This window comes from Mesorhizobium sp. B2-4-7 (assembly GCF_006442685.1).
Lineage (GTDB): Bacteria > Pseudomonadota > Alphaproteobacteria > Rhizobiales > Rhizobiaceae > Mesorhizobium.
The window spans coordinates 55,395-110,373 of record NZ_VFVH01000001.1 but is presented as its reverse complement, the minus strand read 5'-3'; the positions used below and the strand labels follow the sequence as shown (position 1 = coordinate 110,373).

The window sequence follows — 54,979 nt, the reverse complement described above, 5'->3', positions numbered from 1 at the left end:
ACCAGCAACAATCTGCTCCTGCGCAGCCGGTCTTTCTCCCTGGGGGCAGTGATTCTTTTGCTGGGCTGGATCTGGCTCGCGCTGCACCTGCTCCGGGTGGTTTGAGCAGTACTCCCCTTCGTTGGGGCGCTCCGCCTACAAATCGAACACCGCTATTTTGCGCTTGTCGAACTTGATGCCGATCTCGCCGCGCACCAGCTTCAGCGCCGCCTCGCCGAAAACGGCGCGGCGCCAGCCCTGCAGCGCCGGCACGTCGGCGGCTTCGCCTTCGGCAGCGATGCGGTCGATGTCGTCGCTGGAAGCCAGGACCTTCGATGCGACGCCTTGCTTTTCGGCCACGATCCTGAGCAGCACCTTCAACAGCTCCGCGGCGGCGCTCGATCCCTCGGGCGGCTGAAAACTCTTTGGCAGCTTCGGCAATTGCTCCTTGGGCAGAGCTAGTGCGGTGTTGACCGCGCCAAGCAGCGCCGCCGCGGTCGAGGAGCGCTCCCAGCCCTTCGGTATCGTGCGCAGCTTGGCCAGCGCGGCCGCGTCGCGCGGCGCCTGCTGCGCCACCTCGTAGATGGCGTCGTCCTTGAGCACGCGGCCGCGGGGTACGTCGCGTTCGCGCGCCTCGCGCTCGCGCCATGCCGCCACGGCCTGCACGATCGCCAGCTCCTGCGGCTTGCGCAGCCGCATCTTCAGCCGCTTCCAGGCATCCTCGGGGTGCGGATCGTAGGTTTCGCGCGAGGTCAGGACGTCCATCTCCTCGTTCAGCCAGTGGGCGCGGTTCTCCCGCTCCAGTTCGGCGCTGAGATGCTGGTAGACCTCGATAAGATGGGTGACGTCGGCAAGCGCATAGTCGAGCTGCTTTTCGGACAGCGGCCGGTGGCGCCAGTCGGTGAAGCGCGAGGACTTGTCGAGCCGCGCGCCGGTGACGCGCTGCACGAGCTGATCGTAGGAAACGCTGTCGCCGAACCCGCAGACCATCGCCGCAACCTGGGTATCGAACACCGGATGGGGAACGAGATCGCCCAGATGGACGATGATTTCGATGTCCTGCCGCGCGGCATGGAAGACTTTGACGACAGCTTCGTTGGCCATCAGCCTGAAAAACGGCTTCAGGTCGATGTCTGGCGACAGCGGATCGATCAGCGCCGTTATTCCGGGCGCCGCCATCTGGATCAGGCACAGGATCGGCCAGAAGGTCGTTTCCCGGATGAATTCGGTGTCGACGGTGACGAAATCCGATTTTTCGAAAGCGGCGAGAACGGTCTCGAGTTCTTTTTGGGTGGTGATGACGTGCATCAAATCGCTTTTGGCAGGAGTAGGGTCTTCCTAGATTTCAGCCGGGAAGGCTTTCGTCAAGCGTTGGCGCTCGCATCACGGCCCGTCCGGCCCGTCCGGATCGCCGTTTCTTCTCGCCAGCCGGGCGAAAACCGTCGAGGTGCGCAACAGCGCGGTGAAGCGGCTGCGCTTGCCAGCCGGCACGCCCGATCGTGCCCGCATCCGATAGAGGATGACGGTGATGAAGATTGCATAGACCAGCGCGCTGAACACGAACAGCGCGCTTGGGCCAAAATACTGCATCGCCGTCGATGCGGCGAAAGGGCCGCCAATGGCGCCGAAGGAATAAAACAGCATCAAGGCGGCGTTGATCAGAACGAACTCGCCCGCGCCGGCGCGGTCGTTGGAGTGCGCCGCCGACAGCGAGTAGAGCGGCATGGCGAAACAGCCGAAGATGAAGATGATGAGGAAGTTGAGAAACGGGTCGGCTCCCGCCACGAACGCAAGCGCCAGCGCTGCCAGCATGGCGCAGCATGTCGTCGCCAGCAGCACCGAGCGCCGGTCCCAGCGATCGGAGAGATAGCCTAGCGGGTATTGGATGAGTGCGCCGCCGAAGATACCGACGCTGACGAAGGTGACGACATCGGCGACAGACATGCCGATCTGCTCGGCATAGACCGGCGACAGCGTGCGGAACGCGCTGTTGGTCACGCCGACGGCGATGCAGCCGAAACAGCCGAGCGGCGAGATGCGCCAGACCCGCGCCAGGTCGAGCTTGACGTCTTCCGGCGGCGTCGGGTTGGAGCGATCGCCCAGCGATACCGGCACCAGCGACAGCGTGATCATCATCGATATGATGGCGAATATGGCGAAGCCGCCCGCTCCGAAGATCGGGATGAGGAACTGCGCGCCGGTGACCGAGCCGATGTCGACCATGCGGTAGATGGCAAGCACGCGGGCGCGGTCCTTGTTGCTGACCCCGGAGTTGAGCCAGGCCTCCATCACCGTGAACAGGCCGGCGAAGCAGAAACCGCCGGCAAAACGCACCGCGCACCACATCACCGGGTCGATGACCAGAACCAGGAGCAATGTGCCGGCCGAGGCGGCCGCGGCCAGCGCCGAGAAGGTCCTGACATGGCCGACCGCCTTCAGGATGCGGGTGACGGCCAGGCAGCCGAGCAGGAAGCCGGCGAAATAGAACGTGCCCATCAGGCCGATGTCGGAAGCCGAAAAACCTTCCTGCGCGCCGCGCAGCGCGATCAGCGTGCTTTGCAGCCCATTGCCGCCGAGCAGGATGCCTGCGGCGATGAGGAGCGGGATCAGCGGACGGATGGAGGACATTAAGAGGCGATCACATGTCTGTGATCCCTTCTTGAACCATCGCTTCCGTCAATACCAGCGGCAATTCCCCGCGCCAACAGGATGTGTCCGCCTTTCCGTTCAAGGAAGTCGGCGCCTGCCTCCTCGACGTCCCACGGCGAACCGCCCGGCTGCTCCCGACGCGATGGCTATTCCCGCGAGGACAGCGATGAGCCCGACAATTAGGTTTGCATTGATTTGCTCACCGAGAAAGACGGCGCCGAAGATCGATGCCGTCACGGGGTTCACGGCAACTGAAACGGCAACCAGCGTTGGCGGCGCACGTTCAAGTGCGAACGCCCAGAGGAAGAAGATCAGGGCGCCGCAAATTACGGCCAGGTATCCGCTGGCAACCCATTGCGACGCCTCAAGCGCGGCAAGTCGCGTCAGGCCTCCAGTCAAAGTCGACAGCGCCAACAGGCAGGCCGTGCCGACGGCCATGCCAAACGCGGCGAATGATGTCGGCGCGCAGCGGGTGAGAAAAGGTCGCGACCAGACATTGTAGAGCGCCATGCAGAATGCCGCCGCGATCATCAGGAGGTCTCCGCGCCAGGCGCCCTGGGGAGCTGTCGTCAGGCTGCTGCCAAGCGCGACAGCCACTCCGGCCATCGCGACCAGGACGCCGACGATCTTGCGCGTCGTCGGCGGTTCGATCCCTAGAACCGCGCCTGCGAGCATTGTGAGCACAGGCAGCGTCGAAAGCGCCAGAGCTCCTCGCGCCGCCGTCGTGTAGACAAGGGCTCCGTTGAAGAGCACCGGGAATAGGCCGAAGAACAGCAGGCCCAATGCGGCGGCGCCCGGCCAATCGCTTTTCGCAGGCCACTTGTCCCGCCGCAGAAGCGCTAGGGCGGCGAGCACTAGAAAACCACCCCCGAACCGGATCGCGCCGATGGTGAGCGGATCCAGCGAACGCGCGAGATAGCGCGTTGCACCGACAGCGGTGCCGCCAAAGGCGCTGGAGAGAATCGCCGCGAGCACGCCTCCAGTTTCCATCGCTTCCCCTCTGCCAGTTCGGAGTCCAGCGGTATCGGGCAAACCGGGTAAAAGGAATCGAATAAATGCAATGAGCTTGATAAGCTTGCGCAATGAGCAGTCGGAGTCTCGATCCGGAATTGTTGCGGACTTTCGTCGTCGTTGCCGAGCGGCTCTCTTTCACGCGAGCCGCCGAGCAGCTCAATCGAACGCAAGCCACCGTCAGCTTGCAGGTGAAGCGCCTTGAAGAGCGCCTTGACATTTCGCTGTTCCGTCGATCGACGGCCCATGTCGAGCTTACGGCCGCCGGCGAGGGGTTTCTGATCGACGCACGCCGCATTCTTGCACTTAACGAGCAGGCGATTGCCCGTGTCTCCAACCAACGGGTAGCGGGACGCATCCGGATAGGCGTCATGGAGGACTACGGCACCAAGATCCTGCCACGCCTCCTCGCCGATATCGCCGTGCGGTTTCCGCTCATGCAGGTCGAAATGGAGATCGGCCTCACGGCGCGGCTGCTGAAACGGCTCGGCTCATCATTTGACGCGGTCATCGCCATGCATCCGGAAGGTGTGGCCGAGGGCGATCTGATATGCCGCGAAAGAGCGATATGGGCGGCGGCGAGGACCCACTCTGTCGAAGAACTCGATCCGCTGCCCGTCGCGTTGTCGGACCCCGATTGCTTGTTTCGCGCATGGGCGATTGACGCGCTCGACAGAGCGGGCCGGCCGTGGCGACTGGCCTATGTCAGCCCGAGCCTTGCCGCGACGGAGGCGATCGTCGAGCAGGGCCTTGCGGTTACCGTGGTCAAGGGCAGCATGCTCGCGCCCGGCCTGCGCGATGTCCATCCTGGCCCTTATGTGCCGCCGCTGCCCGGGGCGGAGATCCGCCTTCATCGGGCCACAACGTCTTCCGCAAGCGCCGCATTGGTCGTCGATCACCTCGCGCATCGCCTGCGGTTGTCAAGCCTTGGTTCATAGGGCGACCTGCGCGCCGGCGAATGCTCCGAAAGAACCCGTCAACCCGGGTTCGTTGCCCTGGCCCTCCGCCCACTCGCCTTGACAAACCGGGCCTCCCATGCGCTTTTCGCGCAAATTTTTCAGGCCGGGCCGCGATGCTTCGGCCGGCAACCCAACATCCCGGACTTTTGCCCATGACAATGCACCGTTACCGCAGCCATACCTGTGCCCAGTTGAGAAAGAGCGACGTCGGCGCTTCCGTTCGCCTGTCGGGCTGGGTGCATCGCGTGCGCGACCATGGCGGCCTGCTGTTCATCGACCTGCGCGACCACTATGGCATGACCCAAATCGTCGCCGATCCCGATTCGCCGGCCTTCAAGATCGCCGAAACAGTGCGCGGCGAATGGGTGATCCGCGTCGACGGCGAGGTCAAGGCGCGCCTGCCTGAAACCACCAATGCCAACCTGCCGACCGGCGAGATCGAGATTTTCGCGCGCGAGATCGAAGTGCTTTCGGCGGCCAAGGAATTGCCGCTGCCGGTCTTCGGCGAGCCGGACTATCCCGAGGACATCAGGCTGAAATACCGCTTCCTCGACCTGCGCCGCGAGACGCTGCACAGGAACATCGTGGCGCGCACGAAGATCATCGCCGAGATGCGCAAGCGCATGGGCGAGGTCGGCTTCACCGAATTCTCGACGCCGATCCTCACAGCATCGTCGCCCGAAGGCGCGCGCGACTTCCTGGTGCCGTCGCGCATTCACCCCGGCACTTTCTATGCGCTGCCGCAGGCGCCGCAGCAATACAAGCAGCTGATCATGGTCTCGGGTTTCGATCGTTATTTCCAGATCGCGCCCTGCTTCCGCGACGAGGATCCGCGCGCCGACCGCCTGCCCGGCGAATTCTACCAGCTCGACCTCGAAATGAGCTTTGTCGAGCAGGATGACGTGCTTTCCACCATGGCGCCGGTGATGACATCGGTCTTCGAGGCCTTTGCCAACGGCAAGCCCGTCACGAAGGACTGGCCGCGCATTCCCTATGATGTTGCGATGCGCAAATACGGTACCGACAAGCCGGATCTGCGCAACCCGATCGAGATGCAGGCGGTCTCCGACCATTTTCGTGATTCCGGCTTCAAGGTCTTCGCCAACATCCTGGCCAACGATCCCAAGGCCGAGGTCTGGGCCATTCCGGCCAAGACCGGGGGCAGCCGTGCCTTCTGCGACCGCATGAACAGCTGGGCGCAAGGCGAGGGGCAGCCCGGATTGGGCTACATCTTCTGGCGCAAGGAAGGCGAGAAACTCGAAGGCGCGGGTCCGCTTGCCAAGAACATCGGCGAGGAGCGCACCGAGGCGATCCGCCTTCAGCTGGGCCTTGCCGATGGCGATGCCGCCTTCTTCGTCGCCGGCGATCCCAAGAAATTCGTCTCCTTCGCGGGTGCTGCGCGCACCCGCGCCGGCGAGGAACTGAACCTGGTCGACCGCGACCGTTTCGAGCTGTGCTGGATCGTCGACTTTCCGTTCTTCGAGTGGAACGAGGACGAGAAGAAGATCGATTTCGCCCACAATCCGTTTTCGATGCCGCAGGGCGGCATCGACGCCCTCAACAACCAGGAGCCGCTCGGCATCAAGGCATTCCAGTACGACGCCGTGTGCAACGGCTTCGAGATTGCCTCGGGCGGCATCCGCAACCATTTGCCCGAAACCATGGTCAGGGCCTTCGAGATGGTCGGACTGGATCGCCAGACCGTCGAGGAGCGCTTTGGCGGCCTTTACCGTGCGTTTCAGTACGGCGCCCCGCCGCACGGCGGAGCGGCATTCGGCATCGACCGCGTCGTGATGTTGCTGGTGGGCGCCAAGAACCTGCGCGAGATCACCATGTTCCCGATGAACCAGCAGGCTTACGACCTGTTGATGAATGCGCCGTCGGAAGCCACGCCGCAGCAGCTTCGCGACTTGTCGCTGCGTGTCGCACCGATCAAGAAAGAGGCATGATGGCGCTTCGGACGGCGCTTTAAAGAAGCCTCCGAAGTGACTCGTTCGATTGAGAATCGCAGACAAAAGCCCGGCATCGCTGCCGGGCTTTTCGTATCTTGAAGCAAGTCGAGGTCGCTTCGATCAGTCTTCGTTGGCCTTGACGGTGACGCCGAGCGTCTTCGGCAGGTCGGTCGGATTGGACATGGCGCCCGCCATGATCAGTGCGAACGGCACCGACGCCGGCGGCTTAGCCGAGATTTCGAGGCTCTTCGGATCGTCGAGATATTTGCCGACCGCCGCCGTTACCTGCGCCGTCAGCTCGGGATTGTTGAGCTGCGCCATGCCGAACGGCACGATCGCCTTGGCCTGGTTGGCGATATCCTTGCCCGACATGCCTTGCTGCTTGCCGACATAGTCCAGCACCTTGCCCGTCAGCGAATCGTCGTCGAAACGGATCGAGGCGCTGTTGAAGGAAAGCTGCTGCAACAGGCCGAGCATGGCCATGCCTTGCGCCGAGTTGTCGGCCCCTTCGGGCTGCGCGGCCATCTTCTTCTGCATTTCCTGCAGCGACTTGATGAAGTCGAGCGTGTAGCCGCCGAGATCGAAGGTCATGCCGAGCGTGCCGGCATTCTCGACCGAAATGTTGTATTTCGACAGCTCCATCTTGCCGTCAGTGGGCTGCCAGGTGCCGGCCATCTCGAAATTGCCCGCAATGTTCTGGTAGCCGAGTGCGTTGATGACTTCCTTCGACTTGAGATCCTCGACCAGCGTCAGGTCGGCATTGAACTTCTCGGTGGTGCCGGTGAATTTCATCGCTTGGCCGTCGGCCGGCGGCGTGATTTCGATGGCAAGCCCGTCCATCGAGAAAGCGGTCTTGTCGGCGATCTTGACCCTCATGTTCGAGAGTTCGGCGGACTTGTACATCATCAGCGAGCCCAGCGGGCCGCTGGCGCCGCTGGCCGGAACCATCATGTCGTGGATGACGAGGGGGCTTAAATTGAGGGTGACGCCGTCCTTGCTATGTTCGAATGCCGAGGTCGACACGGTTGCGATATCATAGCCGCCATTGGCTTCGGTCACGCCTTCGAGTTTAACGTCGCCGATCGCAAGGGCCTCTTTTTCCGCGCCCGGTTTGATGGATACGCCCTGCAACACCATGCTGGCGTTGTCGCCGGTCACGCCGGTCCAGGAAATATCGACGCCCTGCGCGGCAAGCGCCGTCTTCAGCCGGTCGGCGACCGCGGTGTCCTGGGCGAGCGCCGCGTTCAGCGGCAATGTGAGCAAGAAGGTCGAAAAGAGGAATTTCCTGAGAGTCGAGCGTTTGATTGTCATCGCGAATGCCCCTGAGAGTGTCCTGAAAATTATTTTTCAATTTTTGGCGCCATCACCCTTCAGTGACGAACTGGACGGGAAAAAGGCGCATCCCGCCACAATGGTCAAAAATCGCGGCGAAAGGCAAACCCGATCCGAACACGCTGGAGACCGGGCCGCCGAGCGTCGTCGCGCTTCGCAATAGAGACGGCATGTAACAGATTGATGTTGGCTGGCGGGCTTGCCTCGCGGCTCGTGTTGCAGGGCAGGCCATGCTCCCGCTTTAGGACTTGCCCTCTTGCCGCGAATCACCCGCTCGGCTAGTTCCAGCCCATGGGAAAAAGGCTTTTGCCGCCTGACAATGGTGGCGGCGATCATATCGAACCGGTGGACCTGAAGAAGGCGCTGGAGGAGCGCTATCTTGCCTATGCGCTGTCGACCATCATGCACCGGGCGCTGCCCGATGTCCGCGACGGGCTGAAGCCGGTCCATCGCCGCATCATGCACGCCATGCGCCTGCTGCGCCTGAACCCCGACCAGGGCTTCGCCAAATGCGCCCGTATCGTCGGCGAGGTGATGGGCAAGTTCCACCCGCATGGCGACCAGTCGATCTACGATGCGCTGGTGCGGCTGGCGCAGGATTTCTCGATGCGCTACCCCTTGGTCGACGGCCAGGGCAATTTCGGCAACATTGACGGCGATAACGCCGCCGCCATGCGCTACACCGAAGCGCGCATGACCGATGTGGCGACCGAGCTGCTCGCGGGCATCACCGAGGATGCCGTCGACTACCGGCCGACCTACAATGAGGAGGACGAGGAGCCGGTGGTGCTCCCGGGCGCCTTCCCCAACCTGCTGGCCAATGGCTCGTCCGGCATCGCGGTCGGCATGGCGACATCGATCCCGCCGCACAACGCGGCGGAACTTTGCGACGCCGCCCTTCACCTGATCGAGCATCGGGACGCGCCGGTGGCCAAGCTGATGGATTTCGTCCAGGGCCCGGATTTCCCGACCGGCGGCATCATCGTCGACAGCCGAGCCTCCATCCTCGAAGCCTATGAAAGCGGCCGCGGCGGCTTTCGCGTGCGGGCAAAATGGAGCCAGGAAGACCAGGGCAGGGGCACCTGGAGCATCGTCGTCGCCGAAATCCCCTATGGCGTGCAGAAGGCGCGGCTGATCGAGAAGATCGCCGAGCTCCTGATGGCGCGCAAATTGCCGCTGCTCGAGGACATCAGGGACGAGAGCGCCGAGGACATCCGCGTCGTGCTGGTGCCCAAGAGCCGTTCCGTCGATCCCGGCATCCTGATGGAATCGCTGTTCAAGCTCACCGAGCTTGAAAGCCGTTTCCCGCTCAACATGAACGTGCTGTCGCGCGGCAAGGTGCCCAATGTCCTGTCGCTGAAGGGCGTGCTGCAGGAATGGCTCGAGCATCGCCGCGACGTGCTGATCCGCCGCTCGAAACATCGCCTCGGCGAGATCGAAAGACGGCTGGAGATCCTTGCCGGCTACCTGATCGCCTATCTCAATATCGACGAGGTGATCAAGATCATCCGCGAGGAGGATGAGCCCAAGCAGGTCATGATGGCCCGCTGGTCGCTCACCGACACCCAGGCCGAAGCCATTCTCAACATGCGCCTGCGCGCCCTGCGCAAGCTGGAAGAATTCGAGATCCGCAAGGAATTCGACGGCCTCACTGCCGAAAAGAAGCAGATCGAGGCGCTGCTTGCGTCCGAAGCCAAGCAATGGGGGACGATCAAGTGGGAGGTTGCGAGCCTGCGGGACAAATTCGGCCCCGAGACCGAGCTCGGTAAGCGCCGCACCCAGTTCGCCGATGCGCCCGAGCATGACCTGACCGACATCGCACATGCCATGATCGAGCGCGAGCCGGTCACCGTGGTGGTCTCGGAAAAGGGCTGGCTGCGTGCGATGAAGGGTCATCTGACCGATCATTCGCAGCTTGCGTTCAAGGAAGGCGACAGCCTGAAACTCGCCTTCCATGCGCAGACGACCGACAAGATCCTGGTGTTCACCACCGGCGGCAAATTTTACACCATCGGCGCCGATCGGCTGCCAGGCGGGCGCGGCCATGGCGAGCCGATCCGCATCATCGTCGACATGGACAATGACCAGGACATCGTCACCGCCTTCGTTCACGATCCGAAGCGCAAGCTGCTGCTGGTCTCGCATGACGCCAACGGTTTCATCGTGCCGGAGGAAGAGGTCGTCGCCAACACCCGCAAGGGCAAGCAGGTGATGAACGTCAAGGCGCCCGACGAAGCCAAGCGCTGCGTGCCGGTCGGCGGCGATCATCTGGCTATCGTCGGCGAGAACCGAAAGATGCTGGTGTTTCCGCTGTCCGACATTCCGGAAATGAGCCGCGGCAAGGGCGTGCGGCTGCAGAAATACAAGGATGGCGGGCTTCTCGATCTCAAGCCGTTTACGCTGGAGACCGGCCTTTCCTGGCAGGATTCGGCCGACCGCACCTTTACAAGGTCGCGCGAGGAATTGGCCGAATGGATCGGCGCCCGCGCGTCGGCTGGCCGCATGGTGCCGAAGGGTTTCCCGAGGACCGGGAAATTTGGGTAATCTCCCCCCTCGAGGGGGAGATGCCGCCGAAGGCGACAGAGGGGTCGGTTCGACTGGACGCAACCTCATTGCTTTGAACAAAGAATGCTAGCGCCTTACGCGCGGCTACCCCCTCTGGCCTGCCGGCCATCTCCCCCTCGAGGGGGGAGATCCGCAGCTTCACCATCACCTTTTGAACTATCGTCACGATTGCTGCACTATATCAGAGCATAAGCAGCGGGATGGCCGGGAGAGACGAGCGTTTGAAGGAAGCGAAGATCCAGAAACCGGGGCAGCGCCTGTTCGGCCTGTCGACGCCGCTCAGAGCCGCCGTCATCCCCCCGCTCTCGGCGGCGCGCTGGCTGCTGGTGCTGATCGTTGCCGCCGGCGTCTATTTCTTCCACGGCTTCCTGTTCCCGGTGCTGGCCGCGCTGGTCATCGCCTTCGCGAGCTGGCCGCTCTACCGGCGGCTTTTGGCCGGTGTCGGCGGCAACCGCACCATCGCCGCCACCTTCGCCATATTGTTCATCCTTGCCTTCCTGGTCATACCGATCGCGCTCGCGGGCACCTACGCCATCAACGAGGTGCGCGAATGGGTCGGCTGGGCGATCGAGACCAACCGGCACGGCGCCCCGACACCGCACTGGATCGCCACGCTGCCTATCGTAGGAGAATGGCTGAACCAGCAATGGACGACCAATCTCGGCCATCCCGGCGGCATCGGCGAACTGATCCAACTGGTCAGCGGCGCCAATATCGGCAGCATCTATCGCGGCGTCCTTGCCGCTGGCGGCAGCGCCTTCGGCCTGCTTTTGACGCTTTTGTTCATGATGATCGCGCTGTTCTTCGCCTATCGCGACGGCGAGCATTTCGCGGGCCAGGTCGATCGCCTGGGCGAGCGCATCCTGCCGACGAGGTGGGAGCGCATCTCGCGGGTCGTGCCGGCGACCATTTCCTCGACCGTGACCGGCATGACCGTCATCGCCATCGGCGAGGGATTGGTGCTCGGCATCGCCTACTGGCTGGCCGGCGTGCCGTCGCCCGTGACGCTTGGCGCGCTCACCGGGGTCATGGCGCTGATTCCCGGCGGGGCACCGCTGTCCTTCACGCTGGTTTCGATCTATCTCGCTGCCAGCGGCTCACCGGTGGCCGGCCTGGCTTTGTTCATCTGGGGGACGGTCGAACTGTTCATCGTCGACAAGACCTTGCGACCGAAGCTCGTCGGCGGGCCGATAAAACTGCCCTTCCTGCCGACCTTTTTCGGCCTGATCGGCGGCGTCAAGACGATGGGCTTTCTCGGCCTGTTCATCGGCCCGGTGCTGATGGCACTGCTGGTGGCGATCTGGCGCGAATGGCTGCGCGAGGTGGAAATGATGGACGAGATGCCTGCTTCCCCTGAACAGGAAGGCTCGCCGTCGCTGATCGAGATCGACGGCGAGGCGAAGAAGATTCAGGCCGGATGACGCACCGCAAGGGCGGCGCGGCGCCTGCGTCCGTCATGCAACTGCCACACCGAATGGACCACCAATGTGACGATCAGGATCGCGCCGCCGATCAGGCTGTTGCGTGACGGCGTTTCGGAAAAGATCAGCCATACCCACACCGGTGCCAGCACGGTCTCCAGAAGGTAGAACATCGCCACTTCCGGTCCGGAGATGTATTTGGGGCCGGCCGCCAGGCAGAAGAACGAAATCGGCATGATCACGGCGCCATTAAAGATGATCCACCAGGGCGCGCTCACATGGATGCCTTCACCTGACACCATGAAGGCCGCCAGCACGAGCGACGGAACCACCCCGACGAGCGCCGTGAAGCCCATGTCCTTGCCGCTGGCCCGCGAAATGGTGATGGCCACGGAAATGAAGAAGGCCGAACACAGCGCCATGAAATTGCCGAACAGGTGTCCGGTGCCGACAGATCCGCCGACGATTACCAGCACGCCGAGGATCATGACCAGCATCGCCGCGAGCGTCACCGCCCGCGGCTTTTCCTGGAGAAACAACCAGGACAAGAGCGCAGCGAACACCGTGTTGAAGGCCAGGATGAACACCAGGTCGGCGGTCGAGGTGTAGAAGACGGCGGTGACGAACGTGATCGAGGTCAGCCCGTAGCATATCGCGGCCGCCAGTCCCGACCAGCCTGGAATGAGCTGAGGCGCGTTTCGGCTGAGCGCCCGCCAGACAGCCCAGATGATCATTGCGGCGATGAAGGTGGCGGCCCCGCGCAAGAGCAGGATCGTCCATGCGCCGCCATCGGCGAGGCGGATCAGCGGAATGTCGAGGGTCAGCGTCAGGCCGCCAATGGCGGTTATCAGAAGGCCCTTCTGGTGGTCGCTGTGGGACGTCATTTGCAAACTTTCGTAATGAAATACAGATGGGACAGCCGATCGGCGCAATGACGCACTCTCCCGCCAAGCGGCTGAAAGACCAGCATCCCCTGCGTTGAAACAGTCAAACGTGGATCTTGGAAAAACTCAGCGTGAGACCGCTTCGTTGGTGTAGCGCTCCCAGCCCTTCGGGCCGAGATGCTCCTGCGGCATGAAGCGCATCTTATAATTCATCTTGCGCGAGCCGTTGACCCAGTATCCCAGGTAGACATGGGGCAGCCCCATCGCCCTGGCGCGAGCGATGTGATCGAGGATCATGAACGTGCCGAGAGACCGCTCCTCGAAGTCGGGATTGAAGTAGGAATACACCATCGACAGGCCGTCGGCCATCTTGTCGGTGAGCGCCACCGCGATCAGCTCGCCCTGTCCCTTGCCGGTGATGAAAGTATCGGGCCCGCGCCGGCGATATTCGATGACCTTGGTGTCGACATGGGTGTCCTCGACCATCATGGCGTAGTCCAGAACCGTCATGTCCGACATGCCGCCGCGGCGGTGGCGGGCATCGAGATAGCTGCGGAACAGCGAATATTGTTCGGTCGAGGGCTCGGCATTGTGCATGGCGCCGACGAGATCGGAATTGTGCTGCAGCACGCGCTTCATGTTGCGGCTGGCGACGAATTCCTGCGCCAGGATGCGCACGGAGACGCAGGCGCGGCAGGTTTCGCAGGCCGGCCTGTAGGCGATGTTCTGGGAGCGGCGGAACCCGCCTTGGGTCAGGAGATCATTCATCTCTGACGCCTTGTCGCCGACCAGATGCGTGAACACCTTGCGCTCGAACTGGCCGTCGAGATAGGGGCACGGCGACGGCGCGGTCAGGAAGAACTGCGGCGACTGGGTCGGGTGCTGCGTCATCGAGTCTCGGAAACACTCCTTCGAATCGCTCTACCTTTGGCGCGGAAAGCGAAAAATTCAACAGGATTGTGAAGGCGTGGCCATGCGGACGCCTTCACATTTGTGCCGACGCCGCGGCGATGCTTGCGAAAATGCGCCTCAGCGGCCGGTGCGGCTGACCACCGTGCCGAGCAGCAGGTCGTGCAGCGTGCGCTTGCGATCGGAAAACAGCGTCACCAGCAGCACCAGCGGCGACAGGATGACGTTGCCGGCCCAGAACAGCACCGAATGGACCACCGCCGTGAGCCCGTCGATCGGCCTGCCGTCGAGCCGATCGAGCCGGATGCCCATCATCTTCATGCCCGTGGTCGCCTGGTCGGCGCTGCCAAGCGTGTTCCAGATGTAGAGAATCGCGACGGCCGGGACCAGGACGCCAAACAGCATCCAGCCAAGGCCGAGGGTCAAAAGTCCGAGGAAGAACACCAGGATGGCGACCGGGATGGTGAGCAGCGCGACAATGACATAGTCGATCATGACCGCCAGGACACGCCGCGTGCGTACCCCTTCATAGGCCCTCACGTCGTCGAGCCTGGTATTGATGATTTCACCGTCGAGAACGCGAGCGTTCATGTCATTTCCTCGTAACAGGGGCCTGCTTAGCCTGCGCCCCACCTGCTGGGAAAATGGTAAAGGCTGATGGCGGAATCAAGATCGAGCCTTTCCCGGTGCGCAAGGCGGGCGAAGCGGCCGGTGGGCCGGTTGAATTCGCGCCTGACATGGCGTTAGCTTGTTGCGGCGCACCAAAAGTGCCAAGGGGCAGGGACGGGCAGGATGGATTACGACATGCTGGTCATTGGCAGCGGCCCTTCCGGCCGTCGTGCCGCTGTACAATCGGCCAAACTCGGCAAAACGGTACTGGTCGTCGACAGGGGGCGGCGCCTGGGCGGCGTTTCCGTGCACACCGGCACCATTCCGTCGAAGACGCTGCGCGAAACCGTGCTCAATCTCTCGGGCTGGCGTGAGCGCGGCTTCTATGGGCGCGGCTACCGGGTCAAACAGGACATCTCGGTCGGAGACCTGGTCGAGCGCCTGCACAAGACGCTCGACCACGAGGTCGAGGTGCTGCAGCACCAGTTCATGCGCAACACGGTCAAGAGCGCCCGCGCCGAGGTGAAATTTCTCGGGCCCAACAGGGTCAGCCTGACATCGGACAACGGCGATTACAGCGAGGTCGGCTTCGCCAATGCGCTGATCGCCGTCGGCACGAGGCCGCACCGGCCGGGCGACGTGCCGTTCGACAAGAGCCGCGTGTTCGACAGTGACGAAATGCTCGAGCTCGACCGCTTGCCGCGCACGCTGACGGTCATCGGCGCCGGGGTCATCGGGGTCGAATACGCGACGATCTTTTCGGCACTCGACGTGCCGGTGACGCTGGTCGAGCCGCGCAACACGATCCTCGATTTCGTCGACCGCGAGATCGTCGACGATTTCATCCACCAGATGCGCGACCGCGGCATGACCATCCGGCTGGGAAGCGCCGTGAAGGAGATTGCCTCCAGGCCCGACCATGCAGAGGTCACGCTGGCCGACGGGCGCACCATACGTTCCGAGATCGTGCTCTACGCCGCGGGCCGCACCGGCAATGTCGGTAGCCTCGGCCTCGATGCGGTCGGCATCGAGGCTGACTCCAGGGGACGCATCAAGGTCGATCCGCACACCTTCCAGACCAGCGTGCCCAACATTTACGCCGCCGGCGACGTGATCGGCTTTCCGAGCCTGGCCTCCACCTCGATGGAGCAGGGCCGGGTAGCCGCGTGCCATGCTTTCGGCGTGACATTGCCGCCGCCGCCGGAAACCTTTCCTTATGGCATTTACGCGGTGCCCGAGATCTCCACCGTCGGCCAATCCGAGGAACAGGTGCGCGAGAGCGGCGCCGCCTACGAGGTTGGCGTGGCCCGTTTCCGCGAGACCTCGCGGGGCCACATCATGGGCGTCAACACCGGCTTCCTGAAGCTTCTGTTCTCGATCGAGACACGCCGCTTGCTCGGCGCGCATATCGTCGGCGAGGGCGCCACCGAACTGATTCACATCGGCCAGGCGGTGATCAATCTGGGTGGCACGGTCGACTTCTTTGTCAACAATACATTCAACTATCCCACGCTGGCCGAGGCCTATAAGATCGCCGGGCTGGACGCCTGGAACAGGATGGGGCAGGGATAACCCTGTCGCCGGCCACTATTATCCTCACTCCGCCGCCTCCCGTTTGGCCGTGGGCGATCCGGTTGCGAGCAGCAGGGGCAGGCAGAGGACATAGAGCGTCGCGCCCGCGACCCACACCATGCCTGGGAAGACCATTCGAGTGCGAAAATAGAGCATGGCGATGACGAGTGGTCCGAGCACCGAGACCAGGCTCGTCATGCTGGTGAGCACACCTTGCAATCGCCCCTGGTGATCTGCCGCGACACGTGACGTCAGCAACGATTGCAGCGCCGGGGCTCCGATGCCGCCGAGACAGAAAAGCGGCAACAGCGCGAACGCCATCCAGCCTTGCCAGGCCAGCGCGATCGACACATAGGCCGTGCTGTCGGCAAGGATGGCGACCATGAGCGCTCGCCTTTCGCCCCAGCGCTCGGCGATCGGTCCGGCGACGAAACCCTGGGCTCCGGCATGGAAGAGGCCGAACAATGCCAGCGAGATGCCCACAGTGAAAAGGCTCCAGCGGAATTTGTCCTGCACGTAGAGAACCCAGACGGTGCCGCCGACTTCGCCGACAAGGCCGAGCACGGCAAAGGCGCCGAGCAGCGGCAGGAGGGCCGGAAAAGTCAGGGCCCAACGCAGCGGCGCCAGCGGGTTGAACGACAGCGGCTCGCCTGTGCCGCCGACCCGCTCCGGCTCCGGCAGCAGAAGGAAGGCCAGCACCAGATTGATGCCGGTGAACCCTGTCGCCGCCAGGAACGGCGCGCGCAGCCAGACATCGCCGAGCAGGCCGCCGAGCGCCGGACCGGCGATGAACCCGACGCCAAAAGCGGCGCTCAGATGGCCGAAGGCGCGGGCGCGCCGCTCTTCGCTGCTGATGTCGACCATATAGGCGGAGGCCACCGCCATGCTGGCGCCCGTTAGGCCGGCGATCAGTCGGCCGACGAACAGCAGCGGCAGCGACGGCGCGAAGGTCATGAACAGATAATCCAGCATCGACCCGGCAAGCGACAGAAGCAGCACCGGCCGGCGGCCGTAGCGGTCGGACAACGCGCCGAGCAGGGGCGAAAACAGCACCTGCATTGCGGCATAGGCGGCGAGGAACGCGCCGAAAATCCAGCCAATGTCCTCGACATGGCCAACCTCGCGCAACAGCCCCGGCAGCACCGGCATGATCAGCCCGATGCCGGCCGCGTCCAGCGCCATTGCCGTCAGCACGACGAGATAGGCCCTTTTCATCGAGATGCTTCTTTCCTAAGTTTATCGGTGATAAGGTAGCGTTTATCACCGATAAATTGGCTGGGCAAGCGAGGTGCATATGAAGCTGGACAAGGCGCTGATCGTGGCGCAGGCGCTCGAGCTGTTGAACGACGTCGGCATCGATGCGCTCTCGACCCGGCTGCTGGCGCAGCGGCTCAAGGTCCAGCAGCCGGCACTCTACTGGCATTTCAGGAACAAGCGCGCCCTGCTCGACGCAATGAACGAGGAGATCCTGCGGCGCGGCCATGGACATCAGGTACCGCTGCCGGGCGAGAGCTGGCAGGAATTCGTACGCAACAACGCCCGCAGCTTCCGCGGCGCCTTGATGGCCTATCGCGACGGTGCGCGCGTCCATGCCGGTACCGAGGCCGATCCGGGCGATCTCGAACATGTCGAACGGTTGCTCACTTTTCTGCGCGAGGCCGGCATGCCTTCCGTCATGGCCATGCGGTTGCTGATGATCGTCGGGCGCTACACGGTGGGCTGCGTCCTCGAGGAACAGGCAGAATATCCGGCCGGCCCGGGTCGAGGTGCAGCGCTCGATGCCAAGGCAAGCGGTTACCCGCTGCTCAGCCAGGCCCTGGCCGATTATCGTGCGGGCGGTCACGAGGCGCTGTTCGAAAGCGGCCTCGACTTGCTGATTGCCGGGGCGCAGGCCGGCATCGCTGAAGGAGGCTGAGCGCGGCGATCCGCGTCTTGCCCGTCAGGCGGCAGGAGCGGGCGGGGCAAGCCATTGCCGCACGATCGCGGCATCGGGGTCGCCGATTTCATGGCCCGAAGCGACGATACGCGCGTCGACCTCGGCGCCGCGCTGGCTGAGCAGCGTTACCAGGGCCGGCGCGAAGGGTCCGTAGGTCAGGTCGGCGGCGCCGGCGACAATCAGCGCCTTGATGCCGGTCAGATCGGTTGCCGGCGTCTCGTCCAGCACCGGCATCGGCCGCAGCAGTGCCGCCCGTCCGACAAGGCCGGGATGGAGCAGCATCAGGCTGGAAACCAGATTGGCGCCGTTGGAATAGCCGAGGAAAGCCGCGCGCTTCGGATCGATCCGGTGCCGCTTCATGGCCTCGGCCATGAAGCGTGCGAAAGCGGCCGTCTCGCGGCGGATGCTGGCCTGCTCGAAGCTGGTCGGCGTGATCCGCTCGAACCAGCGGAAGCCGTCGTCCTGGACGATGCGGCCACGCACGGCGACCAGGCAGGCATGCGGTGCGATCTGCCTCGCCAGCGGCACCAGGGTCGTCTCGTCGACACCTGATCCATGCAGCAGGAACAGGCATTCGTCGCTGGCCCCGCCGGATCCGAAGAAGCGATAGGGAAAGGCCAGATCCAGCCGCGGCAGGCTGTTTTCGACGCTTGTATCGCTCATGCCGTATCCTTTTGATTACATTTCGTTTCACTCAATTTGCCGGCTTCAAAACGCAATATTTTCATGCTCCGCGAAAGTTGATTGAACCGGGCGCATTTCAGTCCGTTTCTGCGCCGATATACTCCATCGCGGAGGAATCGAAGCGGTGCGCCGGGGGTCGCATTGCTGGGCATGAACAACCAGCTTTGAGGCCTTTTGTCGATGACCACCCCAGTTCCAACCGAGCGCGATACGCGTATCGATGTGCTGCGTGCGCTCGCGCTGCTGACGATCTTCGTCGACCATGTGCCGGGCACGGCTTTCGAGACCCTGACCTACAAGAATTTCGGCTTTTCGGATGCGGCCGAGGCTTTCGTGCTGATATCGGGCATTTCGGTCGCGCTCGCCTATGGTACGAAGTTCCGCCCGGGAGGCCGGCTGCTCGCGACGCTGAAAATGTGGCGGCGGGCAGGCGTGCTCTATATCGCCCATATCGTCACCACGATGGCGGTAATGGCATTGTTCTGTGCCGCGGCGGTGTTCGGCCGGCGGCCGGAACTGCTGAAGCTGATCAACATCGAACCGCTGATGAAGGACACGCCCGAGGTGCTGGTCGGCATCGTCACGCTCGGCCACCAACTCGGCTACAACAACATCCTGCCGGTCTACGCGGTGCTGCTTTTGCTGGCGCCGGCCTTCTTGCTGTTCATCAGCTACAGGCCGCTTGCAGCGCTGACCGTGTCCGGCCTGCTGTGGCTTGTAGCCGGCATCTGGCAGATCGCCCCGCCGAACTATCCCGAGCCCGGCCTCTGGTTCCTCAATCCGCTGTCCTGGCAGTTCCTGTTCAACATCGGCCTTGCCGCCATGCTGCATGTCAGGCGCGGCGGCGTCATTCCAGCCAACCGCTGGCTGATCGGTGCCGCCGCGGCCTATGTGCTGGCCGCGTTGGCATGGGTGCATAGTCCGCTTTGGGGCCAGGTGACCTGGTTCGACCTGCCGGTGGTGCTGACCGGCTTCGACAAGACATTCCTGTCGCTCCCGCGGCTGCTGCACATCCTGGCGGTCAGCTATCTGGTGGTGGCACTGCCTGCGGTCTCGAACCTGTTCCGCACCGGCCCCGACCATCCGCTGGCGATACTCGGCAAGCGTTCGCTGCCGGTGTTCATCGCCGGCACGCTGATCGCCATGGTTGCCCAGGTGATGAAGCTGATCAATCCCGGCGGCCTCGCTTATGACAGCCTGTTGCTCGCCGCCGGCATCGCCATGCAGTTCGCGCTCGCTTTCTATCTCGAATGGTTGTCGACCATCGGCGGTTCGGGGAAAGCCAGGACGACGCAAAAGGACGCCAAACCCGTCCAGGCGTCGTTCGGTATCTCGGCCGTGGCTAGAGCCAACCGCTGAGGTCGGCGAGCCGGTTCAGCGGCGCGGTGGAGCCGAGGAGGCGCGCACGATCAGTTCGACCGGCAGCAATTGCCGACTGACCTTGCCGTCGTTTTCCAGGATCGCCTTGACCGCAAGCCGGCCCATCTCGGCGATCGGCTGTGCGACGGTGGTCAGTGGCGGCTCGGATAGCGCTGCTTCGGGAACACCGTCGAAACCGATGACCGAAACATCATCGGGGACATTCAGCCCGCGCGCGCTCAGCCATTCAAGCGTTGCCAAGGCCATCCTGTCCGACATCGCCAGGATGGCCGTGGGTGGTTCGCCGGAAGCAAAGATCGTTTCCAGCCCCGCCTTTGTGGTGGCGGCATCGTTGGCGGTTTCGTAGACGGGCACTTTGGATGTATCGATGCCAACCCGCGAAAGCTCCCGGAAGTAGCCGGTGAGGCGATCGCGTGTCCCCGCATAGGCCGCGGCGCGAAGCTCCTCGGGCGAAATGATGCCTGTCCTGCCGTCGGCGAAAGGCAGCGCCAGCACGGCAAAGCGGCGATGCCCGAGTTCCGTCAGATGGCGCGCCGCCAGGCTGGCGCCGGCGATGTTGTCGACGCCGATCGCCGCGACGGATCCATCCTCCGAATCCAGGTCCAGCGCCACGAAGGGCAGTTTGCGCTCACGCGCCAATTCGACAAGGCGCGAGCCGCCTTCGATACAGAAGACGATGAAGCCGTCGACAAGGGCGCTCTGGATATTCCAGGCAAGCTGTTCGGTGTTGGCCGCCGAGACTAACGAGATACCGGCCCCGGTCGCATCGCAGGCCTGCGAGATACCGGCCATCATCACGCGCGCGAAGGGATCCTCGAAGAAATAGGAGAGGGGCTCCGCGGTGGCCACGCCGATGGCGTTGACCTTGCCGGCCCGCAGCAGGCGGCCCTTGGGATCGGGGCCGGCATAGCCCATCGCCTCGGCCGCCGCACGGACCCGTTCGCGGACTTCTTCGCGCACGATCTCGGGGCGGCTGAAAACGTTGGAGGCGGTGCCGTGCGAAACACCGGCTGCCTTGGCGATGTCGGCCAGCCGGACGGGTCGTCGATTGCCTGCGGTGAGTGACGCCATTTGCGCGTGCCTCCTGACATGCATTTAGCACGTTCCCGATTTGCATCTAGCACTTTCGTTGGATCGATTCAAATTTTGCTTGACCGGCGGCTTCCATAGGCCTATCTTTGAATCGATCCAACTAAGATCTGCCTGCTGGATTAAACCTAGATGGGAGGTGCGCCATGCATCCTGTTAACTATCTGTTCGAAGACATCTACCGCAACGACTGGAGCATCGGGTCGGCCGCCAAAAAGTCCAGCCGCCGCGGCGGAAGCCCGTGGATTCGCGATCTGCGCTTCCTGGTGGCGCGCAAGCGGAGCTGATTGGCGTGAAATTTTTTGCGTCGGCCGATTGGATCGATTCAATCTAAATCAAGAGGAGAAGAGCCATGCATCCCATGAAGCATCTGTTCGACGACATCTATCGCAATTATTGGGGCATCGGCCCGGCCGCGGAGCGGCCAGAGGCGCCGCGCCGCACGACGCTCTCGGCGCGCAACCGCGATCTTTGGATCCGGCTTGAACGTCGCCGGGATTGAAACCGGCCGCGCATCTCAGGGTCGCCGACGCACCACGGCGGAGACAGCTATGGTCAGCCAGCCTGCGATGAGCAGGGTGCCTCCGATCGGCGCCGACATCGGAAAAAGCCTCGATCCGAGGAAATCGCGGGCGAGAAGATCGCCCGTGAAAAGCACGAGCCCGACGAGCAGCACCAGGCTGGCTAACCGCAGCGGGCGATTCGCGTCGAGGAGACCGACGGCGAGAAACACCGGCGCATGCATCAGCAGGAAGGATGCCGCGGTTCCGGTGAAGGCGCCGCCGAGATGTGCGGCGGCCGCCGACAGCGCCACGCCGGCCGCGCCCACGATGCCGGCGGCGAGCACAAGCAGACGGCTGCCGGTCGTTTCGGCCAGGTTCATGTCGACGCTCCTTCGGTTGATTGGCTGGGCAGCTTGTCAGGGCTTGCTCGCTTCCATCAACATATGCCGCGTCCGCCGCGCCTGGACAATCCAGTTGTAGACCGCGCCGAGCGCCATCAGCACCGACGTGCCGAGAAACACCGCCCGCATGCCGAAATGGCCGCCGACGAAACCGCCGGCAAGCGGTCCGGCGACCTGGCCGACATATTGGGCCGAGATCGAAAGGCCGAGCACGTTGCCGCCGACGCCGTCGGGAATGTTGTGGCGGATGACGCTGGTGATGCAAGGCAGCAAACCGCCGAGCGCCAGGCCCATCAGGAACCGCAGCCCGATCAGTTGCCAGCCGTCGGTGACGAAGGCCTGCGGAATGAGCAGCAGCGCCGACACGGCCAGCGCGCCGACGACGACGTTCCAGTGACCGACGCGGTCGGCGAGCCTGCCAAGCCATGACGCCGACAGGATTGCGCCAAGGGCGGCCGCCGACATCACCACGCCGGCAACGAGCGTCACCCGGCTCTGGTCCTCGATCAGCTGCTGCACATAAACGGTGATGATCGGCTCGATCGACATGGTGGCGAAGGCCAGCAGCATGCCGGTCGTCAGCATGGCCACGACCGGACGCTTGTCGGCAATTTGCGACCAGCCGCTCTTCGGCTTTGCCGCCGTCGCGGCTTTGCTTGCTTGCGGGCGCTGGTTCTCCTTGATCAGGAATGTCGTCGCCAGGAAGGCAAGGAAGATGACGCCGCCGGACAACAGAAAGGTCGCGCGGATGCCGATTACCGGCGGCAGCGCGCCGCCGAGCAAGGGGCCGACCAGCGAACCTGCCGTGATGCCAGCGGACAAGACACCGAGCGCCCAGCCGGAGCGGTCCTTCGGCGTCTGCATGGCCACCAATATGGTCGAGCCGGAGGAATAGCCGCCGGCAAAGCCGATCAGCAGGCGCAGCAGCACCAATTGCCAGACCGTCTCGACCATTCCGGTCAGCGACATGCAGATCGCCATGCCGAAGGAGGCGCGCACCAGCATCAGCTTGCGGCCGTAGCGGTCGCCGAGCCGTCCCCATAACGGCGCAACGAGCGCCGCCGCGAAGAAGGTCGCCCCATAGGCGATGCCCGACCATTGCACGATCGCCGCATGGCCCTCGACGCCCAGTTGCTCGACATAGAGGGGCAGGAACGGCAAGAGCAGGGTCATGGCGATGAGCGTGCTGAACGAACCCGCGAAGCAGACGGCGAGATTGCGCCGCCAGTGGATATTGTAGCCGCCCTGTTCCGTACCGTTCTGCGTCATGCCGTGCCTGCGTGTGCCAGGGATTGTTGTGGATACCATTTTGGGATACCAAGTCGGTATCCGTCATGGACCCACAGCCCGACCGCTGTCAATGCGGGCACGTGAAAAGGCAACAACGATGTCGCAGATGCACAACGTCGAACGGCAGCTCCGCGAGATGATCCTTGGACTTGAGATCGGCCCGGGTGAGAAACTCACCGAGCGCTGGATCGAAAGCCGCTTCGGCGCCTCGCGCACGCCGGTCAGGGCTGCGCTGCTGCGGCTCGAAACCGAAGGGCTGGTCGGCAGGGACGGGCGCGGCTGGACGGTCTCGCCCATCAACCTGGCCGAACTCGAGCAGATCGCGGTCTACCGCGAAGCGGTCGAGGTCGCGGCCTTGCGGCTGACATGCGGGCTTGCCGACAGAAGTGCCGTCGATGTCATCGAGGCTATGCTCGTCTCCTGCGACGACGACACTCCGCGCGAGGAATGGCATCGCGTCGGCATGGATTTCCACATCGAGCTGGCGCGACTGTCCGGCAATGAATTCCTGTTTCGGGCCGTCCGCGACGCGATGACCAGGCTTTCGCGCGCCCGTTGGCTGGAGGTACGCGATGGAGCGGCCCTTGGCCGCGCCTGGGCCGAACATCACGCCGTCCTGGCCGCCGTGCGGAGCGGCGATGCACAGGAAGCCGCGCGCTTGCTCTCGGAGCATATCGTGGGCAGTCGCGACCGTCTGTTGACGTCGCTGGCCAATGATCGCCGCGGCCTTCGCGCCAGGGGATTTGCCGTCGTGGCGGCATAATGCGGCCTGCAGGGCAGGCCACTCGCCGCCGAAAAAAGGACCACCGGCCCCGAGCCCCACTTTCGGCCTCGCTTCGCGGACGCCGATGGCGTAGGACCGGGCGATGGAAAACAACCGATTTGAAGTACCCGTGACCGTCAAATCAGTCACGGCGGGAAGTACACAGCTCTTACGCTCGGCCCGCGAGGCTTCCGACTATCTCATGAACAGCTGGCCCGGCAAGCGCACTCCCAAGCATCGCGCGGCGCTGCAGGCCTGCCACGATGCGCTGGCCGGCGACAAGCCGGCCATGAACGCAAGGCGCGCCTTTATCGCGGCGGCGCGTGAAGTGGACGTCTTCGTCAGCGACAAGGCGCCGGCCTGATCCAGGCCGGATCGCCGCCGCGCGCCGTCACTCCTCTGTTTCAGTCTCGGCGTCAGTCTCGGGTTTCTGACGCTCCCGCGCCGCAGCCTTGGCCGCCAGCTTTTCGGCCTTCTTGGCCGCCTTCTGGCGATCGCGTTCCTTGCGTTCCTGATCGTAATTTGGTGCTCGTGCCATAGCGGCTCCTTTTTTGCTGTTCTTGTGGGCTGACTACGCGTCGTTCGCCTTCCGACGTCTCGGAGCCGGCACCAGGGTTCCTATAAGCTGCTTCGGTCGATCACAAGGTCGGCGGCGCCGAAACGCTCCTTTGCCGTCAGCTGCTGATGCCAATAGGGATAGAGCAGGGGCGGGCGGCTGACCGCGTCGAGGCGATCACGTTCCTCGCCGGCCAGCGTCAGGCTGGCCGCCGCGATATTGTCCCTGAACTGGGCCTCGTTGCGCCCGCCGATCACAAGCGAGCTGATAGCCGGCCGGCCAAGCAGCCAGGCAAGCGCCACCTGTGCGGCGGACACACCGCGGGCCTTACCGATTTCGACCAGCACATCGACGATCCGCCACAGCCGGTCCTCGTCGCGGATCGGCGGTTCGGACCAGCCGGCGACCTGGCGCGCGGTCGGGTTGTCACGGTGATACTTGCCCGACAGCAGGCCGCCCGCCAGCGGGCTCCACACCAGCACGCCCAATCCCTGGTCGACCGAGATCGGCAGCAGCTCGTATTCGGCTTCGCGTGCTTCGAGCGTGTAGTGGATCTGCTGGGTGACGAAACGCGGCTGATGGCGGCTGTCGCTGATGGACAGCGCCTTCATCACCTGCCAGCCGGAATAGTTGGAGCAGCCGACATAGCGGATCTTGCCCTGGCCGACCAGCGTGTCGAGCGCGGCGATGGTCTCTTCGAGTGGCGTCACGCCGTCCCATTCGTGCAGGAAATAGATGTCGATGACGTCGGTCTTGAGCCGCTTCAGGCTCTTCTCGCATTCGCGGATCAAATGATGGCGCGACAGGCCTTCGTCATTGGGACCGTCGCCGATGCGCATGCGCGCCTTCGAGGCGATCAGCACGTCGTTCCTGCGCTTGCCGCCGAGTGCCTCGCCGATGATCTCCTCCGACAGGCCGTCCGAATAGACATTGGCCGTGTCGATGAGATTGATGCCGGCATCGATGCACAGATCGATCATGCGCTTCGCCTCGGCGAGATCGCTGTTGCCCACAGCCGCGAACGGGCCGGCGCCGCCAAAGGTCATGGTGCCCATCGTCAGCGCCGAAACCTTCAGGCCGGAACGGCCGAGAGTGCGGTATTCCATGTCAGTCCTCGCGATTGAGAAGAATGGCCCGATCAGGTTGCTGGATTTGTAGGACAATCCGTGCGGCTTGTCGCCCTCCGGCCCCAGCACACCGATGAGCGGCCGTGGCGTGCCCCTGCAATAAAACCGTCATTGCCGGCCTATACTCAGTCGATCAGGGCGTTGCGCGCCGCCGTCAGGACGCGACCCAGTGCGCCCGGTCGTTGCCGGAGGCGGCAGCTTGCAGATGGAGGAACACCAGATGAATGAATCCATACCCAAGTCCGGCGCCCGGGACTGGCTGGAAGCCGAACTCGCCGACACGCTCGACGAGGACTATGAACTGGAGATGTCGGAACCGGCGCTGTCGCTGGAGATCGCCAGGATCTACAAGAACGCGCATCCGCCTTCTATCGACCGCATGCAGTATTTTCGCGACCTGATCGGGCTGCAATCCGAGCTGATCAAGCTGCAATCCTGGGTCGCCTACCACAAGAAGAAGCTTGTGGTGATCTTCGAAGGCCGCGATTCGGCTGGCAAGGGCGGCGTCATCAAGCGCATCACCCAGCGGCTCAACCCGCGCATCTGCCGCGTCGTGGCGCTTCCGGCACCGACCGAGCGAGAGACGTCGCAATGGTATTTCCAGCGTTATGTGCCGCACCTGCCGGCCGGCGGCGAGATCGTTCTGTTCGACCGCTCCTGGTACAACCGCTCCGGCGTCGAGCGGGTGATGGGTTTCGCTCGGCCCGATCAGGTGGAGGAATTCTTCCGTGACGTGCCGGAGTTCGAGCGCATGCTGGTCCGTTCGGGCATCACGCTGGTCAAATACTGGTTCTCGATCACCGACGAGGAACAACAGATGCGCTTCCTGATGCGCATCCACGATCCGATGAAGCAGTGGAAGCTGTCGCCGATGGACCTGCAGTCGCGGGTGCGCTGGGAACAGTACACCAAGGCCAAGGAAGAGACCTTCGCCCGTACCAACATTCCGGAGGCGCCCTGGTTCATCGTCGAGGGCAACGACAAGAAGCGCGCCCGGCTGAACTGCATCGACCACCTCTTGCAGCAGGTTCCCTATGAAGAGGTGCCGCACGAGGAGATCACGCTGCCCGAGCGGGTCTTCAATCCCGAATACGAGCGCCAGGTGCTGCCGCGCGAGCTCTACGTGCCCGAGAAGTATTGAACGAGAGTTTGTCCTTCTCCCCGTATAGTGACGGGGAGAAAGGATCTGCACCAAGGGTTGCCAATTCCCACTGTCGCAGACAACTAATTCCTAAGTCCGCTTGATGACGACATGCGTGGCAAGCGGCGTCGCTACTTGTTCGCTGCACGCGTAGCCGAGCTTCGGCATATCAATCCCGGCGAAGAGGTGCTCGCCGGAGCCGAGCAGCACCGGCGAGATCGCCAGATGCATCTCGTCGATGAGCCTCTCCTGGAGGTACTGCCGGATGGTGGCGACGCCGCCGCCGACCCGCACATCGCTGCCATTGGCCGCTGCCCTTGCCTGCTCGAGCGCCGAATGGATGCCATCCGTAATGAAGTAAAAGGTCGTGCCGCCCTCCATGACGATCGGCTCGCGCGCATGGTGGGTCAGCACGAAGACCGGCACATGATAGGGCGGGCTGTCGCCCCACCAGCCCTTCCAGTTTTCGTCAGGCCATTCGCCGCGGATCGGCCCGAACATGTTGCGGCCGAGGATCCAGGCGCCGACATTCTCGAAGCTGCGCGCCGCGAACGCCTCGTTGGTATCGGTTGTGCCGCCGTCGTCTCCGAGCACCATCTTGCGGAAGGTGCGGGTACCGATCATCCATTTGTGCAGGGCTTCCCCGCCGACCCCGAGCGGGTTTTTCAAATCCTGGTCGGGACCGGCGCCGTAACCGTCGAGCGACAAGGTGAATGCGTTGACGCGAAGTCTGGACATGGAAAGCCTCCTCAGACCAGTTGTATTTTGCAAGCAGTTACTTTCTAGCAAACCGATTGCAAATTGCAAGTAGTATTTTCAGCGATCGAGAAGATGCATATCCGTACTTCGCCCATGCGATGTCCAGAGTGAAAGTGGCGGCTGCCGAGACAGCCGCCATACCGGCTCATTCGCCGGTGAGTTCCATGAAGAGCATATGGTTTGAAGGCGCTGGGAGGAAACTATGCTCTCAGCATCTCCGCCACCTCAGGGGCGAAATAGGTCAAAATGCCGTCGCAGCCGGCGCGTTTGAACGCAAGAAGCGATTCCAGCATGACCTTTTCGCCGTCGATCCAGCCATTGGCGCCCGCCGCCTTGATCATCGAATATTCGCCCGACACCTGGTAGGCGAAGGTCGGCACCGCAAATTCGTCCTTCAGCCTGCGGATGATATCGAGATAGGGCAGGCCGGGCTTGACCATCAGCATGTCGGCGCCTTCGGCCAGGTCCTGCTCGGCCTCGCGCACCGCTTCGTCGGAATTGGCGTGGTCGATGTAATAGGTCTTCTTGTCGCCCTTGAGCAGGCCGGCCGTGCCGACCGCCTCGCGGTACGGCCCGTAGAAGGCGGAGGCGAATTTCGTTGCATATGACATGATCGCCACGTCCTGGAAACCGTTTGCGTCGAGCGCGTCGCGGATGGCGCCGATGCGGCCGTCCATCATGTCGGACGGCGCGATGATGTCGGCGCCGGCCGCGGCTTGTATGACGGCCGCCGCGGTCACCTGTTCCACCGTCTCGTCATTGACGATGAGACCGTCGCGCAGGATGCCGTCATGGCCATGGCTGGTGAACGGGTCGAGCGCGGCGTCGGTGATGACGCCGATCTCAGGCACCGCGTCCTTGATCGCGCGCGTGGCGCGGTTGATGACGTTGTCGGGATCGAGGATATGCGAGCCGGTCTCGTCGCGCAGCGAAATGTCCACATTGGGAAAGGTGGCAAGCGCGGGGATGCCGAGCTTCGCCGCGCGTTCGGCCTCCTTGACGGCAAGGTCGATCGACAGGCGGAAGACGCCCGGCATGGCGGCGATCGGCTCGCGCACTTGTCTGCCGTCGACGACGAAGATCGGCCAGATCAGGTCGTCGACGGAAAGCCTGTTCTCCTGCACCAGGCGCCGCGACCAGTCGGCCTTGCGCATGCGTCGCAAGCGGCGGCTGCCGGTGATGTCGTCGACGCTGCGCGCGCCGGCAGGTTTTGCGGGGGTGAATCTGTTCATCGCCAAAACTCTCGTTTGGCCGGCTTTTATCACGCACCCGTGGTGCTGACCAATGCGACACGTTTGTGCCAGCAATCCGGTCGGGTCCTTATTCGGGTTGCCCGTTGCCCGAAAGGATCTGCGCCGCACCGCGCATGCCGACACGGAACGCCTCGTCGAAGCCGACGCCGCGCACTTGCCAGGCGTAGGTCTTGCCGGCCTTCGCCAGCCGCCAGTCGGCGATCCAGCCCAACTCCTTGTCGCTCCAGACGATGCTGCCGGAAAGCGCTTGGTCGGCGCCGGCCATTTTCGCAACCGTGTCCAGCTTCGCCATGTCGGCGTCGCGCATGATCCTGTCGTCCAGCCCCGCCTTCGACAGCAGCGCTGCCGTGGGGAAGGTTACCTGCATGGCGATCGGCGCGGCGGCATTGCCGAACGACTCGCGCATCAGCACGCCGCGCTCGTCATCGGCATCGAGCGCGAAATGCTTGACGCCGCGCTCGGTCGACAAGAACACCGCCAGCCGTGGCCTTTCGGTCAGCCATGGCCTGCTGCCGAGCGAAGCCAGCACCGGATCGATCATCGCCGGGCTGTACTGGCAGTAGAGATTGTGAGGCCGATCATACGTGCCCTGATCGTCATGGTTGGGAATGCCTTCCATGCGATCGCGGTAGCGAAAGGCCGTCACGAAGCTGCCGGCCTTGTCGCGCAGCGCCGCCATCTCCGGTTTCGCCGGCAGGCGCTGGTCGCCGGAAACCCGGACCAGAACCGCGTCGAGGCAACGTTTGAAGCCGGCCTGGCGGTTCTTCTCGTACCGACCGTTGACGATGGTCTGCGACTGGTAAAGATCGGCGAGGCTTGCCGCCAGGGTCGGTTGCAAAGCCAGGCAAATGACGATCAGCCCGATCGTCATCGGCACGAGGCGCGCAAATCCAGCCATGAGCAACACCCCATTGGAAACCCGCTACAGCTGCGCAGTCGCCGTGCGGTTCCCGGCGTTGCGGCGACAACGGCTCTTTTAGCACTAGGCTCCGGCACGAGCCAAGACGCGCTGCCGGCATGCCGGCATTGACGCGGCCATGGGCCACGCTTTAGCACTTCAGTCCCGGCGGAGCGGGGGAGGGATTCTTTCACGATGGATTTTGGCGGAGGCGACGAGATCCGATTCGAACATCTGGGCCGGGCCGGCATCGTCACGTTGACGCGGCCGCGGGCACTCAATGCGGTCACGCACGGCATGGTCAACGCGCTCGCCAAGGCATTGCACGCTTGGGAGCGGGACTGGAGCGTCGACGTCGTCGTCGTCAAGGCCGAGGGTAGGGCGTTTTCGGCCGGGGGCGACATTCTCCACATCTATGAGGCCGGCCGGGCCGGTAAGCCGCCTGTCGAGTTCTTCGCCGACGAGTATCGGCTGAACGCCCAGATCGCGCGTTTCAAAAAACCTTATGTGGCGCTGATCGACGGCATCGTCATGGGCGGCGGCGTCGGCATCTCCTTTCATGGATCGCACCGGGTGATGACGGAAAATGCGCAGTTCGCCATGCCGGAGGTGGGTATCGGCTTTTTCCCGGATGTCGGCGCCAGCCATCTGCTGCCCGATCTTGGCGGTTCCTTCGGCATGTACCTGGCGCTGACCGGCAATCGTATCCGCTATGGCGACGCGTTGTGGTCCGGGCTGGCCACGCATACGATCAAGGCGCAGGACCAGGCTGGCTTTCTCGACCAACTCGCCGCCACCGGCGATCCCGAATCGGTGCTGCGCGGCTTCTTCATCCCGGCGAAGCGCGAGACGGACAGGCAGGTGCTGGAGGCGATCGCCCATCACTTCGCGCAGGCGTCGCTTGCCGATATCATCGGCAGCCTGGAGCAGGCGGCAGGGAGCGATGAGTTTGCGGCAAGGACGCTGGCGACGATCCTGACGCGCTCGCCGACCAGCCTTCGTGTCGCCTGGCGCCAGATCACTGCCGGCCTGACGCTGCCGATGGATCAATGCATGAAGATGGAGTTCCGCATCCTCAACCGGATGCTCGCGGGCCACGATTTCTACGAAGGCATACGCGCCACCATCATCGAAAAGGGTTCCAAGCCGCAATGGCTGCCGGCAACCCTCGATGCGGTCGACGACGCGGATGTCGATGCCTATTTTTCCTCGCTCGGTGAACGGGAACTCGCGCTATGAGTGAGGTGACGTCCAGACGCGTCGTGCTTCAGCCTTCAGGGGTGGAGGTTATCTTCGCCTGGTTCCAGCGAATCATATCAGGATACTGCCTGCTGTTCGGTATCCTGTACTGGATCAAGCTTATCGGCTTCTATCCCGGCTCGCTGTGGCGCTTCGACCTGATGCCGGTCCACTGGCAGGTGACAGCGGTGATGCTCGCCGTGTTTTTTCCCTTTGCCGCAGCCGGCCTATGGATGCTGGCTTCCTGGGGGCCGGTGATTTGGTTCATCTGCGCCGCGACGGAGATCGTCATGTATGCCGGCTTTCCCGAACTCTTCGGCCACCGCCCGCTCATCGTCGTCTCGCATGCGGGGGTGGCGCTGCTCTATGTCGTTTTCCGCCTCGTCATCTATCTGCAGAAGCGGTCGCCCCGGACCTGAAGCCGGCACGCGCCGCCGGCGATCCGGCGGATCGGATTTCGCCCTGAAATCATTGGCTAAATCTTTAGGTTAATTATCCTTGCTCGAGTGACCGTTCGTTAAGCGTCTTGCGAAACCTATTACCGGTAAGCTCTTGTTAGCCTTGGCGTTTAAGTCGAATTTTATGAGTATTCGATAGTGTCGCGATCAAGGTGAAAAACAAAAAATCACCAGGGCGACAAACGAGAGGCAAAGACAATGATCAATTCGCGTCCGGCGGCAAAGACCGCCAACGTTTCCGACGATCGCCGCGAGGCAATCCGTTCCCTGTACATGGAATCGCTCCAACTGGTCGAGCGCCTGCACCGCCGTCTGCTCGACGTGATCAAGGACGAGTTCGACCGCAATGGCCGTTCCGACATCAACGCCATCCAGGCGCTGCTGCTCTTCAACATCGGCAATTCGGAGCTGACTGCCGGCGAGTTGCGCTCGCGGGGCTACTATCTCGGCTCGAACGTCTCCTACAATCTCAAGAAGCTTGTCGATCTCGGCTTCATCAACCACCAGCGCTCGCGCATCGACCGTCGTTCGGTCCGCGTCTCGCTGACGCCGAAGGGTAACGAGGTGGCGGACGTGGTCGCCGGTCTCTATGAGCGCCATGTCGGCTCGATCGAGCAGGTCGGCGGCATCAACACCGACGAATTCAAGCAGATGAACCGCGCCCTCCAGCGCCTCGACCGCTTCTGGAACGACACCATCGCTTACCGGATGTAAGCCACATCCCCAATCAGAAGCCGCGCCACAGAAGCGCGGCCGCAACAGCGACCTCCAGTCAGGGCCGGTGCCGAAAAGCATCGGTCTTTTCTTTTCGTTGCGCTGGCCGAAGCAAATTGGGGGCCAAGGCCACGTTGCCGCCATATTCCAATGGAACCGAAGATGGCAGTGATGCTGTGGTGAAGACCATGAGTTCACCCGCAGCCGCGTAGCCTTGCGCGTTTTCACACCGAGGTGATGCGGACCATGGTTGGCTAATTGTTAAGATTGCCAATTTTAGAGTGCGGGCGAGATCGCCCGATGATCAACGCAGCAAGTGTTCGAACTGCTACAAATGTCTGGAACGTCCATGAGAACCAGCCGCCGTTTCTTCCTTTCCGGAGCCTCCGCGCTCGCAGCCGCCGTTGTTGCCGGCCGCGCCAGCGCGCAGGACGTGATCGGGGACATCCTGAAGTCCTCGGCGCGCGGCAACTGGGACGATCAGTTCGACGCCCGCGCCAGCGCAGGCGGCAAGGTGGCCTCGACGCTGCCGATCTTCAGCCCGCAGACCGTGGCCTTCACCGAGCAGGCTGTGGCGCAGTACCAGAACATTGTCGGGCAGGGCGGCTGGGTCGAGGTTCCCGCGACCAAGAAACTGCAGCTCGGCGTCGACGATCCCGATGTCGTGCCGCTGCGCAAGCGCCTGATGGTCGCCGGCGACCTGTCGCAGAGCGCCGGCATCTCGACGGCCTTCGATTCCTATGTCGACTCGGCGGTCAAGCGCTTCCAATTGCGCCACGGCCTGCCGGCCGACGGAGCGCTGGGCAAATATACCTACGCGGCGATGAACGTTTCGGCGCAGATCCGGCTCGGCCAGTTGCAAACCAATCTCCAGCGATTGAAGGAGAAGGCGGGCACGCTTGGCAGCCGTTATGTGCTGGTCGATATTCCGGCAGCGCAGGTCGAGGCGGTCGAGAACGATCGCGTCGTGCTTCGCCATACCGCGATCGTCGGCAAGATCGATCGCCAGACACCGATCGTCAATTCCAAGATCAACGAGATCATCGTCAATCCATATTGGAACGCGCCAGTGTCGATCGTGCGCAAGGACATCATCCCATTGATGCGCAAGGACCCCGATTATCTCAAGAACAGCCATATTCGCCTGTTTGCGCCAGATGGCAGCGAAGTCGATCCGATGAATGTGGACTGGTCGACCGACGACGCGGCCAAGTACCGTTTCCGCCAGGATCCCGGTTCGGACAACGCCATGGCGTCGGTGAAGATCAATTTCCCGAGCCCGGACGGCGTCTACATGCACGATACGCCGCAGCAGAGCCTGTTCGGCAAGATGATGCGCTTCGATTCCTCGGGTTGCGTACGCGTGCAGAACGTGCGCGACCTCGTCACTTGGATCCTGCGCGACACGCCCGGCTGGGACCGTCAACATTTCGAGGCTGCGATCAAGACCGGCGAAAACACGCCGGTCCAGGTCACCAACCCGGTGCCGGTGCATTTCCTCTATCTCTCGGCCTGGTCGACGGGCCCCGGCGTCGTCCAGTTCCGCGACGACATATATGGCCTCGACGGAAACAACGAGCTACAGATCACTTCGTCGCTCTAAGCAATTGATTATTCAGGGAAAAGGCCGCTCTTGAGCGGCCTTTTCTGTCGTCGCCGCCAGGCCATTCACACCGCCACTGACCTCCAACTCTGCGTAGGCGCGCTCCGGCTGGACGAAGCGCGGGCGATTGCGCATGGTCGGCAAAACTGCCGGAAATCGGACCATGCAAGTTGCCGTCTTCATCCTCGTAGTGCTCGTCCTGGTGGCGCTTTCCGGTGCATTGGTGCGGCTGGTGCGGCTGCCGCTGCCGGTGCTGCAGATCGCCATGGGTGCTGCGCTGGCCTGGCCGGCGCGCGGGCTGCATGTCGAGATCGATCCGGAACTGTTCCTGCTCGTATTCATTCCGCCGCTTCTGTTCGCCGATGCCTTTGCTGCGCCCAAGCGCGAGCTTGTCGCCTTGCGTGGCCCCATCCTCGACCTTGCCATCGGACTGGTCTTCTTCACCATCGTCGGATTTGGCTACGCCTTGCATTGGCTCGTGCCCAGCATCCCGCTCGTCGTCGCTTTCGCGCTCGCCGCGGTGCTGTCGCCGACTGACGCGGTGGCGGTGTCTTCCATAGTCGACAGGAACATCGTTCCGGCGCGGCTGATGCATATATTGGAAGGCGAGTCGCTGCTCAACGACGCCTCGGGTCTGGTCATGTTCCGCTTTGCCGTGGCGGCGGCATTGACCGGCAGCTTTTCCTTCGCCGCGGCCTCGCTGAGCTTTCTCTATGCCGTGGCTGCCGGCATCCTCGCCGGCATGGCGGCGCTGTTCGTTGCCGCCAAGGCGCTGCAACTGCTCAACCGCATCGGCGGCGTGCCGGCGGAGGCGCAGGTTCTGGTCATGATCCTGGTGCCTTTCGTCTCCTATCTCGGCGCCGAGCATATCGGCGCCTCGGGCATCCTGGCGGCGGTCACCGCCGGCCTGTTGACCGGAGTTTCCGGCATGTTCCGCTTTCTCGGTGTCTCGGCGCGCATGCAGACGATGTCGCTGTGGTCGACGCTGTCCTTCGTCTTCAACGGCGCGCTCTTCATCCTGCTTGGCCTGCAATTTCCCGATATCATCCGTAAGGTGCCGCCGGAGTTGTCCAGCCGGCACTGGATCATCGAGCCGGTGCTGACAGTCCTGCTGCTGACCCTTTGCCTGATCGGCCTGCGTTTCCTGTGGATATGGATCGGCGACATGGCGGGCGCCATGGCGGCGCGGCTCGGCAAGCGAAAGGCCGAGCCGTTCGGCCTGCGCGTGCGGCTCGCCGGATCGGTCGCCGGCGTGCGCGGAGCGATCACGTTGGCCGGTATCCTGTCGCTGCCGCTCACCTTGCAGGACGGCTCGCCGTTCCCGGCCCGCGACGTGGTGATCTTCCTCGCCGCCGGGGTCATCATCTGCTCGCTGGCCATCGCCAGCCTCGCGCTGCCGAAGATCGCTCGCGGGCTGGTCGAACCGGGCGAGGACCCGGCAGCGGCCGAGGAGCGCCGGGCGCGGGTCGGCGTAGCCAATGCGGCGATCGCCAGGATCGAGAGCATCGCCAATGAGGCAGGCGAGGGCGGGGCCGTCGAGGCACGGCTCGCCGTTGCCGACAGCATCGTCGCCGGCTACCGGCGCCGCATCGCCGCCTCCGACGAGGCCGACGAAGCGCGTGCCGAGGCGCGCGAGGCGAGCCGTCTGGAGCTTGAACTCAGGGCGGCCGGCATAGAAGCCGAGCGCGCCGCGCTACGCGCCATGTTTCTCAGCCGCGAGATCAATGACCATACGATGCGGGCGCTGTTTTCCGAGATCACCTTGACCGAGGCTCTTCTGAAGCAGCGGCGCGACAGGAAATAACGGTTCGCCGCTCTGCTTGCCGCAATCGGGCCAGCAAATTTCGCGCCGCAAACGTGGCGAGGCGAAAACAACTGTGTTAATGGCGCGGCGAACCCAATCCTGTCACACAAAAATGTGCAGGGGTTTGGGACAACGGCATGCGCAAGACAATACCGACCTCCGGACCTAAGGAATTCAGGCCATGGCAACAGCAGCGGCAGCGTCGAACAAATTCGAATCCTTCTTCGAAACCACGCTGGAAGATGCCGATCCGGAAATTTTCGGCGCGATCCGCAACGAACTCGGACGCCAGCGCCACGAGATCGAACTGATCGCGTCTGAGAACATCGTCTCGCGCGCCGTGCTCGAAGCGCAGGGTTCGATCATGACCAACAAATACGCCGAGGGTTATCCGGGCAAGCGCTACTATGGCGGCTGCCAGTTCGTGGATGTCGCCGAGGAGCTGGCGATCGAGCGCGCGAAAAAACTATTCGGCTGCAACTTCGCCAATGTGCAGCCCAATTCCGGCAGCCAGATGAACCAGGCGGTGTTCCTGGCTCTCTTGCAGCCGGGGGACACCTTCATGGGCCTCGACCTCAATTCCGGCGGGCATTTGACGCACGGCTCGCCAGTCAACATGAGCGGCAAATGGTTCAAGGTCGTGTCCTACGGCGTGCGTAAGGACGACCACCTGCTCGACATGGACGCCATCGAGAAGACGGCGCATGAGACGAAGCCGAAGCTGATCCTGGCCGGCGGCACCGCCTATTCGCGCATCTGGGACTGGAAGCGCTTTCGCGAGATCGCCGATGCGGTCGGCGCCTACCTCATGGTTGATATGGCCCACATCGCCGGCCTCGTCGCCGGCGGCGTGCATCCCTCGCCGCTGCCGCATGCCCATGTGGTGACGACCACCACGCACAAGTCGCTGCGCGGCCCGCGCGGCGGCATGATCCTGTGCAACGACGAGGAGATCGCCAAGAAGATGAACTCGGCGGTGTTCCCCGGCCTGCAGGGCGGACCGCTGATGCATGTCATCGCCGCCAAGGCGGTTGCCTTCGGCGAGGCGCTGAAGCCGAGCTTCAAGCTCTATGCCGAGAGCGTCGCCGCCAACGCCAAGGCGCTGGCGTCCAGCCTACAGGAGACTGGCCTCGACATCGTGTCGGGCGGCACCGACAACCACCTGATGCTGGTCGACCTGCGCCCCAAGAATGCCACCGGCAAGCGCGCCGAGGCAGCGCTTGGGCGCGCCAACATCACTTGCAACAAGAACGGCATCCCCTTCGACCCGGAAAAGCCCTTCGTCACCTCCGGCGTGCGGCTCGGCACGCCCGCCGGCACAACGCGCGGCTTCGGCCAGGCCGAGTTCCGCGAAATAGGCAAGCTGATCGCCGAGGTGCTGGATGGCCTCAAGGCCGCCAATTCCGATGAGGGCAATGCCTCGGTCGAGGCCGCGGTCAAGGCCAAGGTCGTGGCGCTGACCGATCGATTCCCGCTCTACCCTTATCTCGGTTGACCTCGCGCCACGCGTCATCTCTTATCCGCCAGCGGCGCGCCGACCCCCGATCGGTCGACGCGCCGAACTGGAGACCAGACGATGCGTAATTTCCGTCCCGCCATCCTTGGCGCCCATGGCTTGCTGGCCGTTTCCCTGACATTGCCCGGGACTGCCCTTGCGCAGACCGCCCCTGAAGTGCCCGCCACCGCTACCTTCGGCAGATGGACAACCATCGTCGATACGCTCGACACCGGGCAGGATGCGCGCAAGACCTGCGCCGCTTCGACTGCCTTTTTCGATGCCAGCGGCAATTCGGGCACGCTGACGCTGTCGATCTCGAACGGCGACGCCATGCCGCCGGACGCCTACCCGGCCATCATGCTTATTGTCGACAACCGGAACCTGCCCACTGGCAAGAAGATCGCCGCGACTTTTGGTGATCCTGGCGTCAAGGTTTCCGCCACCGTCTATTCGAACGATGCCGTGAACGGCCGTCCCAGCTGGACGGTCGACAACCAGCCCAAGACCAGTCTCGCGCTCTTGCGAGCCATGCGCAAAGTCACCTCGCTCGATGTCGCTTTCGGCAAAGAGGCTTTCGCCAGCATTCCGATGGACGGCTTCACCAAGGCCTACCGCAACCTCGGCACATCATGCGGCTTTCCGACCAAGGACGTTGCACCCTAGCCAAGCGCGCGAAGGCGGGTGCTGGCAATCTGCCTCGCGGCTCGCTATCTCTGACGCGAAAGGGTCTGCGTGCCTTGCCATCGTGGCAAAAGGCTCTAAGCCTTTTCGCCTCACCAGATTCGTGAACCCAAGGCTCTCAATGCGCTGTCCCTATTGCCAGTCCGAAGATACGCAGGTGAAGGATTCGCGCCCCGCCGAGGATGGCGCGGCGATCCGCAGGCGTCGCGTCTGCCCCGATTGCGGCGGCCGTTTCACCACCTTCGAGCGCGTGCAGTTGCGCGACCTCGTCGTGGTCAAGAAGTCGGGGCGAAAAGTGCCTTTCGACCGCGACAAGCTCTTGCGCTCCGTCGAGATCGCGGTGCGCAAGCGCAATGTCGATCCCGAGCGCATTGATCGTGCCGTGACCGGCATCGTGCGCCAGCTGGAAAGCTCCGGCGAGACCGAAGTGGCCTCGGGCGAGGTTGGGCGGCTGGTCATGGAAGCGCTGAAGTCGCTCGACGACGTCGCCTACGTCCGCTTCGCCTCGGTCTACCGCAATTTCCGCGAGGCCAAGGATTTCCATGAGCTGCTGGGGGAATTGAAAGGCGACGAGGACAAGAGCGAAGAGGACGCTGGCTGAGCATGGCGGAACACAGCGAGGCCGGACAGGCAGCCCTTGACCGCCGTTTCATGGCAGCCGCACTCAGACTGTCGCGCAGGAATGCGGGCCGGACCTCAACCAATCCTTCCGTTGGTACACTCATCGTGCGCGACGATGGCTTGGGCCCGATGATTGTCGGCACCGGCGTCACCGCTGTCGGCGGCCGCCCGCATGCCGAGACCGAGGCGCTCGCCGAAGCGGGCGAACTGGCGCGCGGCGCCACCGCCTACGTCACGCTGGAGCCTTGCGCGCATCACGGCCGCACGCCGCCTTGCGCTAATGCACTGGTCACTGCCGGCATCGCGCGCGTCGTTGGCGCCGCCAGCGACCCCGATCCGCGCGTGTCGGGCCAAGGCTACGCGATCCTGCGCACCGCGGGCGTCGAGGTTGTGGAGAATGTCCTGGCGGCGGAGGCCGCCGAGCAGATGGCCGGCTATCTCATTCGATCGCTTAGGAAACGGCCGGAAGTGACTCTCAAGCTAGCGCTTTCCAGCGACGGCAAGATCGGCATGGAAAGGGCTGGGCAGGTGTCGATCACAGGCGACATTGCGCGCCGTGAAGTCTATCTAATGCGCGCCGAGGCTGATGCCATCCTGATCGGCATTGGCACGGCGCTGGAGGACGACCCGGCGCTGACGGTGCGCTTGCCCGGACTGGAGAACCGGTCGCCGGCGCGCATTGTGCTCGACAGGCAGATCAGGCTGCCTGAGACTTCGAAACTGGTGTCCGGTGTCGACCGGGTGCCGCTCTACGTCGCGGCTTGCCTGGAAGCCCATCCTCTGCGGCGGGCAACGCTCGAACGCGCCGGCGTGCGTTTCATCGGCACCGAGACGCATGAAGGCGGCGTGGCGCTGCCGGAACTGCTCGAGGATCTTGCTGCGCTCGGTATGGCCAGCGTGCTGGTCGAAGGTGGAGCCAAGGTGGCCAGCGCCTTCCTGTCGGAAGGCCTGGTTGACCGCATCGTGCTGTTCCGAGGACCGGAGGCGATTGGCAAGGGGGGCATTGCATCGCCCATCGATGCCAACCATGTCCCGGCGGGATTTCGCAAACTGCGCGAGATGCGGTTCGGCGAGGACAGCTACGCCGAGTGGATAAGAGACTTTTAGGATCAACACCGATGTTTACCGGCATTGTTACCGACATAGGCACCGTCGCGGCCGTCAAGCCGCTGCGGGAAGGCGTGGGATTGCGTATCGACACCGCCTATGATCCCGAAACCCTCGCCATCGGCGCCTCGATATCATGCGGCGGCGTTTGCCTTACCGTGACGGCCTTGCCCGACAGCGGCTCGAACGCGCGCTGGTTCGAAGTCGAGGCCTGGGAGGAGGCGCTCCGGCTGACGACGGCGATGGGCTGGAAATCGGGCACGCGGATCAATCTGGAGCGGGCGTTGAAGATCGGCGACGAGTTTGGCGGCCACATCGTGTCGGGCCATGTCGACGGTACGGCCGAGATCGTCGAGCGCAAGGATGAAGGCGACGCCGTTCGCTTCACGCTGGAAGCGCCGCGCGGGCTGGCGAAGTTCATCGCGCCGAAAGGCTCCGTCGCGCTCGACGGTACCTCGCTCACCGTCAACAAGGTGGAAGGCACCCGCTTCGACGTGCTTCTGATCCACCATTCGCTGACCGTCACCACCTGGGGTGAGCGCCAGGTCGGCGACCGCGTCAATCTCGAGATAGACACCATGGCCCGCTATGCGGCCCGCCTGGCGGAAGCGGCGAAAGAGGGGCTTTGAGCCACTTGAAATTGCCGGCCATTGGCCGTACACTGTCTTCGGGAGAAAGATGATGACAGCACATGCTCACCCAACTCGCAGCCGTGTCCGTGGCGAACGCCTGGAGGCACGTATTACGGCCGACCAGAAGAGTCTTATCGAACACGCCGCCGCCCTTCAGGGCCGGACAGTGACAGATTTTGTGCTGACCAGTGTCCAGGAAGCAGCCACCCGAGCCATTGAGGAGCATCAGCGCCTCGATCTTTCCGTCCGCGACAGTCGCGCCTTCGTCGATGCTTTGATCAATCCGCAACCCGTGAATGATCGTCTGCGCGAAACGGTGCGCCGCTATCGTCAAGCCACTGGTACCTGAAGGTGAGCAGTTCGGCCGGAAGTACTCTTCGGGTCGAACTGCTTGGTCTCCAGCACGACAGGGCATCCTTCGAGAGCGGCGTAGAGGCGCTCGATCGGTATCTCAGGGTGCAGGCCGGACAGGATGCGCGCAAGAACATCGCGGCACCCTTTGTTCTTGTTTTGCCGGACGGAACTGTGGCCGGGTATTACACGCTGTCCGCAACCGCCGTAGCTATCGGCGATTGGCCTGCCCAAACCGTTCGCAAGCTGCCCCGCTACCCACTCATCCCGGCCACGTTGCTGGGACGTCTTGCCGTCGACCGGCGGTATCGGGGACAGGGCTACGGCCGCTATCTCCTGGCCGACGCTCTGTCGCGTTGCCTCAAGAACGAGATAGCTTCGTTTGCCGTTGTGGTCGATGCCATGGATGAAGACGCACGCGGTTTCTACCAACGCGAAAGTTTTCTGCCATTCCCGGATCAGTCGATGAAGCTCTTTCGGCCGATGGCCGACATCGCAGAGCTGTTCGAATGAGATGACTGGGGTGGAAAGCAGAAACTCCAAACAGCAGGAGCGCCTCCGCGGGAAGCCTTGGTCGATATAGATGCAGGCCGTTGGTAGATCACGAAGCCATTGTTGTCTGGACTGAGAGCCTGAGGCAATCTTGTGCTTGCGATCAATCCGGCTTCGGCCTAAGTCACCGGCGATCCCGGAGACATTTATGGCTGGCACATCCCAACACGGCAAAGCGTTCATTCGCCCGAAGAAGAAGGCCCACCTTCTCGTTATCGAGGCACGCTTCCACGACGATCTTGCCGACGCGCTGCTCGAAGGCGCGACGAGCGCGCTTGACGAAGCGGGTGCGACCTACGACGTCGTCACCGTTCCAGGTTCGCTCGAAATTCCCGCCGTCATTACCTTCGCGCTGGACGGCGCGGCGGAAGGCGGCATGAACTATGACGGCTTCGTCGCGCTTGGCACCGTCGTCCGCGGGGACACCTATCACTTCGATATCGTCGCCAATGAATCCAGCCGCGCACTGATGGACCTGTCCGTCCAGGACTCGGTCTGTATCGGCAACGGCATCCTGACCACGGAAAACGACGCGCAGGCCTGGACGCGAGCCAAGCGTTCGGAGGGCGACAAGGGTGGCTTTGCCGCGCGCGCGGCGCTGACCATGATCGCGCTCAAGGAACGACTGGGAGCACGATCGTGAGCGACCCCGCTTCGCCCGGACAGCCCACGGTGCGCCACGCCAACAAGCGCGGCGCGGCGCGGCTTGCCGCCGTGCAGGCCCTGTATCAGATGGATGTCGCCGGCAGCGGCGTCTTCGAGATCACTGCCGAATACGAAGCGTTTCGCCTTGGCAAGGAAGTCGATGGCGCGCTTTACCGCGAGGCGGATGCCCAATGGTTCCGCGCCATCCTCACCGGTGTCGTCGAGGACCAGAAAACCATCGATCCGGTTATCCGCCAGGCGCTGACCGATGACTGGCCGCTGTCGCGCCTCGATTCGACACTGCGCGCAATCCTGCGCGCCGGTGTCTACGAACTGATGAAGCGCGAAGACGTGCCGGTGGCGGTGATCGTTTCCGAATACGTCGATATCGCCAAGGCTTTCTACGAGGAAGACGAGCCGAAGCTGGTCAACGCCGTGCTCGATCGCGTCTCCCGTCGGGTGCGTGGCGAGGGACGCGGCAAGGACGCTTCATGACGGCGGTCGCCATCGAGGCGGCCAGGGAGGCGCGGCGCACCGCGTTGATCCTCGCCGCCTCGCAGGCGATCATCGGTTCGGCAGCGCCCATCGCCATCTCCATGGGCGCGCTTGCCGGTCAATATCTGCTCGGCCCGGACAAGTCGCTGGCGACGGCGCCGATCACCGGCTTCAATCTCGGCGTGGCACTCGGTGCGCTGCCGGCGGCGGCCATCATCCGCGCCATGGGCCAGCGCGGCGGCTTCGTGACCGGTACGATCGTCACCGCGCTTGGCGGTCTGGTCGCGACGCTGGCACTCTTCCATGGCAGTTTTTGGCTGTTTGCCTTCGGCCTGACGGTGATCGGTGTCGGTGGCGCCTTCGTCCAGCAGTTCCGCTTTGCCGCCGCCGACAATGCGCCGCCGCAGTTCAAGGCGCGCGCCATCTCCTTCGTACTGGCGGGCGGCATCATCACCGCCATTCTCGGACCGCAGATCGTCATCTTCACCCGCGAGTTGTTCGCACCGGTGATGTTTGCCGGTTCGTTCGCATCCATCCTGGTGCTAGCCGCCGTCGGCGCGGCGATCCTGTCATTGCTGCGCCTGCCGGCGAGGGCCGCCGCCGGCGGAACGGAAATTGCCGGCAGCGATGCCCGGCCCTTGGCCGAGATCGTCACGCAGCCGCGTTTCGTCGCGGCACTCTTCTGCGCGGTCGGCAGCTATGCCCTGATGAGCTTCGTCATGACCGGCGCGCCGCTCGCCATGGTCGGCTGCGGCCTGTCGGAGGACGATGCGACGCTCGGCATTTCGTGGCATGTCATGGCAATGTTCGGGCCGAGCTTCTTCACCGGATCGCTGATTCATCGCTTCGGTGCTGAACGCATTGTCGCGGTCGGCCTCCTGCTGCTGATCGGCTGTGCGGTCGTCGCGCTGTCCGGCTTGGCGCTATGGCAATTCTGGACGGCGCTGATCCTGCTCGGCCTCGGCTGGAATTTCGGCTTCATCGGCGCCACGGCCATGGTCGCGGCAAGCTACCGGCCTTCCGAAAAGGGCAAGGTGCAGGGGTTCCACGACTTCGTCCTGTTCGGCTCCGTGGCCTGCGCCTCGCTGATGTCGGGCATGGTCTACAATGCCTGGGGCTGGACCATGCTGAACTGGATGATCTTTCCCGTCACCGTGCTATGCTTCGTCGCGCTCGGCGCGCTGAGGATTGCGAGCTTGCGTCTGGCTTGACGCCCAATTTGAATTTATGCGTCCGGCGGCAGAACCTGAAGCACTCGCGCTATGAACATGTGAAACTCAGCCATGTAGTTGCGCAGGAAGTCCTCAGTGGATTCGACCGTCACCTCGCCGTCGTCGGTGATCAGCCCCGGCGTGAACTGTATGTAGGCTTCAGGCGCGTTCATCTGGGGCGAATTGCAGAAACTCAGAACGCTTCGAAGGCTTTGTTGGGCGACGGCGGTCGCGATGGCGCCCGGCGATGTTCCGATGACAGCCGACGGTTTGCGCGCGAACGAATTCTTGCCGTAGGGCCGACTGGCCCAGTCGATTGCGTTCTTCAATCCACCAGGGATCGAGCGGTTGTACTCCGGGGTGACGAACAATACGGCCTGGACGGAGGCGATCGCCTTTTTGAAATCCCGGGCTGCCGGTGGGAAGTCGGCGTCATAGTCGTAGCTGTACAGTGGCAGATCCTTGAAGGCGATTTCGGTCATGTCGAGTTCGGGAGGGGCAAGTTGAACGAGCGCCTTCGCGAGCTTGCGGTTGATGGATTCCCGGGCAAGACTGCCGATGAGGTAACCGACTTTGTGTATGGCCATGACACGCTCTCCGTGTTTGCCACCCGCACCCTCACCGCATTATCCGCCAGATGGCAGCAGATCGCCAGCGTCGCGTCGCAATTGGCCTTCCGAACAAAAATATTGCGTCTGTACCACTTGTTATGAAACCGTGTGCCCCGACGAGACGTTGGAGCCGTGCTCATATGCGGCACCGAATTCCGGTTCACAGCAAGGGATTTTCACAATGTTTTCAATCAAGCTTCTGGCTGGCGCGGCGCTCGCGCTCGGCATCACGGCGGCATCGGCGAATGCTCAGGTGGTTGTTTCCTCAAAGATCGACACCGAGGGCGGCGTGCTAGGCAATATCATCCAGCTCGTCCTCAACGCCAACAACATCAAGACCACTGACCGCATCCAGCTCGGCGGCACGCCGGTGGTGCGCAAGGCGATCACCGCCGGCGAGATCGACATCTATCCCGAATACACCGGCAATGCCGCCTTCTTCTTCGAGAAGACCGACGACCCGGTCTGGAAGGACGCCGCCAAGGCCTATGAGACGGCCAAGAAGCTCGATTACGACGCCAACAAGATCGTCTGGCTGTCGCCGTCGCCGGCCAACAACACCTGGGCGATCGCACTGCGCAAGGAGGTGGCCGAAACCAATAAGCTCGCCACCCTGTCCGACTTCGGCAAATATGTCGCCGGCGGCGGCAAGGTGGTGCTCGCGGCCTCGGCCGAGTTCGTCAATTCAGCCGCGGCCCTGCCGGCGTTCCAGACCACCTACGGCTTCACGTTGAAGCCTGACCAGTTGATCACGCTCTCCGGCGGCGACACGGCCGCGACCATCGCGGCGGCAGCCAACCAGACCAATGGCGCCAACGCCGCCATGGTCTACGGCACTGACGGCGGCATCGCGCCCTCCGGGCTGGTCGTGCTCGACGACGACAAGGGCGTGCAGCCGGTCTACCAGCCGGCGCCGATCATCCGCGAGGCGGTGCTGAAGGAGCATCCCGAGATCGAGACGTTGTTGAAGCCGGTCTTCGCCAAGCTCGACCTCATCACGCTGCAGGAACTCAACGGCCGCGTCCAGGTCGGCGGTGAGCCGGTCAAGGGTGTGGCGGAAGACTTTTTGAAAAAGAACGGGTTCTTGAAGTAGACAGCGCTTAGCTGACCGTGATGCTGGTGCGAGGCGCCCCCCTCTGGAAGCTGCCGATCTCCCCCCTTGCGGGGGAGATGTCCGGCAGGACAGAGGGGGGTGCTGTCCCGCCGACCTCTCAACTCGTCACAGCTGCGCGCTCGGACAGGACCGTTTTCGAACAAGCCGACGCTCGAAAGTTGGCGATCCTTCACACCCCCCTCTGGCCTGCCGGCCATCTCCCCCGCAAGGGGGGAGATCGGAAATCGCGTCGGCTTTCGCCAGTCGCCAGCCAACTGTGTACCTCGTGGCAGATTTCCCTCTTTGAGGGGCGGCCATGACCCTCCGCTTCGACAAGCTCGGCGTGGTCATCGCTGCGATCGCTGCCTATGCGGCTTTCGTAGCACCCTTCGCCACGTTCCGCGCCAATCGCATCGTGCCCGGCCAGGCGCGCTCGATCGTAGAGGCACTTCCGGCAATGGCCGGCCCGCTGCTTTTGGCCATCGTTGTCGCAGCCGCGCTTGTCGCGCTGCTGAAAACGCCGCTCGTCCTGCGCCTTGCCGCCAGCGTGATCACGCTGGCGGCTCTCGCGCTGTTGATCGGCGTCACCGGGACATTCCTGACCCCGGCAGGCAATACCTTCGCGCGCGTTTCGCCGGCCTCCGGGTTTTGGCTGCTGATCTTTGCCTTTACCCTCCTGCTGGCCGACGTGCTGACGAGAATGAACCTGTCTCCCTGGTCACGTGTCGGCGTGCTTGTCGTTGCCGCGCTCGCCATAGGGCTGCTGCTGATATCGGGATCCTGGGACAGCCTTTCGATCCTCAAGGAATATTTCAACCGTGCCGACAGTTTCTGGGCCGAGGGCGCCAAACATGTCACGCTGGCGCTCGGTTCGCTGGCGGCGGCGGTGATACTGGGCCTGCCGCTCGGCATCCTGTGCCATCGCGTCGAGCGCCTGCGCGCCGGCGTGCTCAACGTGCTCAACATCGTCCAGACCATTCCCTCGATCGCGCTGTTCGGCCTGCTGATCGCGCCGCTCGGCTGGGTGGCGGCGCATGTGCCGGGAGCGGCCGCGCTCGGTATCCGCGGCATCGGAACGGCACCTGCGTTCGTGGCGCTGTTCCTCTATTCGCTGCTGCCGGTCGTCGCCAATACCGTGGTCGGCCTTGCCGGTGTGCCGCGTGCCGCCAATGACGCGGCGCGCGGCATGGGCATGACCGATCGCCAACGCCTGTTCGGCGTCGAGTTTCCGCTGGCCTTCCCGGTGATCCTCACCGGCATCCGCATCGTGCTTGTGCAGAACATCGGCCTCGCCACCATCGCTGCCCTGATCGGCGGCGGCGGCTTCGGCGTGTTCGTGTTCCAGGGCGTCGGCCAGACCGCGATGGACCTGGTGCTGCTTGGCGCCGTGCCGACGGTCGCGCTCGCCTTCGCTGCTGCCATCATTCTCGACGCGGTGATCGAAATGACCTCAACCAAGCGCAGGGCGGACCCCGCATGATCGAGATCGAAGGCATTACCAAGCGCTACGATGCGATCACGGTGGTCGATGAAGTCTCGATGATCATAGAGCCCCGCACCCTTTGCGTCATCGTCGGCACCTCGGGCTCCGGCAAGACGACGCTGCTTCGCATGATCAACCGGCTGGTCGAGCCGACTTCCGGCGTCATCAAGCTCGACGGCGCCGACAACCGCTCGGTGCCCGGCTACGAGCTGCGGCGCAGCATCGGCTACGCCATCCAGGGCCACGGCCTGTTCCCGCACCGAACGGTGGCGCAGAACATAGCCACCGTGCCGGTGCTGCTTGGCTGGGATAAGGATCGCATCAAGGCGCGCGTCGACGAACTGATGACGCTCTATCAGCTCGACCCGCAGGCCTACGGCCCGCGCTACCCGCACGAGCTCTCCGGCGGCCAGCAGCAGCGCGTCGGCGTCGCCCGCGCGCTCGCGGCCGAACCCAACGTGCTGTTGATGGACGAGCCGTTCGGCGCGCTTGACCCCATAATCCGCACCAAGGCGCAGGAAGACCTTCTTGCGATCCAGAGGCGCTTCGGCACCACCATCATCCTCGTCACCCACGACATGGAAGAGGCCGTGCATATGGGCGACAAGATCGCCGTCATGGATGCCGGCAAGCTGGTACAATATGCCAGGCCGGCGGAGATCCTGGCGAGGCCGGCCAGCGGCTTCGTCGAGACCTTGGTGGGCGCCAGCGAAAAACCGTTCCGGCTGCTGTCGCTCGGCCGCGTGCGCGACGCAGTCGAAAAGGGCGCGGCGGAAGGTGAGGCGATTCCTGGCGACGCCAGCCAGCGCGACGCGCTGGCCGAACTTCTCTGGTCCGGCCGCCCGGCGCTGCCGGTCAAGGATGCCGACGGCAAGCCGCTCGGTCGCGTTACCGTCGACGGCTTGGTGAAGCGTGCGGCGAGGCCGGCATGAAAGCCTGGCTGCCGTTGCTGCTCAGGCTTGCGCTGGTGGTGCTGCTGGTCGCTTTCGTCACCAGTCCCGGCTGGTTCGAGCCGCTGCTCAAGCCGCTGACCGAGAACGGCGCGCCGGTGATCTACAATCAGGGCAGCTTGCTGACGCTGATGCTGCTGCACCTGCGCACCGTGCTGATCGCCACGCTCGCCGCCACCATCGTGGCGGTCGCGCTCGCCATCCTGGTCACCAGGCCTGCCGGCGCCGAATTCCTGCCGCTGTCACGCAGCCTGGTCAATATCGGTCAGACTTTCCCGCCGGTGGCGGTGCTGGCGCTTGCCGTGCCGGCGGTCGGGTTCGGCGAGAAGCCGACGCTGATCGCATTGTTCCTCTATGGTCTGCTGCCGATCTTCGAGAACGCGCTGACCGGCCTGACGACGTTGCCCGGCAATGTCATGGAAGCGGCGCGCGGTGCCGGCATGACCGGTTGGCAAAGGCTGCTGAAGGTCGAATTGCCGCTCAGCGCGCCGGTCATCCTCGGCGGCATAAGGCTGTCGGTGGTTATCAGCCTGGCCACCGCCACCATCGGCTCGACGGTTGCAGCGAAGACATTGGGCGAGGTGATCATTGCCGGGCTCTTGTCCAACAATCTCGCTTTCATCTTGCAGGGCGGCCTGATCGTCGCCGCCTTGGCCGTGCTGATCTATGATGGGTTGTCGGCGGTCGAACGCTATGCCGCGCGGCGCATGGGGCGCCAGGCCGAGTAGGCTTCTGTCCCGGTGCTCCGATCTTTCAACGTCCACTTGAACGGGCAGGGTGGTCGAGCGTCAGTTCGAGTTCGATGCCTTGCTCTTTGCAGATCCAGCGGCGGCAGATGACGGCAAAGTCGTGTTGTGTGCCGGCTTTCACGAGCGAGACAAGATCACCCACGGCGCAATCGCTGCCGAGCTGGAGCGCCTCGATGGGTTCGGCGATGACTTGCTTGCCGGCATAATGTCTTGCGCTGGCCGTGAGCGTAATCAACACCCGCCTGCCAGTTGCGCGATCTTCGGGACTCGGCGATTGATTGGGCCGATGCCCCGATCCTTCAGCAGGAGTTCTTGCCATGACCTTGCGCTTCTCCAAGATCGTCATGTGTCTCTGTCTGGCGGCTTTCGCCTTTCTTGTCGCTTTCGGCAACGTCACCGATTACGGCTCAAACTTCGCCTTTGTCCAGCACGTGCTGAGCATGGACACGACCTTTCCCGGGAACGCGCTGATGTATCGCTCGATCACCGACCCCTCGCTATGGACGACGGGCTACTGGCTCATCATCGCCGGCGAGGCGCTGACCTGTCTGCTCTACCTGATCGCGGCCTGGAACCTGTGGCAAGCGCGCAATGCCAGCGGAGAGGTTTTCAACGATGCCAAGAAATTCGCCGTTATCGCCGCGACGATGGGATTCCTGATCTGGTATCTTGGATTTATGGTGGTGGGCGGCGAGTGGTTCGCCATGTGGCAATCGAGCATCTGGAACGGCCAGCAGAAGGCATTCATGTTCTACATGACCATGCTGGCGGTGCTGATCTTCGTCATCCAGCCAGACGGTGATCTGCGCCAAACCTGAGTGCTGATCCGTGATTTCAATCGATATAAAGCAGCAGCGGCATGGCGACATCTGCCGCCGTCTGGCTCTTTTGGGCGAAAGCCGGGCAAAAACCGAACAATATCTTGACGTTCGCGGCCCTGTTTCGCATACACCGCTGCGAAGAGGGGGATTCCGCGCACGGGATTCCGTCTTTGTCTCAACGGCCCAGGGAGGGGTTCTTTTGGGCCAGCAATCGAGGAAAACCCGGCATGACCATAATTTCCGCCGTCATCGCCTGCGGCCTGCTTTCTGTCCTTTACGCCATCTGGGCGACACGTTCGGTCCTCGCGTCGGACCAGGGCAATGCACGCATGCAGGAAATCTCCGCCGCCATCCGTGAGGGCGCGCAAGCCTATCTGGCGCGCCAGTACACCACCATCGCCATCGTCGGCGTGGTCGTGCTGCTGCTCGCCTGGTGGCTGCTGTCCATCACCGCCGCGATCGGCTTCCTGATCGGGGCCGTGCTTTCGGGCGCGGCCGGCTTCATCGGCATGCATGTTTCGGTGCGGGCCAATGTTCGCACGGCACAGGCCGCTTCCAACAGCCTTGCCGCCGGCCTCGACATCGCATTCAAGTCGGGCGCCATCACCGGCATGCTTGTTGCCGGCCTTGCCCTGCTTGGCGTGTCGATCTACTACCTGATCCTCACCCATTTCATGGGGCTTCAGCCCAATGACCGTATCGTCATCGACTCGCTGGTTTCGCTCGGCTTCGGCGCCTCGCTGATCTCGATCTTCGCCCGTCTCGGCGGCGGCATCTTCACCAAGGGTGCCGATGTCGGCGGCGATCTGGTCGGCAAGGTCGAAGCTGGTATTCCCGAGGATGATCCGCGCAACCCCGCCACCATTGCCGACAATGTCGGCGACAATGTCGGCGACTGCGCCGGTATGGCGGCCGACCTGTTCGAGACCTATGCGGTGACTGTCGTCGCCACCATGGTGCTGGGCGCCATCTTCTTTGGCGGCACCGCGGTTCTGAGTGCCGCGATGCTCTATCCGCTCGCTATCTGCGGCGCCTGCATCCTGACCTCGATCGTCGGTACTTTCTTCGTCAAGCTCGGCTCCAACGGTTCGATCATGGGCGCGCTCTACAAGGGGCTGATCGTCACCGGCCTGTTGTCCATCGTGGGCTTGGGCGTCGCCACCTCGGCCACGCTTGGCTGGGGCGAGGTCGGCACTGTCGCCGGCATGGTCATCACCGGCAAGAACCTGTTCATCTGCGGCCTGATCGGCCTCGTGGTGACCGGTCTCATCGTCGTGATCACCGAGTACTACACCGGCACCAACAAGCGTCCGGTCAACTCGATCGCCCAGGCGTCGGTGACCGGGCACGGCACCAACGTCATCCAGGGCCTTGCGGTCTCTCTGGAATCGACGGCACTGCCGGCCATCGTCATCGTCGGTGGCATCATCTCGACCTATCAGCTCGCCGGCCTTTACGGCACGGCGATCGCCGTCACCACCATGCTCGGCCTTGCCGGCATGATCGTCGCGCTCGATGCCTTTGGCCCGGTCACCGACAATGCCGGCGGCATCGCCGAAATGGCCGGCCTGCCCAAGGAAGTGCGCCACTCCACCGACGCGCTCGACGCGGTCGGCAACACCACCAAGGCGGTGACCAAGGGCTATGCCATCGGTTCGGCGGGCCTCGGCGCACTGGTGCTGTTCGCGGCCTATTCGAACGACCTGAAATTCTTTGCCGCCAATGGCGACAAATATCCCTACTTCCAGGGCATGGGCGAGGTCTCCTTCGATCTTTCCAACCCCTACGTCGTCGCCGGCCTGATCTTCGGCGGCTTGATCCCGTATCTGTTCGGTGGCATCGCCATGACGGCCGTCGGCCGCGCGGCGGGCGCCATCGTCGAGGAGGTGCGCAAGCAGTTCCGTGACGACCCGGGCATCATGGCCGGCACGTCCAAGCCGAACTATGCGCGCGCGGTAGATCTTCTGACCAAGGCGGCGATCCGGGAAATGATCATCCCGTCGCTGCTGCCGGTGCTGGCGCCGCTCGTCGTCTATTTCGGCGTGCTGCTGATCTCGGGCTCGAAAGCGTCGGCCTTTGCGGCTCTCGGCGCCTCTCTGCTCGGCGTCATCGTCAACGGCTTGTTCGTCGCCATCTCGATGACTTCGGGCGGCGGCGCCTGGGACAACGCCAAGAAGTCGTTCGAGGACGGATTCACCGACAAGGACGGCATCAAGCACCTGAAGGGTTCCGAGGCGCACAAGGCCTCGGTGACGGGCGATACGGTCGGCGATCCCTACAAGGACACGGCCGGCCCGGCGGTCAACCCGGCGATCAAGATCACCAATATCGTGGCGCTCCTGCTGCTGGCGGTGCTGGCGCACGGCTGAGCGGCAAAGCTCGACATTGAAAACCCGCGGGGAGCAATCCCCGCGGGTTTTTATTTGACGGCGGTTTTGGAAGGCGGAAAACGAATTTCAATGGCTGCGTCCGCGTCCTGCCGTCGCTGTCTGCCCATCGCCGACGAGCCGGCCTCTCCCGCCCCATGATAACAAAAACCCGTGGGATCGCTCCCACGGGTTTTTGGTCGCCTGAGATGGTGCTGCCATCCCCAAGGGGAAGGCGGGTCTGAGATCAGGGAGTGCCGCCGCCGGGAATGCCGGGCGCCAGCTTGCTGGCGCCGTTAATGATCTGGCTGAGGAAGTTCTGGTCCTTGCCGCCAGTCGGCGTGGTGCGCGAGATGAAGTCGAAGATCTTGCCGTCCTTCAGGCCGTAATTGGCGATCTGGGTGACCCGCCCATCGGCCCCGAAATAAACCGCCAGCACATGCTGATCGATCAGCCGGGGCTTGTCGAAGGCGACATAGCGCTTGCGAGTCTGCGAGATGTAATAGAAGGCCTCATTGTCGAAGGTCGCCGTCGTCGAGGGCGTGCCGAGCGCGAGCAGCACCTGCTCGCGGCTTGAGCCGACCGGCACCGAATCGATCGCCTGCTGATCGATGACATACCCCTGCGTCAGCGTTTCGCTGGGGTTCAGATCACCGATCATCTTGGAACTGTTGCAGGCCGAAAGCGCCGCAATGATGGCCAGCAGCGAGATCGCGCCAGCGGGCCTGGAAGAGAAGGTCGACTTGAAATTCAGCGCGCGCAACAACAATTCTCCACTATATCGCCGCAACTTGCGCTGGGCCGCAAAACCGGTAAACCAGCTTGCTTGCCGATGCAACAAGGCCAATTCAACAAACGGTCCCCGGAGACCATCCCCATGTTCCAGCGCCTTTTTGGTCGCGAACGCCACGCCAACCGCGCCATCACCGACGCGCTTTACGCACAAATCGTGGCGGCCGCGCGGCAGACCGTATTTTATTCCCACTGGAATGTGCCGGACACGCCGCTTGGGCGTTTCGAGATGCTGTCGCTGCACATGTTCCTGGTCCAGCACCGGCTGCGTGGGGAAGACGGCGTGGCGCAGGAGATCGCGCAGGTGCTGATCGACGAGTTTTTCCTCGACGTCGACCATTCGCTGCGGGAACTCGGCATTGGCGATGTCGGAGTGCCCAAGCGCATGAAAAAGCTGGCGAAGATGTTTTATGGCCGCACCGCCGCCTATGACGACGCATTGGAGCGCAATGATCATGATGGGCTCACCGCCGCCCTTGCACGCAATGTCCGGCCCGACGCCGCGGCCTGGGCGGAAGCGTCACGACTGTCCGACTATGTCGCCGATGCCCGCAACCGGCTGGCCACGCAGCCGTGCCGGGCGATCGTCTCCGGCACGGTGACCTTTCCGCTCGCCCAGGAGGCAGATCGATGAAGCACGCCGATCCGCAAAGTCCGGTATCGTTTTTTGCCAACGTCGCCCGCCTGCCGCAGAAGGGCGTGCCGGTGGTCATCGAGGCCGACGCCACCCAGCGCGCGACACTCGCCGAAGAGCACAGCTTGCTCTCGGTCGAAGCCTACCGTGCCGAATTCCTGGTGACGCCGTGGAAACGCAATGGCGTGAAGGTCAGCGGCCGGGTCGAGGCCGACATCACCCAGGCCTGTATCGTCACGCTCGATCCGGTCGGGGCGCATATCGACGAATCATTCGAGGCTCTGTTCCTGCCCGAGGATTCCAAGCTTGGACGACAGGGATTCGAAGGCGGCGGCGAGATCCTGCTCGACGCGGATGGACCTGACAGTCCCGAAACTTTTTCAGGCGACACGATCGATGTCGGGGCACTCGCCGAGCAGTTCTTCGGACTGGCCATCGATCCTTATCCGCGCAAGCCGGGTGCGTCGCTTGATGCCGGCCGCGAGGCCGAACCGGTGGAGAATGAATTTCAGCAGAAACTGCGGTCGCTGTTGGGAAAATCCTGAAAACCTCACCCGCGACGGAAAAGTCGGTTGTGCGAATGTCCAAAACCGCTATTTTCGCCGAACCTTCGCGATCACTAAAACGATCCGCCGCCTAAGCAAAACCGTGAGATGAATACCGCGTGATCAGGATTTCCATCGATGCCATGGGCGGCGATCACGGACCAGCCGTGGTCATTCCGGCGCTCATGACGGTCGCGACCCGCCGTCCCGACGTCCGCTTCGTCATCTACGGGCGGGAGGAGGCCGTACGACCCGAACTGGCCAAATTTCCCAAGCTGGCCGGTGTGAGCGAATTCTTCCACTGCGAGGTGGCCGTCAGGATGGACGACAAGCCGAGCCAGGCGCTGCGCCATGGCCGCTGGAAATCGTCGATGTGGAAGGCTGTCGAGGCGGTCAAGTCGGGTACGGCGGACGCGTGCGTCTCGGCCGGCAACACCGGCGCGCTGATGGCGATGTCGAAATTCTGCCTGCGCACCATGGCCACCATCGACCGCCCGGCGATCGCGGCACTTTGGCCGACGCTGCGCGGCGAAAGCGTGGTCCTCGACGTCGGCGCCACCATTGGCGCGGATGCGCACCAGCTCATCGATTTTGCCATCCTTGGAACCGGCATGGCCCGATCGGTCTTCGGCGTCTCGCGGCCCAGTGTCGGCCTACTCAATGTCGGCGTCGAGGAGATCAAGGGCCAGGAAGAGGTCAAGGAGGCTGGGCGCATGCTGCGTGAAGCCAATATGGCCTCGATGAACTATCACGGTTTCGTCGAGGGCGACGATATCGGCAAGGGCGTGGTCGACGTCGTCGTCACCGAAGGCTTCGCCGGCAACATCGCCCTGAAGACGGCGGAAGGCACGGTGCGCCAGATTGGCGGCTACCTGCGGGCGGCGATGAGCCGTACGCTGATGGCCAGGATCGGCTATATCTTCGCCAAGGGCGCGTTCGATCGCCTGCGCGAAAAGATGGATGTCGGCCGCTCCAATGGCGGCGTGTTCCTGGGGCTGAACGGCATTGTGGTGAAAAGCCACGGCGGCGCCGATTCGGATGGTTTCGCCGCCGCCATCGAACTCGGCTACGATATGGTGCGCAACAATCTGCTCGACCGCATCGAGGCCGACCTGGACTTGTTCCATGCGCGCAATCCGCATGCCCAGACATCTAGGAAATCCGACGTCGTCAGCGACGCAAAGGAATAGGAAAGAACTTTGATCAGATCAGTCGTGCGCGGCATGGGCGCCGCGCTGCCCCGCCGCATCATGAAGAATGCCGACTTTGAAGGCATGGTCGAAACCTCGGACGAGTGGATCGCCCAGCGCACCGGCATCCGCCAGCGCCATATCGCGGCCGACGACGAGACCACCGCTTCGCTGGGTGAGGCGGCGGCGCGCGCAGCGCTCGCCGATGCCGGCCTGACACCCGGAGACATCGACCTGATCGTGCTGGCGACCTCGACACCCAACAATACTTTTCCGGCCACGGCCGTCGAAATCCAGAACCGGCTCGGCATGCATCACGGCTTTGCCTTCGACCTGCAGGCGGTATGCTCGGGCTTCGTCTATGCGGTAACCACGGCCGACCTCTATATTCGCGGCGGCTTGGCCAAGCGCGTGCTGGTGATCGGCTCGGAAACCTTTTCGCGCATCCTCGACTGGACCGATCGCTCGACCTGCGTACTGTTCGGCGACGGCGCCGGCGCCCTGGTTCTTGA

The 54,979-nt window shown here is 63.4% G+C and carries 59 protein-coding genes (2 of these 59 only partly in view); 39 read left to right on the top strand and 20 right to left on the bottom strand.

Annotated elements, in window-relative coordinates; genetic code table 11:
• Window positions 1-105: the final stretch of an MAPEG family protein gene (locus FJ946_RS00575; protein WP_140494110.1), read on the top strand. It extends 315 nt beyond the left edge of the window; the window shows 105 of its 420 coding nt (coding positions 316-420); the start codon falls outside the window, past its left edge; its stop codon occupies window positions 103-105.
• A 30-nt stretch (window positions 106-135) separates the two neighbouring features.
• Here FJ946_RS00575 and rnd read toward each other — a convergent pair whose 3' ends face one another.
• From rnd to FJ946_RS00560, 3 genes are all read right to left on the bottom strand, one after another.
• On the bottom strand, window positions 136-1,287 hold the full coding sequence (gene rnd / locus FJ946_RS00570; protein ID WP_140565168.1) for a ribonuclease D: 1,152 nt from the start codon (window positions 1,285-1,287) through the stop codon (window positions 136-138).
• A 75-nt stretch (window positions 1,288-1,362) separates the two neighbouring features.
• On the bottom strand, window positions 1,363-2,607 hold the full coding sequence (locus tag FJ946_RS00565; protein ID WP_140565170.1) for an MFS transporter: 1,245 nt from the start codon (window positions 2,605-2,607) through the stop codon (window positions 1,363-1,365).
• A gap of 99 nt (window positions 2,608-2,706) precedes the next feature.
• Window positions 2,707-3,711 carry a DMT family transporter gene (locus tag FJ946_RS00560; protein WP_348640493.1) on the bottom strand — a complete coding sequence of 335 codons (1,005 nt, stop codon included), beginning with the start codon at window positions 3,709-3,711 and terminating at the stop codon, window positions 2,707-2,709.
• Between FJ946_RS00560 and FJ946_RS00555 the strand changes: the two genes are divergently transcribed.
• Window positions 3,711-4,577 carry a LysR family transcriptional regulator gene (locus FJ946_RS00555; RefSeq protein ID WP_140557030.1) on the top strand — a complete coding sequence of 289 codons (867 nt, stop codon included), beginning with the start codon at window positions 3,711-3,713 and terminating at the stop codon, window positions 4,575-4,577. The two genes, FJ946_RS00560 and FJ946_RS00555, sit on opposite strands and share 1 nt — an antisense overlap.
• Window positions 4,578-4,756: 179 nt before the next feature.
• Entirely contained in the window at window positions 4,757-6,547 is a 1,791-nt protein-coding gene (gene aspS / locus FJ946_RS00550) for an aspartate--tRNA ligase (RefSeq protein ID WP_181167583.1), read from the top strand.
• 123 nt (window positions 6,548-6,670) lie between these two features.
• Here aspS and FJ946_RS00545 read toward each other — a convergent pair whose 3' ends face one another.
• A complete protein-coding gene (locus FJ946_RS00545) occupies window positions 6,671-7,861 on the bottom strand; it encodes a hypothetical protein (RefSeq protein ID WP_140565173.1) in 1,191 nt (396 codons plus the stop codon).
• Window positions 7,862-8,173: 312 nt separating this feature from the next.
• On the opposite strand from FJ946_RS00545, the gene parC reads away from it, so the two are divergent.
• Entirely contained in the window at window positions 8,174-10,426 is a 2,253-nt protein-coding gene (gene parC, locus FJ946_RS00540; protein WP_140515655.1) for a DNA topoisomerase IV subunit A, read from the top strand.
• A 242-nt stretch (window positions 10,427-10,668) separates the two neighbouring features.
• Complete coding sequence (locus FJ946_RS00535) at window positions 10,669-11,868, top strand: AI-2E family transporter (RefSeq protein WP_140515657.1); 1,200 nt, start codon at window positions 10,669-10,671, stop codon at window positions 11,866-11,868.
• On the opposite strand, the gene FJ946_RS00530 is transcribed toward FJ946_RS00535, so the two are convergent.
• The 3 genes from FJ946_RS00530 to FJ946_RS00520 form a co-directional block, all read right to left on the bottom strand.
• Entirely contained in the window at window positions 11,856-12,752 is an 897-nt protein-coding gene (locus tag FJ946_RS00530) for a DMT family transporter (RefSeq protein WP_140565175.1), read from the bottom strand. The genes FJ946_RS00535 and FJ946_RS00530 overlap by 13 nt on opposite strands.
• A gap of 126 nt (window positions 12,753-12,878) precedes the next feature.
• On the bottom strand, window positions 12,879-13,643 hold the full coding sequence (locus FJ946_RS00525; RefSeq protein WP_140494092.1) for an arginyltransferase: 765 nt from the start codon (window positions 13,641-13,643) through the stop codon (window positions 12,879-12,881).
• 138 nt (window positions 13,644-13,781) lie between these two features.
• Window positions 13,782-14,252 (bottom strand): RDD family protein, encoded by a 471-nt coding sequence (locus FJ946_RS00520; protein WP_140494090.1) that lies wholly within the window; start codon window positions 14,250-14,252, stop codon window positions 13,782-13,784.
• Window positions 14,253-14,453: 201 nt separating this feature from the next.
• Between FJ946_RS00520 and sthA the strand changes: the two genes are divergently transcribed.
• On the top strand, window positions 14,454-15,842 hold the full coding sequence (sthA, locus tag FJ946_RS00515) for a Si-specific NAD(P)(+) transhydrogenase (protein WP_140565176.1): 1,389 nt from the start codon (window positions 14,454-14,456) through the stop codon (window positions 15,840-15,842).
• 24 nt (window positions 15,843-15,866) lie between these two features.
• Here the strand turns inward: sthA and FJ946_RS00510 are convergent, their stop codons facing one another.
• The gene (locus FJ946_RS00510; protein ID WP_140494086.1) at window positions 15,867-17,057 is read right to left on the bottom strand and encodes a TCR/Tet family MFS transporter; all 1,191 of its coding nucleotides are present in this window, start codon (window positions 17,055-17,057) and stop codon (window positions 15,867-15,869) included.
• Window positions 17,058-17,136: 79 nt separating this feature from the next.
• On the opposite strand from FJ946_RS00510, the gene FJ946_RS00505 reads away from it, so the two are divergent.
• A complete protein-coding gene (locus FJ946_RS00505; protein ID WP_140494084.1) occupies window positions 17,137-17,757 on the top strand; it encodes a TetR/AcrR family transcriptional regulator C-terminal domain-containing protein in 621 nt (206 codons plus the stop codon).
• Between the two features lie 24 nt (window positions 17,758-17,781).
• On the opposite strand, the gene FJ946_RS00500 is transcribed toward FJ946_RS00505, so the two are convergent.
• The gene (locus tag FJ946_RS00500) at window positions 17,782-18,441 is read right to left on the bottom strand and encodes an alpha/beta hydrolase (RefSeq protein WP_140515667.1); all 660 of its coding nucleotides are present in this window, start codon (window positions 18,439-18,441) and stop codon (window positions 17,782-17,784) included.
• 201 nt (window positions 18,442-18,642) lie between these two features.
• On the opposite strand from FJ946_RS00500, the gene FJ946_RS00495 reads away from it, so the two are divergent.
• The gene (locus FJ946_RS00495) at window positions 18,643-19,821 is read left to right on the top strand and encodes an OpgC family protein (protein ID WP_140565177.1); all 1,179 of its coding nucleotides are present in this window, start codon (window positions 18,643-18,645) and stop codon (window positions 19,819-19,821) included.
• 15 nt (window positions 19,822-19,836) lie between these two features.
• Here the strand turns inward: FJ946_RS00495 and FJ946_RS00490 are convergent, their stop codons facing one another.
• Window positions 19,837-20,913, bottom strand: a complete 1,077-nt coding sequence (locus FJ946_RS00490; protein WP_140560566.1) for a substrate-binding domain-containing protein — start codon at window positions 20,911-20,913, stop codon at window positions 19,837-19,839.
• Between the two features lie 164 nt (window positions 20,914-21,077).
• Here FJ946_RS00490 and FJ946_RS30635 point away from each other — a divergent pair, with 164 nt between their 5' ends.
• Window positions 21,078-21,218 carry a hypothetical protein gene (locus FJ946_RS30635; protein WP_181167564.1) on the top strand — a complete coding sequence of 47 codons (141 nt, stop codon included), beginning with the start codon at window positions 21,078-21,080 and terminating at the stop codon, window positions 21,216-21,218.
• Window positions 21,219-21,283: 65 nt separating this feature from the next.
• Window positions 21,284-21,433 (top strand): hypothetical protein, encoded by a 150-nt coding sequence (locus tag FJ946_RS30630; protein WP_181167565.1) that lies wholly within the window; start codon window positions 21,284-21,286, stop codon window positions 21,431-21,433.
• 15 nt (window positions 21,434-21,448) lie between these two features.
• On the opposite strand, the gene FJ946_RS00485 is transcribed toward FJ946_RS30630, so the two are convergent.
• Window positions 21,449-21,814, bottom strand: a complete 366-nt coding sequence (locus FJ946_RS00485) for a DUF423 domain-containing protein (RefSeq protein WP_140565179.1) — start codon at window positions 21,812-21,814, stop codon at window positions 21,449-21,451.
• Between the two features lie 36 nt (window positions 21,815-21,850).
• The gene (locus FJ946_RS00480; RefSeq protein WP_140565180.1) at window positions 21,851-23,104 is read right to left on the bottom strand and encodes a multidrug efflux MFS transporter; all 1,254 of its coding nucleotides are present in this window, start codon (window positions 23,102-23,104) and stop codon (window positions 21,851-21,853) included.
• 118 nt (window positions 23,105-23,222) lie between these two features.
• Between FJ946_RS00480 and FJ946_RS00475 the strand changes: the two genes are divergently transcribed.
• A complete protein-coding gene (locus tag FJ946_RS00475) occupies window positions 23,223-23,888 on the top strand; it encodes a GntR family transcriptional regulator (RefSeq protein ID WP_140547575.1) in 666 nt (221 codons plus the stop codon).
• A gap of 130 nt (window positions 23,889-24,018) precedes the next feature.
• Entirely contained in the window at window positions 24,019-24,252 is a 234-nt protein-coding gene (locus tag FJ946_RS00470) for a DUF982 domain-containing protein (RefSeq protein ID WP_246670991.1), read from the top strand.
• Between the two features lie 27 nt (window positions 24,253-24,279).
• On the opposite strand, the gene FJ946_RS00465 is transcribed toward FJ946_RS00470, so the two are convergent.
• Window positions 24,280-24,426: a hypothetical protein gene (locus tag FJ946_RS00465; RefSeq protein ID WP_140560567.1), complete on the bottom strand. Its 147-nt coding sequence runs from the start codon at window positions 24,424-24,426 to the stop codon at window positions 24,280-24,282.
• Between the two features lie 80 nt (window positions 24,427-24,506).
• The gene (locus tag FJ946_RS00460) at window positions 24,507-25,550 is read right to left on the bottom strand and encodes an aldo/keto reductase (protein ID WP_140565182.1); all 1,044 of its coding nucleotides are present in this window, start codon (window positions 25,548-25,550) and stop codon (window positions 24,507-24,509) included.
• 241 nt (window positions 25,551-25,791) lie between these two features.
• Here FJ946_RS00460 and ppk2 point away from each other — a divergent pair, with 241 nt between their 5' ends.
• Window positions 25,792-26,712 carry a polyphosphate kinase 2 gene (gene ppk2, locus FJ946_RS00455; RefSeq protein WP_140565186.1) on the top strand — a complete coding sequence of 307 codons (921 nt, stop codon included), beginning with the start codon at window positions 25,792-25,794 and terminating at the stop codon, window positions 26,710-26,712.
• Between the two features lie 90 nt (window positions 26,713-26,802).
• On the opposite strand, the gene FJ946_RS00450 is transcribed toward ppk2, so the two are convergent.
• From FJ946_RS00450 to FJ946_RS00440, 3 genes are all read right to left on the bottom strand, one after another.
• A complete protein-coding gene (locus FJ946_RS00450; protein WP_140557014.1) occupies window positions 26,803-27,450 on the bottom strand; it encodes a dihydrofolate reductase family protein in 648 nt (215 codons plus the stop codon).
• A gap of 221 nt (window positions 27,451-27,671) precedes the next feature.
• Entirely contained in the window at window positions 27,672-28,703 is a 1,032-nt protein-coding gene (hemB, locus tag FJ946_RS00445) for a porphobilinogen synthase (protein WP_140565188.1), read from the bottom strand.
• Window positions 28,704-28,791: 88 nt separating this feature from the next.
• Window positions 28,792-29,622 carry a DUF2066 domain-containing protein gene (locus FJ946_RS00440; protein ID WP_140565191.1) on the bottom strand — a complete coding sequence of 277 codons (831 nt, stop codon included), beginning with the start codon at window positions 29,620-29,622 and terminating at the stop codon, window positions 28,792-28,794.
• Between the two features lie 195 nt (window positions 29,623-29,817).
• Between FJ946_RS00440 and FJ946_RS00435 the strand changes: the two genes are divergently transcribed.
• The 15 genes from FJ946_RS00435 (at window position 29,818) to FJ946_RS00365 (ending at window position 43,233) form a co-directional block, all read left to right on the top strand.
• Window positions 29,818-30,861: an enoyl-CoA hydratase/isomerase family protein gene (locus tag FJ946_RS00435; RefSeq protein WP_140521769.1), complete on the top strand. Its 1,044-nt coding sequence runs from the start codon at window positions 29,818-29,820 to the stop codon at window positions 30,859-30,861.
• Window positions 30,858-31,280, top strand: coding sequence for a DUF6163 family protein (locus tag FJ946_RS00430; protein ID WP_140565193.1), 423 nt, complete (start codon window positions 30,858-30,860; stop codon window positions 31,278-31,280). The genes FJ946_RS00435 and FJ946_RS00430 overlap by 4 nt, the downstream gene beginning before the upstream one ends.
• Window positions 31,281-31,517: 237 nt before the next feature.
• Complete coding sequence (locus tag FJ946_RS00425; protein WP_013896002.1) at window positions 31,518-32,033, top strand: winged helix DNA-binding protein; 516 nt, start codon at window positions 31,518-31,520, stop codon at window positions 32,031-32,033.
• 349 nt (window positions 32,034-32,382) lie between these two features.
• A complete protein-coding gene (locus FJ946_RS00420; RefSeq protein ID WP_140494050.1) occupies window positions 32,383-33,636 on the top strand; it encodes a murein L,D-transpeptidase in 1,254 nt (417 codons plus the stop codon).
• 163 nt (window positions 33,637-33,799) lie between these two features.
• Window positions 33,800-35,440, top strand: a complete 1,641-nt coding sequence (locus FJ946_RS00415; protein WP_140565195.1) for a Na+/H+ antiporter — start codon at window positions 33,800-33,802, stop codon at window positions 35,438-35,440.
• Between the two features lie 181 nt (window positions 35,441-35,621).
• Complete coding sequence (gene glyA / locus FJ946_RS00410) at window positions 35,622-36,935, top strand: serine hydroxymethyltransferase (RefSeq protein WP_140494046.1); 1,314 nt, start codon at window positions 35,622-35,624, stop codon at window positions 36,933-36,935.
• A gap of 81 nt (window positions 36,936-37,016) precedes the next feature.
• Entirely contained in the window at window positions 37,017-37,601 is a 585-nt protein-coding gene (locus FJ946_RS00405) for a hypothetical protein (protein ID WP_140494043.1), read from the top strand.
• A 139-nt stretch (window positions 37,602-37,740) separates the two neighbouring features.
• Window positions 37,741-38,220 (top strand): transcriptional regulator NrdR, encoded by a 480-nt coding sequence (gene nrdR / locus FJ946_RS00400; protein WP_010915593.1) that lies wholly within the window; start codon window positions 37,741-37,743, stop codon window positions 38,218-38,220.
• On the top strand, window positions 38,217-39,347 hold the full coding sequence (gene ribD / locus FJ946_RS00395) for a bifunctional diaminohydroxyphosphoribosylaminopyrimidine deaminase/5-amino-6-(5-phosphoribosylamino)uracil reductase RibD (RefSeq protein ID WP_181167584.1): 1,131 nt from the start codon (window positions 38,217-38,219) through the stop codon (window positions 39,345-39,347). Before nrdR ends, ribD begins: the two co-directional genes overlap by 4 nt.
• 11 nt (window positions 39,348-39,358) lie before the next feature.
• Window positions 39,359-39,976 (top strand): riboflavin synthase, encoded by a 618-nt coding sequence (locus FJ946_RS00390; RefSeq protein ID WP_140565201.1) that lies wholly within the window; start codon window positions 39,359-39,361, stop codon window positions 39,974-39,976.
• 49 nt (window positions 39,977-40,025) lie between these two features.
• On the top strand, window positions 40,026-40,328 hold the full coding sequence (locus FJ946_RS00385) for a DUF1778 domain-containing protein (protein ID WP_140556998.1): 303 nt from the start codon (window positions 40,026-40,028) through the stop codon (window positions 40,326-40,328).
• 2 nt (window positions 40,329-40,330) lie between these two features.
• Entirely contained in the window at window positions 40,331-40,843 is a 513-nt protein-coding gene (locus tag FJ946_RS00380; protein WP_140565204.1) for a GNAT family N-acetyltransferase, read from the top strand.
• Window positions 40,844-41,030: 187 nt separating this feature from the next.
• Window positions 41,031-41,525 (top strand): 6,7-dimethyl-8-ribityllumazine synthase, encoded by a 495-nt coding sequence (gene ribH, locus FJ946_RS00375; protein WP_140494037.1) that lies wholly within the window; start codon window positions 41,031-41,033, stop codon window positions 41,523-41,525.
• The gene (gene nusB, locus FJ946_RS00370) at window positions 41,522-42,022 is read left to right on the top strand and encodes a transcription antitermination factor NusB (RefSeq protein WP_140494035.1); all 501 of its coding nucleotides are present in this window, start codon (window positions 41,522-41,524) and stop codon (window positions 42,020-42,022) included. Before ribH ends, nusB begins: the two co-directional genes overlap by 4 nt.
• The gene (locus FJ946_RS00365; RefSeq protein WP_140521779.1) at window positions 42,019-43,233 is read left to right on the top strand and encodes an MFS transporter; all 1,215 of its coding nucleotides are present in this window, start codon (window positions 42,019-42,021) and stop codon (window positions 43,231-43,233) included. Before nusB ends, FJ946_RS00365 begins: the two co-directional genes overlap by 4 nt.
• A 14-nt stretch (window positions 43,234-43,247) precedes the next feature.
• Here the strand turns inward: FJ946_RS00365 and FJ946_RS00360 are convergent, their stop codons facing one another.
• Window positions 43,248-43,820: an NADPH-dependent FMN reductase gene (locus FJ946_RS00360; protein ID WP_140494031.1), complete on the bottom strand. Its 573-nt coding sequence runs from the start codon at window positions 43,818-43,820 to the stop codon at window positions 43,248-43,250.
• Between FJ946_RS00360 and FJ946_RS30625 the strand changes: the two genes are divergently transcribed.
• The 5 genes from FJ946_RS30625 to FJ946_RS00335 all read left to right on the top strand — a co-directional run bounded on the left by FJ946_RS30625 (window position 43,737) and on the right by FJ946_RS00335 (window position 48,098).
• On the top strand, window positions 43,737-43,946 hold the full coding sequence (locus tag FJ946_RS30625) for a hypothetical protein (RefSeq protein ID WP_181165181.1): 210 nt from the start codon (window positions 43,737-43,739) through the stop codon (window positions 43,944-43,946). The genes FJ946_RS00360 and FJ946_RS30625 overlap by 84 nt on opposite strands.
• 79 nt (window positions 43,947-44,025) lie before the next feature.
• Window positions 44,026-44,937, top strand: coding sequence for an ABC transporter substrate-binding protein (locus tag FJ946_RS00355; protein ID WP_140515701.1), 912 nt, complete (start codon window positions 44,026-44,028; stop codon window positions 44,935-44,937).
• Between the two features lie 316 nt (window positions 44,938-45,253).
• Window positions 45,254-46,417 (top strand): ABC transporter permease, encoded by a 1,164-nt coding sequence (locus FJ946_RS00345; RefSeq protein WP_140556991.1) that lies wholly within the window; start codon window positions 45,254-45,256, stop codon window positions 46,415-46,417.
• Window positions 46,414-47,352, top strand: a complete 939-nt coding sequence (locus FJ946_RS00340; RefSeq protein WP_140565206.1) for an ABC transporter ATP-binding protein — start codon at window positions 46,414-46,416, stop codon at window positions 47,350-47,352. The genes FJ946_RS00345 and FJ946_RS00340 overlap by 4 nt, the downstream gene beginning before the upstream one ends.
• Window positions 47,349-48,098 carry an ABC transporter permease gene (locus tag FJ946_RS00335; protein WP_140494023.1) on the top strand — a complete coding sequence of 250 codons (750 nt, stop codon included), beginning with the start codon at window positions 47,349-47,351 and terminating at the stop codon, window positions 48,096-48,098. The genes FJ946_RS00340 and FJ946_RS00335 overlap by 4 nt, the downstream gene beginning before the upstream one ends.
• Window positions 48,099-48,123: 25 nt before the next feature.
• Here the strand turns inward: FJ946_RS00335 and FJ946_RS00330 are convergent, their stop codons facing one another.
• Window positions 48,124-48,465: a hypothetical protein gene (locus tag FJ946_RS00330; protein ID WP_224519177.1), complete on the bottom strand. Its 342-nt coding sequence runs from the start codon at window positions 48,463-48,465 to the stop codon at window positions 48,124-48,126.
• Between FJ946_RS00330 and FJ946_RS00325 the strand changes: the two genes are divergently transcribed.
• Entirely contained in the window at window positions 48,437-48,937 is a 501-nt protein-coding gene (locus tag FJ946_RS00325; protein ID WP_140515707.1) for a DUF2165 domain-containing protein, read from the top strand. The genes FJ946_RS00330 and FJ946_RS00325 overlap by 29 nt on opposite strands.
• A gap of 230 nt (window positions 48,938-49,167) precedes the next feature.
• Window positions 49,168-51,309 carry a sodium-translocating pyrophosphatase gene (locus FJ946_RS00320; protein ID WP_140521791.1) on the top strand — a complete coding sequence of 714 codons (2,142 nt, stop codon included), beginning with the start codon at window positions 49,168-49,170 and terminating at the stop codon, window positions 51,307-51,309.
• 244 nt (window positions 51,310-51,553) lie between these two features.
• Here the strand turns inward: FJ946_RS00320 and FJ946_RS00315 are convergent, their stop codons facing one another.
• The gene (locus FJ946_RS00315) at window positions 51,554-52,069 is read right to left on the bottom strand and encodes an outer membrane protein assembly factor BamE (RefSeq protein ID WP_140494015.1); all 516 of its coding nucleotides are present in this window, start codon (window positions 52,067-52,069) and stop codon (window positions 51,554-51,556) included.
• Between the two features lie 114 nt (window positions 52,070-52,183).
• Between FJ946_RS00315 and FJ946_RS00310 the strand changes: the two genes are divergently transcribed.
• From FJ946_RS00310 to FJ946_RS00295, 4 genes are all read left to right on the top strand, one after another.
• On the top strand, window positions 52,184-52,732 hold the full coding sequence (locus FJ946_RS00310; RefSeq protein ID WP_140494013.1) for a ubiquinol-cytochrome C chaperone family protein: 549 nt from the start codon (window positions 52,184-52,186) through the stop codon (window positions 52,730-52,732).
• Window positions 52,729-53,277: a DUF177 domain-containing protein gene (locus FJ946_RS00305; RefSeq protein ID WP_140565209.1), complete on the top strand. Its 549-nt coding sequence runs from the start codon at window positions 52,729-52,731 to the stop codon at window positions 53,275-53,277. Before FJ946_RS00310 ends, FJ946_RS00305 begins: the two co-directional genes overlap by 4 nt.
• Window positions 53,278-53,396: 119 nt before the next feature.
• Window positions 53,397-54,467 carry a phosphate acyltransferase PlsX gene (plsX, locus tag FJ946_RS00300; protein WP_140494009.1) on the top strand — a complete coding sequence of 357 codons (1,071 nt, stop codon included), beginning with the start codon at window positions 53,397-53,399 and terminating at the stop codon, window positions 54,465-54,467.
• 9 nt (window positions 54,468-54,476) lie between these two features.
• Window positions 54,477-54,979: the 5' portion of a beta-ketoacyl-ACP synthase III gene (locus tag FJ946_RS00295; RefSeq protein ID WP_140494008.1), read on the top strand. Its footprint extends 469 nt past the window's final position; 503 of the gene's 972 nt are visible here — the first part of the coding sequence; the start codon lies at window positions 54,477-54,479; its stop codon lies off the right edge, out of view.

Coding starts and splice junctions, on each gene's coding strand:
- rnd (WP_140565168.1), bottom strand. CDS start 1,287: ATGCACGTCATCACCACCCAAAAAGAACTCGAGACCGTTCTCGCCGCT.
- FJ946_RS00565 (WP_140565170.1), bottom strand. CDS start 2,607: ATGTCCTCCATCCGTCCGCTGATCCCGCTCCTCATCGCCGCAGGCATC.
- FJ946_RS00555 (WP_140557030.1), top strand. CDS start 3,711: ATGAGCAGTCGGAGTCTCGATCCGGAATTGTTGCGGACTTTCGTCGTC.
- aspS (WP_181167583.1), top strand. CDS start 4,757: ATGCACCGTTACCGCAGCCATACCTGTGCCCAGTTGAGAAAGAGCGAC.
- FJ946_RS00545 (WP_140565173.1), bottom strand. CDS start 7,861: ATGACAATCAAACGCTCGACTCTCAGGAAATTCCTCTTTTCGACCTTC.
- parC (WP_140515655.1), top strand. CDS start 8,174: ATGGGAAAAAGGCTTTTGCCGCCTGACAATGGTGGCGGCGATCATATC.
- FJ946_RS00530 (WP_140565175.1), bottom strand. CDS start 12,752: ATGACGTCCCACAGCGACCACCAGAAGGGCCTTCTGATAACCGCCATT.
- FJ946_RS00525 (WP_140494092.1), bottom strand. CDS start 13,643: ATGACGCAGCACCCGACCCAGTCGCCGCAGTTCTTCCTGACCGCGCCG.
- FJ946_RS00520 (WP_140494090.1), bottom strand. CDS start 14,252: ATGAACGCTCGCGTTCTCGACGGTGAAATCATCAATACCAGGCTCGAC.
- sthA (WP_140565176.1), top strand. CDS start 14,454: ATGGATTACGACATGCTGGTCATTGGCAGCGGCCCTTCCGGCCGTCGT.
- FJ946_RS00510 (WP_140494086.1), bottom strand. CDS start 17,057: ATGAAAAGGGCCTATCTCGTCGTGCTGACGGCAATGGCGCTGGACGCG.
- FJ946_RS00505 (WP_140494084.1), top strand. CDS start 17,137: ATGAAGCTGGACAAGGCGCTGATCGTGGCGCAGGCGCTCGAGCTGTTG.
- FJ946_RS00500 (WP_140515667.1), bottom strand. CDS start 18,441: ATGAGCGATACAAGCGTCGAAAACAGCCTGCCGCGGCTGGATCTGGCC.
- FJ946_RS00495 (WP_140565177.1), top strand. CDS start 18,643: ATGACCACCCCAGTTCCAACCGAGCGCGATACGCGTATCGATGTGCTG.
- FJ946_RS00490 (WP_140560566.1), bottom strand. CDS start 20,913: ATGGCGTCACTCACCGCAGGCAATCGACGACCCGTCCGGCTGGCCGAC.
- FJ946_RS30635 (WP_181167564.1), top strand. CDS start 21,078: ATGCATCCTGTTAACTATCTGTTCGAAGACATCTACCGCAACGACTGG.
- FJ946_RS30630 (WP_181167565.1), top strand. CDS start 21,284: ATGCATCCCATGAAGCATCTGTTCGACGACATCTATCGCAATTATTGG.
- FJ946_RS00485 (WP_140565179.1), bottom strand. CDS start 21,814: ATGAACCTGGCCGAAACGACCGGCAGCCGTCTGCTTGTGCTCGCCGCC.
- FJ946_RS00480 (WP_140565180.1), bottom strand. CDS start 23,104: ATGACGCAGAACGGTACGGAACAGGGCGGCTACAATATCCACTGGCGG.
- FJ946_RS00475 (WP_140547575.1), top strand. CDS start 23,223: ATGTCGCAGATGCACAACGTCGAACGGCAGCTCCGCGAGATGATCCTT.
- FJ946_RS00465 (WP_140560567.1), bottom strand. CDS start 24,426: ATGGCACGAGCACCAAATTACGATCAGGAACGCAAGGAACGCGATCGC.
- FJ946_RS00460 (WP_140565182.1), bottom strand. CDS start 25,550: ATGGAATACCGCACTCTCGGCCGTTCCGGCCTGAAGGTTTCGGCGCTG.
- ppk2 (WP_140565186.1), top strand. CDS start 25,792: ATGAATGAATCCATACCCAAGTCCGGCGCCCGGGACTGGCTGGAAGCC.
- FJ946_RS00450 (WP_140557014.1), bottom strand. CDS start 27,450: ATGTCCAGACTTCGCGTCAACGCATTCACCTTGTCGCTCGACGGTTAC.
- hemB (WP_140565188.1), bottom strand. CDS start 28,703: ATGAACAGATTCACCCCCGCAAAACCTGCCGGCGCGCGCAGCGTCGAC.
- FJ946_RS00440 (WP_140565191.1), bottom strand. CDS start 29,622: ATGGCTGGATTTGCGCGCCTCGTGCCGATGACGATCGGGCTGATCGTC.
- FJ946_RS00435 (WP_140521769.1), top strand. CDS start 29,818: ATGGATTTTGGCGGAGGCGACGAGATCCGATTCGAACATCTGGGCCGG.
- FJ946_RS00430 (WP_140565193.1), top strand. CDS start 30,858: ATGAGTGAGGTGACGTCCAGACGCGTCGTGCTTCAGCCTTCAGGGGTG.
- FJ946_RS00425 (WP_013896002.1), top strand. CDS start 31,518: ATGATCAATTCGCGTCCGGCGGCAAAGACCGCCAACGTTTCCGACGAT.
- FJ946_RS00420 (WP_140494050.1), top strand. CDS start 32,383: ATGAGAACCAGCCGCCGTTTCTTCCTTTCCGGAGCCTCCGCGCTCGCA.
- FJ946_RS00415 (WP_140565195.1), top strand. CDS start 33,800: ATGCAAGTTGCCGTCTTCATCCTCGTAGTGCTCGTCCTGGTGGCGCTT.
- glyA (WP_140494046.1), top strand. CDS start 35,622: ATGGCAACAGCAGCGGCAGCGTCGAACAAATTCGAATCCTTCTTCGAA.
- FJ946_RS00405 (WP_140494043.1), top strand. CDS start 37,017: ATGCGTAATTTCCGTCCCGCCATCCTTGGCGCCCATGGCTTGCTGGCC.
- nrdR (WP_010915593.1), top strand. CDS start 37,741: ATGCGCTGTCCCTATTGCCAGTCCGAAGATACGCAGGTGAAGGATTCG.
- FJ946_RS00390 (WP_140565201.1), top strand. CDS start 39,359: ATGTTTACCGGCATTGTTACCGACATAGGCACCGTCGCGGCCGTCAAG.
- FJ946_RS00385 (WP_140556998.1), top strand. CDS start 40,026: ATGATGACAGCACATGCTCACCCAACTCGCAGCCGTGTCCGTGGCGAA.
- ribH (WP_140494037.1), top strand. CDS start 41,031: ATGGCTGGCACATCCCAACACGGCAAAGCGTTCATTCGCCCGAAGAAG.
- FJ946_RS00365 (WP_140521779.1), top strand. CDS start 42,019: ATGACGGCGGTCGCCATCGAGGCGGCCAGGGAGGCGCGGCGCACCGCG.
- FJ946_RS00360 (WP_140494031.1), bottom strand. CDS start 43,820: ATGGCCATACACAAAGTCGGTTACCTCATCGGCAGTCTTGCCCGGGAA.
- FJ946_RS00355 (WP_140515701.1), top strand. CDS start 44,026: ATGTTTTCAATCAAGCTTCTGGCTGGCGCGGCGCTCGCGCTCGGCATC.
- FJ946_RS00345 (WP_140556991.1), top strand. CDS start 45,254: ATGACCCTCCGCTTCGACAAGCTCGGCGTGGTCATCGCTGCGATCGCT.
- FJ946_RS00340 (WP_140565206.1), top strand. CDS start 46,414: ATGATCGAGATCGAAGGCATTACCAAGCGCTACGATGCGATCACGGTG.
- FJ946_RS00335 (WP_140494023.1), top strand. CDS start 47,349: ATGAAAGCCTGGCTGCCGTTGCTGCTCAGGCTTGCGCTGGTGGTGCTG.
- FJ946_RS00325 (WP_140515707.1), top strand. CDS start 48,437: ATGACCTTGCGCTTCTCCAAGATCGTCATGTGTCTCTGTCTGGCGGCT.
- FJ946_RS00330 (WP_224519177.1), bottom strand. CDS start 48,465: ATGACGATCTTGGAGAAGCGCAAGGTCATGGCAAGAACTCCTGCTGAA.
- FJ946_RS00320 (WP_140521791.1), top strand. CDS start 49,168: ATGACCATAATTTCCGCCGTCATCGCCTGCGGCCTGCTTTCTGTCCTT.
- FJ946_RS00310 (WP_140494013.1), top strand. CDS start 52,184: ATGTTCCAGCGCCTTTTTGGTCGCGAACGCCACGCCAACCGCGCCATC.
- FJ946_RS00305 (WP_140565209.1), top strand. CDS start 52,729: ATGAAGCACGCCGATCCGCAAAGTCCGGTATCGTTTTTTGCCAACGTC.